The organism is Streptomyces sp. NPDC056835 (assembly GCF_042789485.1).
GTDB lineage: Bacteria > Actinomycetota > Actinomycetes > Streptomycetales > Streptomycetaceae > Streptomyces.
This window is the reverse complement of record NZ_JBHUBB010000029.1, coordinates 462-53,164: the sequence shown is the minus strand read 5'-3', so window position 1 is coordinate 53,164 and position 52,703 is coordinate 462. Positions and strand designations below refer to the sequence as shown.

Here is a 52,703-nt window from a genome sequence, read left to right as displayed (position 1 = left end):
TTTTTGTCCGGCTTCTTATTTTTTTAATACTCCTTGGGTGTCTTGTCACCCATGCATGACACCCCCCCGGGGCGCGCCCGGGCCTTTATATCCCCCCCCGGGGCCGGTTCCGCGCTGCCCGTGGGGCGGGCGTGCCGTGTGGGGCTCAGCACACTGTCCCGTCGCTGGTCAGGGATGAGTTGACGGCTGTTTGCGCAGCGTGGTGGACTTCCGGGGCCATTTGGGTCCTGTCCGGTCGGACAGAACCCAGACGGCGGCAGAAGAGGAAGCCGGTGCGAATCCGGCGCGGTCCCGCCACTGTCACTGCGAGCCTCGTCTCCAGGAGCCAGGAACTCTCGCCGCCGCATCACGTCGAGCCGGGGCGCGGACCCTGAGTGAGGACATTTCGCCATGCCTGGCCGCCGTTCGGCCGTCGTGCGCGGCCGGGGTCCGGCCGCCGAGCGTGTTTTCGCCTACGGCGCCGCCGTGGGTCTCCTGGGCGACCAGCTGTTCGGCGATCCGCGCCGGGGCCATCCCGTCGCCGCGTTCGGCCGGGCGGCGACGGCCGTTGAGCGGACACTGTGGCGCGACCACCGAGGCTGGGGCGCGCTGCACACCGCGGTGTGCGCCGGAGGAGCCGCCGGGATCGCGGCGCTGGCCGCCCGGGGCGTACGGGACCGTCGCGCCGCCTCCGTGGCACTGACCGCCGCCGCCACCTGGGCCGTGGTCGGCGGCACTTCACTCGGGCGGGAGGCACGGACCATCGGCGCGGCGCTCACCGCCGGGGACGTCGAACGGGCCAGGGAGCGGCTACCGCGTCTGTGCGGCCGTGACCCGCAGGCGCTGGACGGACAGCGGATCGCACGGGCCGTCGTGGAGTCGGTCGCCGAGAACACCTCCGACGCCGTTGTCGGCGCGCTGGTGTGGGGGGCGGTGGCGGGGGTGCCGGGACTCGCCGGGTTCCGCGCCGTGAACACGCTGGACGCGATGGTGGGTCATCTCTCGCCCCGTTACCGCCGGTTCGGCTGGGCCTCGGCGCGGCTCGACGATGTCGCGGGATGGCCGGGCGCCCGGCTGACCGCCGTACTCGCCGGGGCGCTGGCCGGCGGAGTCGGCGGCGATCCGCGCGCGGCCCTGCGGGCGGTACGGCGGGACGCCCGTAAGCATCCGAGCCCCAACGCGGGCCCGGTGGAGGCGTCGTTCGCCGGCGCGCTGGGCGTACGGCTGGGCGGGACGCTCGCGTACGCCGGACGGGTGGAGCACCGGCCCGTACTGAACGGCGAGGGGCGGCCCGTCGAGGTCGCGGACATCGAGCGGGCCGTACGGCTGTCGCGCCGGGTGACCGGGGCCGCCCTCGCGGTCTGTGTGGCGGGCCGGTTCGGATACGGCGCGATACGCCGTACGACAGGCGCGGGAAAGGGACGTGGATGAGCCGGGGCGGGCGCGCCGGGGGTCTGCTGATAGCCGGCACGACCTCCGACGCGGGCAAGAGCGTGGTCACGGCGGGGATCTGCCGCTGGCTGGTGCGCCGTGGGGTGAAGGTCGCGCCCTTCAAGGGGCAGAACATGTCGCTGAACTCGTTCGTGACACGCGAGGGCGCGGAGATCGGGCGGGCCCAGGCGATGCAGGCCCAGGCGGCCCGGGTCGAGCCGACGGCGCTGATGAACCCGGTCCTGCTGAAGCCCGGCGGTGACCGCAGCAGCCAAGTGGTGCTGATGGGGCGGCCGGTGGGGGAGATGAGCGCCCGGGGTTACTTCGGGGGGGCACGGGGGACGTCCCCCGGCAAGCCACTGCACGGGGGCCGGCGAGAATCTCTCCTCGGGCCCGTCCTGGAGTGTCTGGAGCGGCTGCGCGGCACGTACGACGCCGTGATCTGCGAGGGGGCGGGCAGTCCCGCGGAGATCAATCTGCGCCGTACCGACATCGTGAACATGGCCGTCGCGCGGGCCGCGCGGCTGCCGGTGGTGGTGGTCGGGGACATCGACCGGGGTGGCGTCTTCGCCTCGTTCTTCGGGACGACCGCGCTGCTGTCCCCCGAGGACCAGGAGCTGATCGCGGGCTATCTGGTCAACAAATTCCGGGGCGATGTCTCCCTGCTCGAACCGGGTCTTGAGATGCTGCGCGGGCTCACCGGTCGGTCCACGCTCGGCGTACTGCCGTTCCGGCACGGTCTGGGCATCGACGAGGAGGACGGACTCCGCGTCTCGGCGCGCGGCGCCGTACGTGAGTCGCCCGCGACTCCCCCGTACGGCGAGGACGTGTTGCGGGTCGCGGTCTGCGCCGTACCGCTGATGTCCAACTTCACCGATGTGGACGCGCTGGCGGCGGAGCCCGGCGTCGTCGTGCGCTTCGTGGACCGGCCCGAGGAGCTGGCCGACGCCGATCTCGTGGTGGTGCCCGGCACGCGCGGCACGGTCAAGGCGCTGGCGTGGCTGCGCGAGCGCGGGCTCGCCGACGCGCTCGCCCGGCGGGCCGCCGAGGGGCGTCCCGTGCTGGGGATCTGCGGCGGCTACCAGATCCTGGGCGAACGCATCGACGACGAGGTGGAGTCCCGGGCGGGCACTGTGGCCGGTCTCGGGCTGCTGCCCGTACGGGTGCGGTTCGCCCATGAGAAGACCCTGGCCAGACCGGCGGGCCTGGCCCTCGGTGAGGCGGTGGAGGGGTACGAGATCCATCACGGCGTCGCGGAGGTACGGGGAGGCGACGCCTTTGTCTCCGACGCGGACGGGCGGGCGCTGGACGGCTGCCGGGTGGGGGCCGTCACGGGCACGCACTGGCACGGGGCGCTGGAGAGCGACGCGTTCCGGCGGCGGTTCCTGACGGAGGTGGCGCGGACCGCGGGCCGGCGTTTCGTCCCCGCGCCCGGCACGAGCTTCGGCGCGTTGCGGGAGGAACAGCTCGATCTGCTCGGTGACCTCATCGAGGAGCACGCGGACACGGACGCGCTGATGCGCCTGATCGAGGAGGGCGCGCCCGCGGGGCTGCCCTTCATTCCGCCGGGAGCGCCATGACGACCATCTTCGAAGGAGCGATCAGCATATGAGCACCCCTTTTCCGTTCACCGCCGTGGTGGGAATGGACGATCTGCGGCTCGCCCTGTTGCTCAACGCGGTGAGCCCCGCCGTGGGCGGTGTGCTCGTCCGGGGTGAGAAGGGCACGGCCAAGTCCACGGCCGTACGCGCCCTGTCCGCGCTGCTGCCGGAGGTGCCGGTCGTCGCCGGATGCCGGTTCAGCTGCGATCCCGCCGCGCCCGATCCGCGGTGTCCGGACGGGCCGCACGAGACGGCGCCCGGCGCGTCCAGGGCGGCCCGGATGGTCGAGCTGCCCGTGGGCGCGTCGGAGGACCGGCTCGTCGGCGCGCTGGACATCGAACGGGCGCTGTCCGAGGGCGTGAAGGCCTTCGAGCCCGGTCTGCTCGCCGACGCCCACCGGGGGGTGCTCTACGTCGACGAGGTCAATCTCCTCCATGACCACCTGGTCGACCTGCTGCTGGACGCCGCCGCCATGGGTGCCTCGTACGTCGAGCGTGAGGGCGTCTCCGTACGGCACGCCGCGCGCTTCCTGCTCGTCGGGACGATGAACCCCGAGGAGGGCGAGCTGCGGCCGCAGTTGCTGGACCGCTTCGGGCTGACCGTGGAGGTCGCGGCCTCGCGCGAACCGGAGCTGCGGGTGGAGGTCGTACGGCGGCGGCTGGCGTACGACGACGATCCCGCCGGGTTCGCGGCGCGCTGGGCCGAGGAGGAGACCGCGCTACGGGACCGGATCGTCGCCGCGCGGGCGCTGCTGCCGGAGGTGCGGCTCGGGGACGCTGCGCTGCTCCGGATAGCCGCGACCTGCGCCGCGTTCGAGGTGGACGGGATGCGGGCGGACATCGTGATGGCGCGGACCGCGACGGCGCTGGCCGCGTGGGCGGGGCGTACGGACGTGCTCGCCGAGGACGTACGGCAGGCCGCGCTGCTCGCGCTGCCGCACCGGCGGCGCCGTAACCCCTTCGACGCACCGGGGCTCGACGAGGACAAGCTCGACGACACGCTGGACGAGTTCAAGGGCGACGAGTTCAAGGGCGAGGACGGCGACGGCGGGGACGACGACCCGGGTCCTGACGGGCCCGGCGGTGGCGGTGGCATCCCGCCGCGGTCCGGTCCGGAGGGATCCGGCGGATCCGAGGGCCCCGACACGCCGCCCGAGTCCGGGTCCGGGCCGGACGACACGCCCGTCGGGCACGACCCGGCCGCGCGGGACGACACGCCCGCGGAGGCGGAGCCCGAGCCCCAGGGACAGCCGTGCCGCGCCGGGGCCGGTGAGCGGTCCGCCGTACGGGCCGCCGAGCCGTTCCGTACGAAGACGCTGAGCGTGCCGGGTCTGGGCGAGGGCGCGGCCGGGCGGCGTTCCCGGGCCCGTACCGAGCACGGCAGGACGACCGGGTCCCGGCAGCCCAGGGGCGCGCTCACCAAGCTGCATCTGGCGGCGACCGTACAAGCGGCGGCGCCGCACCAGCGGGCGCGCGGGCGCAGCGGTCCCGGTCTGGTGGTGCGCGCGGACGATCTGCGGCAGGCGACGCGGGAGGGGCGCGAGGGGAATCTCGTGCTGTTCGTGGTCGACGCGTCCGGTTCGATGGCGGCCAGGCGGCGTATGAGCGCGGTGAAGGGCGCGGTGCTCTCGCTGCTGCTCGACGCGTACCAGCGGCGCGACAAGGTCGGTCTGATCACCTTCCGGGGCAAGGAGGCGGAGGTGGCGCTGCCGCCCACGTCGTCGGTGGACGCGGCGGCGGCCCGGCTGGAGTCGCTGCCGACGGGCGGGCGTACGCCGCTCGGCGCCGGGCTGCTCAAGGCACATGACGTGCTGCGGGTGGAGCGGATGCGGGACCCGGCGCGGCGTCCGCTGCTGCTCGTGGTGACGGACGGGCGCGCGACCGGCGCACGGGCGGCGGGCAGCGCCGACCCGGTGGCGCTGGCGGCGCGCGCGGCGCGGCTGCACGCCTCGGAGGGGACGGCGTCGGTGGTCGTGGACTGCGAGTCGGGTCCGGTACGGCTCGGTCTGGCCGCGTCGCTCGCCTCGGAGCTGGGGGGTACGGCCATCACGCTCGACGAGCTGCGGGCGGACAGCATCGCCGGCCTGGTCAGGGACGTACAGCGGGATGTACGACGGGATGTACAGCGGGCACAGGCACACAACGGACGACCCAGGAGGGCCGCTTAATGCCACAGGGACAGCCGGAATCCGTACCGGACGACGGGCTCACCACCCGCCAGCGCCGCAACCGTCCGCTCGTCCTCGTCCATACGGGCACCGGCAAGGGCAAGTCGACGGCGGCGTTCGGGCTCGCGCTGCGCGCCTGGACGCAGGGGTGGCCGGTCGGGGTGTTCCAGTTCGTGAAGTCCGCGAAGTGGAAGGTCGGCGAGGAACGGGCGCTGAAGGTGCTGGGGGCGAGCGGCGAGGGCGGTCCGGTCGCCTGGCACAAGATGGGCGAGGGCTGGTCCTGGGTGCAGCGCGACGCGCAGTACTCCAACGAGGAGGCGGCGCGCGAGGGCTGGGAGCAGGTCAAGCGCGATCTGGCGGCCGAGACGCACAAGCTGTACGTGCTGGACGAGTTCGCGTATCCACTGCACTGGGGATGGGTGGACACCGACGAGGTGATCGAGGTGCTGCGCGGGCGCCCCGGCACCCAGCATGTGGTGATCACCGGGCGCAACGCCCCGGAGAAGCTGACGGACTTCGCGGATCTCGTGACGGAGATGACGAAGGTCAAGCATCCGATGGACGCGGGCCAGAAGGGCCAGAGGGGCATCGAGTGGTGAACGTCCCGTGGTGAACGTCCCGCGTCTGGTCATCGCCGCACCGTCCTCCGGGAGCGGCAAGACCACGGTCGCGACCGGGCTGATGGCGGCCTTCTCGGAGCGCGGTCTGGCCGTGTCCCCGCACAAGGTCGGGCCCGATTACATCGATCCGGGGTATCACGCGCTGGCCGTGTCCCCGGGGGCGTCCGGCGCCCCGGGACCGGTCGGCGCCCCGGGCGCGGCCTCCCGCGTGCGGCCGGGCCGCAATCTCGACGCGTACATGTGCGGTCCCGGTCTGATCGGGCCGCTGTTCGCACATGGCGCGGCGGGCTGTGACCTGGCGGTCGTCGAGGGCGTGATGGGGCTCTACGACGGCGCGTCGGGCCAGGGCGAGCTGGCCTCCACCGCTCAGGTGTCGAAGCTGCTGCGCGCGCCGGTGGTCCTGGTGGTGGACGCCTCGTCGCAGTCGCGTTCGGTGGCGGCGCTGGTGCATGGCTTCGCCTCCTGGGATCCGGAGGTACGGATCGGCGGGGTGATCCTCAACAAGGTCGCCACCGACCGGCATGAACGGCTGCTGCGCGACGCGCTGGACGAGTCGGGCGTACCGGTCATGGGGGTGCTGCGGCGCGCCGACGGGGTCACCGCGCCCTCACGCCATCTGGGTCTGGTGCCGGTCGCGGAGCGGCGCGCGGAGGCGGTCGGCTCGATGCGGGAGCTGGCCGAGCGGGTGCGGGCGGGGTGCGATCTGGAGGCGCTGCTGGCGCTCGCGCGCAGTGCGCCGGCGCTCGATGTGACGCCGTGGGAGCCGGCGGTCGAGCCGGTCGCCCCCGTGGCCGGTGCGGGCCGGCCGGTGATCGCGGTGGCCGGCGGGTCCGCCTTCACCTTCTCGTACGCGGAGCACACCGAGCTGCTGACGGCCGCGGGCGCGGACGTCGTCCCGTTCGACCCGCTGCGTGACGAGGAACTCCCCGAAGGCACCCGGGGTCTGGTCATCGGCGGCGGGTTCCCCGAGGTGTACGCGCCGGAGCTGTCCGCCAATGAGCCGCTGCGCAAGGCCGTGGCGGAACTGGCGCACTCCGGCGCTCCGGTGGCCGCGGAATGCGCCGGGCTGCTGTATCTGGCGCGCTCCCTGGACGGGGCGCCGATGTGCGGGGTGCTGGCGGCCGACGCGCGGATGTCGGGACGGCTGACGCTGGGCTACCGGGAGGCGGTGGCGGTCGGCGACAGCGCGCTGGCGCGGGCCGGTACGCGCGTGCGGGGGCATGAGTTCCACCGGACGGTGCTGGAGCCGGGCGCCGGGGCGGCTCCGGCGTGGGGGATGACGCACCCGGAGCGCAGGGTGGAGGGGTTCGTCCAGCGGGGCGTGCACGCGAGCTATCTGCATACGCACTGGGCGGCGGCGCCGGAGTTGGCGCGGCGGTTCGTGGAGAGATGTCTCGTGGAGAGATGTACGGCGTGACGGACGGGCCCGGGGGGAACGCGTGCCCCGGGTCAGTCGGCCACGCCGACCACCACCCAGATGAAACCCACGCCGAGGACCGTGCACAGCAGCGTGGAGCGCGCCGGGTGGTCGTGGTGCGCCTCGGGCAGGATCTCGGCGGCGGCGAGATAGAGCAGGACGCCACCGAAGAAGCCGAGATAGCTGCCGAGCGCTTCGGCCGGGATGGTGAACAGCAGGGTGGACGCGGCGCCGACCACCGGCGCGAACGCGTCCGCGACCAGCATCGTGATCGCCTTGCGCCGGTCGTTCCCGTACAGGCTGGTGATCGTGTACGTGTTGAAGCCGTCGGCGAAGTCATGGGCGACGACGGCGAGGGCGACGGCGGTGCCCATGCCGCCGCCGACCTGGAAGGCCGCGCCGAGCGCGACACCGTCCATCAGGCTGTGGCCCACCATGGCCGCCGCGGCCGTCAGCCCCACCTGGGGCACCCGCTCGCCGGGCGGAGGGCCGGAGCCGTGCGGGTCGCCGCCGTGGGACGCGCGGCGTACGGCGAGCAGGCGTTCCACCAGATGGGCTACGAGAAAACCACCGACGAACAGCAGCAGCGCCTGGGGCACCCCCAGGATCTCGTTGCCCGCCGCGTGCATCGCCTCCGGCAGCAGATCCAGCCCGACGACGCCGAGCATCAGCCCCCCGGCCAGGCCCAGCACGAGATGGCGGCGGTCGGTGACGCGCTGCGCCGTCCAGCCGCCGAACAGCGTCATGAGGAACGCGCCGAGCGCGACGAACACCGCCATGGGCCCTTGCATAGCCGATCGGGCCGGTACTTCGCACATCCGGGGAACGAGCCGGAGCGCGCGGGGAACGGGCCGGAGCGCGGGGGGAGCGAGCCGGAGCGCGCGGGGAACGGGCCGGAGCGCGCGGGGAGCGAGCCGGGGCCCGAGCTCGTCGTGGGGGTCGGTGCGCGCTCCGGGGTGTCCGTGGCGGACGTGCTCGGGCTGATCGGGACCACACTGCGGGACGCCGGGCTGTCGCCGCGCTCCCTGGTCGAGGTGGCCACGGTGGAGAGCAAGGCCGGCGAGGCGGGGATCGCCGGGGCGGCGGCGCGGCTCGGCGTTCCCCTGAGGGGATACCCGGCCGCGCTGCTGGCCGCCGTCGTCGTACCGAACCCGTCCGATGCGCCGCTGGCGGCGCTGGGGACGCCGTCCGTCGCCGAGGCCGCGGCGCTCGCGTGCGGGGGCGAACTCCTCGTACCGAAACGGAAGTCCGGCTCCGGCGCCGGGCCGGCGTCGGTCACCTGTGCCGTGGCGGATAGGAGCCAGTCGGAGTGGAACCGGCCCGGGCGGAAATGATGTCGGTGTTGACGGTAGAGTGCAGCGGCCTCGCGGCAGAGCGCGGACCGTGTGGTGACGTCCCGGGACACCGGTGGCGGGAGAAGGGGAAAGGAGCCCGGTGATCCGCGTTGTCCAGCCCATCGAGAACAGCCGGGGAGTGACCTCCCGGCAGCGGGGACCGCGGTCGCGTCCCTCGCTGACACGTCCCGGGTTCACGCTTCCCCGGCCGTCGTCGGCCCCGCCGCACACGCCGGACGCCATATGCGGCGACGAACCCCGTGACTGCCATGTCCACTCGCGCTGACGGCCATGATCTGCGCCATCACGGCGACGTCGAGGTGCGGGACGGAGCCGCGGGGCTGATCGATCTCGCGGTCAATGTCCGTACGGGCACTCCCCCGGACTGGCTGCGCGCGCGCATCGCCGACTCGCTGGCCGGGCTCGCCGCGTACCCCGACGGGCGGGCGGCCCGCGCGGCGGTCGCGGCGCGGCACGGACTGCCGGTCGAGCGGGTGTTGCTGACGGCGGGGGCGGCGGAGGCGTTCGTGCTGCTGGCCCGCGCGCTGCCGGCCCGCCGGCCCGTGGTGGTCCATCCGCAGTTCACCGAGCCGGAGGCGGCGCTGCGGGACGCGGGGCACGAGGTGCGGCGGGTGCTGCTGGGCGCGGGGGACGGCTTCCGGCTGGATCCGGAGGCGGTGCCCGACGACGCGGATCTGGTGGTGCTCGGGAATCCGACCAATCCGACGTCCGTGCTCCATCCGGCCGAGGTGATAGCGAAGCTGTCCCGTCCCGGCCGGACGCTGGTGGTGGACGAGGCGTTCATGGACGCGGTGCCGGGCGAGCCGGAGGCGCTGGCGGGGCGTACGGACGTGCCGGGGCTCGTCGTACTGCGCAGCCTCACCAAGACCTGGGGCCTGGCCGGCCTGCGGGTCGGCTATGTGCTGGCCGAGCCGGGCACGGTAGCGGCGCTGGAGCGCGCGCAGCCACTGTGGCCGGTCTCGACGCCCGCGCTGGCGGCGGCGGAGGCGTGCATGTCTTCCGCCGCGCTCGCGGAGGCGGAGCAGGCGGCGTGCCGGATCGCGGTGGAGCGCGCGCATCTGCTGGCCGGGCTCGCGGAGTTCGAGGAGGTGCGGGCCGTGGAGGCGGCGGAGGGCCCCTTCGTACTGATCCGGGTGAAGCGCGCGGACGCGGTGCGGGCCAGGCTCCGCACGCTGGGCTTCGCCGCCCGGCGCGGCGACACCTTCCCGGGGCTCGACCGCGACTGGCTGCGGCTCGCGGTCCGCGACCGGGCCACGACGAACCGTTTCCTCCAGGCCCTGGACCAGGCGCTGACGGCGGTCGGCTGACGGGGACGACGGTCGGTAGACGGCGGTCGGCGGTCGGCGAACGCGGACGGCTGTCGGCTGTCGGCTGTCGGCTGTCGGCTGAGTCGCGCCGCGCCCCCGATAATCGCTGGTTCCTTGGGGCCACGCCCGCCAAGGTGATCGCATGACCACCCCCGACGCCGCTTTCCTGCCCGGTCTTGAGCTGTCCCGGATCCTGTACGAGGAGGCCGTCCGGCCGCTTCTCGATGACGCCTTTCCCGGACTGAGCCATGCCGCCGCGCGGGTCGGCACCGGCTCGGAAGTGCTTGGTTTCGACACCGCGCGGTCCGTCGACCACGAGTGGGGGCCCCGGCTACAGCTGTTCCTGTCACCGGACGAAGCGGCCCGGTACGGCGCTCCGCTCCACCGGCTCCTGGCCGAGCGGCTGCCGAAGGACGTACGCGGCTGGCCCACCCACTTCCGGCGGCACGACGATCCGCTCGACCCGGTCGGGCATATGGAGCTGACGGACGGTCCGGTCGACCACCGGGTCTCCGTCCAGGATGTCGGCGGCTGGCTGGCGCTGGAGACCGGTGCCGATCCGACGGCCGGCGAACCGACCGTCCTGGACTGGCTCGCGATGCCACAGCAGAAGCTCGCGGAGGTGACGGGCGGCGCGGTGTTCCATGACGGGCCCGGCACGCTCACCGCCGCCCGGCGACGGCTCGCCTGGTACCCCGACCAGGTGTGGCGCTATCTGCTGGCCTGTCAGTGGCAGCGGATCTCGCAGCAGGAGGCCTTCGTCGGGCGCTGCGCCAAGGTCGGGGACGATCTCGGCTCCGCGGTGGTCGCGGGCCGGCTGGTGCGCGATCTCATGCGGCTGTGTCTGCTCCTGGAGCGGCGGTACGCGCCGTACGGCAAATGGCTGGGCAGCGCGTTCGGACGGCTGGATGTGGCCGGCAGCCTGCTGCCGTCGCTGCGGAGCGCGCTGGCGGCGACGGAGTACCCGGAGCGGGAGCGCGCGTTGTGCCGGGCGTACGAGACGGTGGCCGCGCGGCAGAACGAGTCCGGGCTCGCCGAACCGGTGGATCCGGCGTGCCGGAGCTATCACAGCCGGCCGTTCCAGGTGCTGCGCGCCGAACGGTTCGCGCGGGCGCTGGCGGCGACTGTCACGGATCCTGAGCTACGGGGACGGCCCCTGACGGGAAGCGTGGACCAGTGGGCGGACAGCACCGACCTCCTGAACCTCCCCGGACCGGTCCGAGCCGCCACCCGGGCGCTCGGGTAACGCGCGACGATCCCCCTGCCCGCAAATACAACGCACACAACGAACACAACGAACGTTCGCAATTTTGCGTTTCGAACGGACACGGTGTTCAATGTGGGGCATGAGCACAGACCGCCTGCGGCAGATCAGCGACGTGGTACGCGACAGCGGCCAACGAAGCGTCGCCGAGCTGGCCGAGCTCACCGGCGCCTCGGAGATGACCATCCGCCGCGACCTGGAGGTCCTGGCCAACCAGGGCGTCCTGGAGCGCTACCGCGGCGGTGCGAGAAGCCTGCTGCTGCGGGGCGAGGAGCCCCCGTTCGCGCTGCGGGCGCAGGACGGGGTGGAGGCCAAGCGTCGCATCGCGGCCGAGGTCGCCGCACTGATCGCGGACGGTGAGTCGGTCGTCATCGACAGCGGCACCACCTGTCTGGAGGTGGCCCGTGCCATTCAGCACCGGCGCCTGACCGTTATGCCGCTGTCCCTGCACGCGGCCAACGAACTGACCGGCGCGCCGCGGCTGACGCTACTGCTGCCCGGCGGTCAGCCGCGCCCCGGCGAGCTGGCTCTGACCGGTCCGCTGGCCGAGGCATCGCTGGCCGCCCTGCGCTTCGACACCGCCGTCATCGGCTGCTGCGGCCTGACCGCCGAGACCGGCCTGACCGCTTACGATCTCGCCGACGCCGCGGTCAAACGCGCCGCGATCGCCTCGGCCCGCCGTGTCATCGCCGTCGCCGATGCCGCCAAACTCTCCCGCACCGCCCTCGCCTTCGTCACTCCGGCCTCCGCGCTGCACGCCGTCGTGACCGACCGGGCCGCCCCGGACGACGAGACCGACGCGCTGGCCGCGGCCGGTGTCACCGTACGGAAGGTGTGACAGCGTGAACGACACAGTCCTCTTCGACTTGTTCGGCGTCATCGCGCGGCATCAGTCCCCGGCGGGACGGGACCGGCTGACCGCGACGGCGGGCGTGCCCGCCCCGGAACTGTGGGAGACCTACTGGGCACTTCGTCCCCCCTATGACCGCGGCGAGGTGACCGGTCCCGACTACTGGCGCCAAGCGGCCGACCGCCTCGGTACCCGCTTCGACGACCGCCGGATCGCCGATCTCATCGAGGCCGACATCGCCGGCTGGAACGCCGTCGACGACGACATGGTGGCCCTGGTCGGCGAGTTGGCGGCGGCCGGCCGGCGGATCGCGCTGCTGTCCAACATCCCCGAAGAGCTCGCCGCTCACTACGAGGAACACCACCGCTGGCTGAAGCACTTCCAGGTGCGCGCCTTCTCCTGCCGCATCGGCCACGCCAAACCGGAGCCGGGCGCCTACCGGTGGTGCCAGCGCGCCCTGGGCCTCGAACCCGACCGCATCCTCTTCGTCGACGACCGCGACGAGAACATCCGGGCCGCCCAGGCCATCGGCATGCACGGCCACCTCTTCACCACCCCCGCCCGGCTGAGAGAAACCCTCGCCCAGCGGGACGCCACCGGGCCGCGATCGTGAGCAGCACGTTTCGCCGGTCCGGCCCCGTCCCCGCCCCCTGAGCGCAGAGGCCCCGGCGCCTGACACCCGGGGCCTCTGCTTTTCCCGCGACCTGTTCAAGCCCCGACGGCGTGGGCAAAACCCCGAAACGCCCCGAAACGCTCGACAAGCCAAGGCCCGAGGGGGCCGGAAGCGCCTCCCGCTCCCGGCCCCCGGACCGCCCCCGGAATCGCCCCGCCAGGTGTCAGCGGGCAGGAGACGGTCAGCGCCGGCGGGCGGCCCTCGCCAGCAGCAGTGCTCCGCCGCCCGCCCCGACCAGCGCCACCGCGCCGCCCGCCAGATACGGCGTCTTGGAGTTGCCGCCCGTCTCCGCGAGGTTCTCCTCGGCCGGCTCCGACACGGTCTGCGGCTTCGTATCGGCCTTCGCGGGCGCGGACTTCTCCGGTTCCGGCGTCGCGGTGGCCGTGTCCGCGGGCGCGGGCGCGGGCGCCTTCGGCGACTCGCAAGTGGCCCCGGCGAGCGTGACGGTGCCCTCGACCTCGGCGACGTTCAGCTTGAGCGGGTTGATCGACACACGCAGTTCGAGCGCGCTGGCCGCGGCGGTACGGGACGTGGTGTGCGTCTTCGACAGATCGAGCGTGACGGTGCCCACTCCGGGGACCTCGACACGGGTGGGACCGCCCGCGGAGAGCGTGACGCGCTTGCCGAGCACGGTCACCTGGCCGAGCAGTTCCGACTCCGCGACCGGCCGCTTCCCGGCCGCGCAGACCGCCTTGGAGGTGACCTTCTGGACCTCGATGAGCGAGAGCAGCGGCAGTCCGGGCACATGCACCTTCGCGTGGGCGAGGTTGGTGTATCCCTCCGCCTTGTGCGCGTCGGCCGTCGCCCTCGCTGTGGCCACGTCGGCGCGCAGCACGGTGAAGGCCCTGCCCTGGTCGACCCCGTCCAGCTGGACGCTCAGGGTCGTCTTGTCCGCGTTCGCGGGCGCCGACACCTCGTTCAGGGCGGCCCGCAGGGGCACGTTGAGGGTCTTGTTGAGCAGGGACACGTCGAGGCCGGTCCTGAGCACGACCGCGGTCGCCCGCCCGTCGCCCGCGCCCTCGGTGGCCGACGCCGGAGCGGCGAGGACCAGGGGGCCCGCCGTCAGTGCGCCGGCGGCCATCAGGGCGGCGGCACGGCGTGCGGGCATGCGGAAGGTGTTGCTGTTCAAGATGTGGAACCCCCACAAGAGATGTGATGTCGCCGGCCCGCCCAACGGGGACACGGGGCGGTGGCGACCGAGACACCGGAATCTTTACGCACGGAGAGTGAACCGGCAGACACCTGAGGTGAGTTCACTCCAAAGTGGGGTTTCCGGGTACATATTCGATTCTTGTGGCACATGGGTTCGTCGGAGCCCCATGGATGACGGCGCGTCATGGGAACCGGAGCGGCACGCCGGCCCTCTGGACCGTAAGCACACAAAAGAGTTCAACGACACCGGCCGCCCCGCGTCACGCAGCTGTCAACCCAGCGCCGCCCGGCCCGGGGGCGGGCGGCCCGGGGCGGTCGTCACCGCGCCCCGGTCGGCCTCAGCCGACGATCCGCCCGTTCAGTACGATCCGCCGCGGCGCCGCCAGAACCCGTACGTCCGCGCGCGGATCCTCGCCGTACACCACGAGGTCCGCGGGAGCGCCTTCCTCCAGCGACGGGCGGCCCAGCCACTCGCGCGCACCCCAGGTGGTCGCCGAGAGCGCCGCCAGCGGCGGGATCCCCGCCTTCGTCAACTCCTCGACCTCGCCCGCCACCAGACCATGAGCCAGACCGCCGCCCGCGTCCGTGCCGACGAAGACCGGGACGCCCGCGTCGTACGCCGCGCGCACGGTGTCGTAGCGGCGCTCGTACAGCCGGTTCATATGCGCGGACCAGCGCGGGAACCTGTCCTGCCCGCCCGCCGCGAGTCGGGGGAACGTGGCGATGTTGACCAGCGTCGGGACGATCGCGACGCCACGCTCCGCGAAGAGCGGGACGGTGTCCTCGGTGAGCCCGGTCGCGTGCTCGATACAGTCGATGCCCGCCTCGACGAGATCGCGGAGGGAGTTCTCGGCGAAGCAGTGCGCGGTGACCCTGGCCCCGAGCCGGTGCGCCTCCGCGATGGCCTCCTCGACCTCGGCGCGCGGCCAGCAGGCGGTCAGATCGCCCGCGTCGCGGTCGATCCAGTCACCGATGAGCTTCACCCAGCCGTCGCCGCGGCGGGCCTCCCTGGCCACATGGGCGACCAGGTCCTCCGGCTCGATCTCATGGGCGTAGTTGCGGATGTAGCGGCGGGTACGGGCGATATGGCGGCCCGCCCTGATGATCTTGGGCAGATCCTCACGGTCGTCGATCCAGTGCGTGTCCACGGGCGATCCGGCGTCCCTGAGCAGCAGAGCGCCCGCCTCGCGCTCGTCGAGCGCCTGCTTCTCGCTGGTCGCCTCGTCGACCGCGCCGTGATGGTCGAGGCCGACATGGCAGTGGGCGTCCACCAGGCCGGGCAGCGCCCAGCCCTCGACCGTACGGACATCGCGGGCGCCGGCCGGCCGCTCGTAGCTGATCCTGCCGCCCACGACCCACAGTTCGTCCCTGACCTCCTCGGGGCCGACGAGCACCCGCCCCTTCACCCGCAGCACCGTGTGATCACTCATGAGCAGCACTGTACGAGGCCGTGAGTACCCTCGACCGGGGAGTTCGCACACCGGTCCGATCCCGGCCCCGGCCCCGTTCCCCCGTATCCGACACCCCGACCCGAGCGACCCACCGAAGCCCGAGCGACCCACCGAAGAGAGCACCGCCGTGACACACCCGCTGCTGGACCTGCCCCCGCTGACCGCCGCGCACTTCGCCGCCATCGAGCGCCGCGTGGCCTCGCTCCTCGCCACCGAGAACGATGTCGTGATCATGCAGGGCGAGGCCCTGCTGCCGCTGGAGGGCTGCATCCGCGGCGGCGCGGGGCCCGGTTCCACCGCGCTGAACGTCGTCACGGGGCCCTATGGCCAGACCTTCGGGAACTGGCTGCGCGACTGCGGCGCGGTGGTCGTGGACCTGGAGGTGCCGTTTCACACGGCCGTGACCGCGCAGGCGGTCGAACGGGCGCTGGCCTCGCACCCCGAGATCGACTTCGTCTCGCTGGTGCACGCGGAGGCGGCGACCGGCAACACCAACCCGGTCGCGGAGATCGGCGAGGTGGTACGGGCCCATGGCGCGCTGTTCATGCTGGACGCCGTGGCGTCGGTGGCCGCCGAGCCGCTGCTCACCGACGCCTGGGGGGTGGATCTGTGCGTGATCGGCGCGCAGAAGGCGATGGGCGGTCCCGCCGGGGTCTCCGCGGTGTCCGTGAGCGGGCGGGCCTGGGAGCGGTTCACCGCGAATCCTCGGGCCCCGCGCCGCTCGTACCTCTCGCTCCTCGACTGGAAGGAGCGCTGGATCGACGGCGAGCGCCGTGCGCTGCCGCACGCCCCCGCCCAGCTGGAGATGCTGGCGCTGGAAGCGTGCCTGGAACGTATCGAGGCGGCCGGCCCGGCGGCGGTCATGGCCCGGCACGCCTCCGCGGCGGCGGCCACCCGCGCGGGCGCGCTGGCGCTGGGCGGCGGTCTGGCGCCGTTCGTCCACGAGGCCGCCGACGCCGCTCCGGTGGCCACCACGCTCCGTACGCCGGCAGGGGTGGACGCCGCCGGCGTGGTGGCGAAGGCGCTGGCCGCCGATCCGGCGCTGCCGCTGGTCGCGGGCGGCGGGGCGCTCGCCGCGGAGATGATCCGGGTCAACCACTACGGCGCCGACGCGACCCCGGCCGCCGTGCGGTCCTCGCTGCTCGCGCTGGGCGCGGCACTCGACGGCTCCGGGGGCGCGGTGGACCCGGAGGCGGCGGTGCGGGCGGCCGACGAGGCGTGGCGGCGGTAGACATACCCGTCCCATGGCCGCACCGGCCCCGGAATCATAGGTGACTTCAGTATCCATAAATTGAAGAGGGCATTAATTCGGGAATACGGGAAGATGCTTTGAAGCGAGCAGCTTCCCGTATTCGTCTGCCCCCGTTTCTCTGCCCTAAACACCAAGATTTCATCAGGGCCTCCGGTGTGATTCCTGGCGGTCTCCCGAGCGTTACGGACATGTGACCGACTCCACAAATCCGCCCGTTACGCCCCACCATATTGCTACATTTTACCCCATTCCTCGGGCGACGCATCCGATCCCACATGCCCGCGCGATAACACAGCACGGCGTTTCACCCAACCCCTGCCCCAGATGCATCTTTTGAATTTGCTGGGTAAATTCAATCCGTATGACCGCCGCACAAGCAGACCTTGCAGGCGCCCGAAGCGAATTCCCCCGATCCTTCACGACCGACACCCCACGAGTGGAGGACGGAGCCGCGATCTGGCGCATCGCCCGCGACTCCCGGGTCCTGGACCTCAACTCCTCGTACAGCTATCTGCTCTGGTGTCGTGACTTCGCCGCCACCTCGCTCGTCGCCCGTGACGAGTCCGGCTCCCCGATCGCCTTCGTCACGGGGTACGTACGGCCGGAGCGCCCCGAGGCGCTGGTCGTCTGGCAGGTGGCCGTCGACGCGAGCCACCGCGGCCGCGGCCTCGCGGGCACCCTGCTCGACGAGCTGACCGCCCGGGTGGCCGAGGAGCGGGGCATCACGGCCGTCGAGACGACCGTGACCCCCGACAACACCGCCTCGGACCGGCTGTTCACCGCGTACGCCGCGCGTCACGGCGCCGCGGTCGATCGCGAGGTCCTTTTCGACGGCGGACTGTTCCCCGACGGGGTGCACCAGCCGGAGGTGCTTTACCGCATCGGACCGCTCTCGCCCTGAGCGCGCCCGCGCCGGAGCCCGCCGAGGGCTCCCGCGCCGCCGCGCCCCGCCACGCCCGCGCCACGCCGCACCGTGCTGAACCGCGTCGGACCATGTCGAACCGCGCTGGACCGCGTCGAACCCGCGCTGAGCCCCCTCAGGCCGCGTACGGCGCATACGACGCGCACGCCACGCGGGCACGCCACGCAGGAGCGTCCGAGCCCCGAGCACACTCCCGCTCTCTCCCCTCACCCGCACACCCCATCGGCAGGAGACTCCCGTGACCATCACCCCTCCCGCACTGAGCGTTTTCGAGACCCTTGAATCCGAGGTGCGCAGCTACTGCCGCGGCTGGCCCGCCGTGTTCGACCGCGCGCGGGGCGCCCGCCTCACCGACGAGGACGGTCATGGCTACCTCGACTTCTTCGCCGGCGCCGGCTCACTCAACTACGGCCACAACAACCCGGTGCTGAAACGCGCGCTGATCGACTACATCGAGCGTGATGGCATCACCCATGGCCTCGACATGGCGACGACCGCGAAACGCGCGTTCCTGGAGTCCTTCCAGAACGTGGTGCTCCGGCCGCGCGATCTGCCGTACAAGGTCATGTTCCCGGGGCCCACCGGCACCAACGCCGTCGAGTCCGCCCTCAAGCTCGCCCGCAAGGTGAAGGGCCGCGAGTCGATCGTCTCCTTCACCAACGCCTTCCACGGCATGTCCCTGGGCTCGCTCGCCGTCACCGGCAACGCGTTCAAGCGCGCCGGGGCCGGTATCCCGCTGGTGCACGGCACCCCCATGCCCTTCGACAACTACCTGGACGGCCAGACCCCCGACTTCCTCTGGTTCGAACGGCTGCTGGAGGACCAGGGCTCCGGGCTCAACAAGCCCGCCGCCGTGATCGTCGAGACCATCCAGGGCGAGGGCGGCATCAATGTCGCCAGGCCCGAGTGGCTGCGGGCGCTGGCGGATCTCTGCCACCGCCAGGACATGCTGCTGATCGTCGACGACATCCAGATGGGCTGCGGCCGTACCGGCGCCTTCTTCTCGTTCGAGGAGGCGGGCATCACACCGGACATCGTCACGCTTTCGAAGTCCATCAGCGGGTACGGGCTTCCCATGTCGCTGTGCCTGTTCAACCCGGAGCTGGACATCTGGGAACCTGGCGAGCACAACGGCACCTTCCGGGGCAACAACCCGGCGTTCGTCACCGCCGCCGCCGCGCTCACCACGTACTGGGCCGACGGCCAGATGGAGAAGCAGACCATCTCCCGTGGTGAGCAGGTGGAACAGGCACTGTTCGCGATCCGCGCCGAGAGCAGCGGCGATGTCCCCGATGTGCGGGGCCGCGGCCTGGTCTGGGGCCTGGAGTTCGAGGACAAGGGCCGCGCCTCCGCGGTCTGCGCCCGCGCCTTCGAGCTGGGGCTGCTGCTGGAGACCTCGGGCCCGCAGAGCGAGGTGGTCAAGCTGCTGCCGCCGCTCACCATCACCGCGGAGGAGCTGGACGAGGGGCTGCGCACGGTGGAGCGCGCCGTACGCGAAACCGCCTGACCCGCGCGGCGCCGCACGCGTCCGCGAGCCCTCGGCCCCGCCCTCCGACCCACCACACACGAAAGCGCGCACAGAGCGACCACAGAAGAGAAAGGCGTCAAGGCACCGTGATCGTCCGATCGTTCAAGGACATCGAGAACACCGACCGCCATGTGAAGTCGGCCTCGGGCACCTGGGAGAGCAAGCGCATCGTGCTCGCCAAGGAGAAGGTCGGCTTCTCCCTCCACGAGACCGTCCTGTACGCGGGTACGGAGACATCGATGTGGTACGCCAACCACATCGAGGCCGTGCTGTGCGTCGAGGGCGAGGCCGAGCTCACCAACGACGAGACCGGTGAGACCCACTGGATCGCCCCCGGCACGATGTATCTGCTGAACGGGCACGAGCACCACACGCTCCGCCCGAAGACCGACTTCCGCTGCGTCTGTGTGTTCAATCCGCCGGTGACCGGGCGGGAGGACCACGACGAGAACGGTGTCTACCCGCTGCTGACAGAGGAGGGCTGACCATGACCACCACCCCCGTACGGACCGATCTGTACCCCACGCGCGGCCTCGGCGAGGTGACCACCCCGCGACAGGACCCCGTCGTCTGGTCCGCGCCCGACGCGCCGGGCCCGATCGCGCCGGCCGATCTCGGCCGCTTCGAGCGGGACGGTTTCCTCTCGGTCGAGCAGCTGATCGGCCCCGACGAGGTGGCGCTCTACCGCGCCGAGCTGGAGCGGCTGATCACCGACCCCGCGGTACGGGCGGACGAGCGCTCGATCATCGAGCCCATGTCCCAGGACGTACGGTCCGTCTTCGAGATCCACCGCATCAGCGAGATCTTCGCCGGGCTCGTACGCGACGAACGGGTGGTGGGCCGGGCACGGCAGATCCTCGGCTCCGAGGTCTATGTGCACCAGTCCCGGATCAACGTCAAGCCGGGCTTCGGTGCCTCGGGCTTCTACTGGCACTCCGACTTCGAGACCTGGCACGCGGAGGACGGTCTGCCGAACATGCGGACCGTTTCGGTCTCCATCGCGCTGACCGAGAACTTCGACACCAACGGCGGCCTGATGATCATGCCCGGGTCGCACAGGTCGTTCCTGGGGTGCGCGGGCGAGACCCCGCGGGACAACTACAAGCGGTCGCTGAAGATGCAGGACGCCGGTACGCCCTCGCACGAGGCGCTGACGGCCCTGGCCGACCAGCACGGGATCAGGCTCTTCACGGGCAAGGCCGGTTCGGCGACCTGGTTCGACTGCAACTGCATGCACGGCTCGGGCGACAACATCACGCCGTACCCGCGCAGCAATGTCTTCATCGTGTTCAACAGTGTGGAGAACGCGGCGGAGGAGCCGTTCGCGGCGCCGGTGCCGCGGCCGGACTTCATCGGCGCCAGGGACTCCTGGCGGGTGGGCTTCAACTGCTGGTGGTCCCGCCGCCGGTGGTGGACGGGGGGGGGCGCGGGCCCGTTGTCCCAGCCCGGCCCCGCGCCCCTTTTTCCTCGGCCGGTCCGGGTCAGTTCTCCAGGGCCGGGTAGTCGATGTATCCCTTGTCGTCGCCGCCGAAGAAGGACGCCGCGTCGGGGGTGTTGTACGGGCCACCCGCCTTGAGCCGGGCCGGCAGATCGGGGTTGGCGAGGAAGAGCGCGCCGAAGGAGAGCAGATCGGCGGTGCCGTCCTCGATCAGCGCCAGCTCGCCGGCACCGGTGAAGCCCTCGGTCGCCGCGTTGAGGACGAGCGTCCCGGAGAACAGCTTGCGCAGGCTGACGGTCAGTTCGCGGTTGTTCTCGATCAGATGCAGATAGGCGAGGCCGATCGGCTCCAGCTGCTTGACGAGCGCGGTGTACACGGGCTCCGGGTCGGGCTCGGACACCCCGTTGTACGGGTTGCCCGGCGAGATCCGGATCGCGGTCCGCTCGGCCCCGATCTCCGCGGCGACCGCGCGGGTCACCTCGACCGCGAAGCGGATACGGGCCTCGTCGGAGCCTCCCCACTCGTCGGTGCGCAGATTGGAGTTGGGGGCCAGGAACTGATGGATCAGATAGCCGTTGGCGCCGTGCAGCTCGACCCCGTCGAAGCCGGCCTCGACCGCGTTGCGGGCCGCCGTGGCGAAGTCCGCGATGGTCTCCCGTACTTCGTCGGAGGTCAGCTCGCGCGGGGCGATGAAGTCCTTGGGGCCGTCATGGGTGAAGACCTGCCCCGGCGCGGCGACAGCGGAGGCGCCGACCGGGACCAGGCCCTCGGGCAGCAGGACGGGGTGGCCGATCCGGCCGGCGTGCATGATCTGCGCGAAGATCTTGCCGCCCTTGGCGTGTACGGCGTCGGTGACCTTGCGCCAGGCCGCGATCTGCTCCGTGCTGTGCAGTCCGGGGGTGTCGGGGTAGCCCTGACCGACCACGGAGGGCTGGGTGCCCTCGGTGATGATCAGACCCGCCGAGGCCCGCTGCGCGTAGTACTCCACCGTCGAGTCGGTGGGCGAGTTACCGGCGCCGAAGGCGCGGCTCCGGGTCATCGGGGCCATGGCGATGCGGTTGGCGAGCTGCGTACCCGACAGGTCGATCGGGTCGAACGCGGTGGTCATGGGGGCTCCCAAAGCGGTCGTGGGTTCGGAACGAGGGCAAGGTGGACGTAGGCAACGCGACATACGGCCGACACATTATGTGGTCGGCCAAGCAATCAACCGCGAGTCACCCTAGTCCATTCCCGGGGTCGATTATTGGCCGACCAAGCTAAACTCGGAGGCATGACCTCGGACCCGCCCGCGACCGCCGACAACCCCGCCTGTCCCGTCGAACTGCCCGGCGCCGCGCGCGGCGGCCCGGTCAGTCACGCCCTCTCCCGGGTCGCCCGGCTGCATCGCATCGCCGCGGGGAAGCTGCTGCGGCGCACCGGCCTCTACCCCGGGCAGGAGTTTCTGATGATGCTGCTGTGGGACGCGGACGCGGTACGGCAGTCCGAGCTGATCAAGTCGATGGATCTCGATCCCTCGACGGTCACCAAGATGCTCCAGCGGCTGGACCACGCGGGGTACGTACGGCGCTCCGCCGACCCCCAGGACCGGCGCGCCGTACTGGTGAAGGCCACCGGCGACAGCTGCGCGCTGCGCTCCGAGGTCGAGGGCGCCTGGACGGAGCTGGAAGAGCACACCCTCGCCGGGCTCGACGACGCCGAACGCGCGGAGCTGGCCCGGCTGCTCGCCAAGGTCGAGGCCAACCTCTGCGCCGAGACGGCGGATTGCCCGGAACGGTCGTCGGCGGCGGCCGGCTGATCGGCCGCGTCACCCCGGCTCCCGTGGCCGCCATCCCCTCTGGGACGCTTCCTCCACAAGAAGCCACAAGAAGCCGGAAGTAGCCGGAAGAAGCCGGTCTGCCGAGGAGGACGAACATGCCGTACGGGCCGCTGGACGGACTGGGTGAGTACTGCGCCGAGGCGCTGGCGGAGCACGGCTGTCCATCGGTCTCGGTCGCCGTGGCCGAGCGCGGCGAGGTGGTGCTCGCCGAGGCGTACGGAACGGCGGATATGGCGCGGGCCCGCCCGGCCACGCCCGCCACGGCGTACGGACTGGCCTCCGTCACGAAGCCGGTCACGGCGACCGCGGTCTGTCTGGCGGCCGACGAAGGACTGCTCGACCTGGACGCGCCGGTGCCCGTACCGGGCGAGCGGCGGTGGCCGGCGCCGACGGCACGTCAGCTGCTGGGACACCGGGGCGGTTTCGCGGCGTTCTACGCCTGGGACTACGGCGACGGCGAGCGGCGGATCGACGCGTCCCGCTACGCCTCGCTGTACCGGGCGCCGGGCACGGGATTCGAGTACGCCAACCTCGGCTACCGGGCCCTGGGCCTGCTGCTGGAGGCTGCCACCGGGCAGGAGCTGAGCGCGTTCGTCCGGGAGCGGGTGTTCGAACCGCTTGGGCTCACCGGCTGTCATGTCGGACGGAGCTACCCGGGCCCCGCTCCGTCGGCGGCGCGGTACACGCCCGACGGCCGCGCGTACCCGGACTACGACTGCGATCACCCCGGTGCCACCCTCGGCTGGGCCCCGGCCGGCGAACTGGCGCTCTTCGCGCAGTCCTGCGAACGGCTGCTGAAGCCGGAGACGGCCGCGGCGATGAGCGACGCGGTGCCGCTCAACGCGCGGGTCGGCTACGGGCTCGGCTGGAGCGTGTCGTACGGCGACGGGCCCGTGGTGCGCAGCCATGGCGGCGGCGGGGGCGGGGTCGCGGCGATGACCGCGGCCGTGCCCGCGCGGGACCTTTCGGTCGCGGTGCTCACCAACTCCACGAACAAGGCGGCGCGCGACGCGATCGTCCACTACGTGCTGGACGCCCTGGTCCCCGGATACCGGCCCGAGCTGATCGACCCGGGAATTCACGAGCCGCGGCGCCCCACGGAGCTGCCGGCAGGTCTCTGGGCCGGCCGGATCGGGACTCCGGAGGGCGATGTCCCGGTCGAGCTGCGGATCGGGGCGGACGGCCGGGTCGGGCTGCTGCTCGACGGCGTGAGCGCGGACTCCTCGGCCGTCGCTTCCGACTCCTGGGATCTGCGGGCGGTCTTTCCCTCGCAGCTGCCGACCGCCGACGCGCGCGTCAACAGCTCCAGCCTGCTGCTGAGCCTCCGGCGGGAGCGGGGACAAGGACAGGGAGGGGGACAAGGACAGGGAGGGGGACAGGGACAGGGCGCGGAGCGGCTGACCGGCGTCGCCCACGCGTACAAGGACGGCGGCGACCGCGAGGGGCGGCTCGGGAACTTCCTCTGCCACCCCTGCGAGCTGACCGCTCAGCCGGCGAGCACGTCCAGCGCCCGGTCCACGTCGGCCGTGGTGTTGTAGAGGTGGAACGCGGCCCGCACATACCCGGCGCGGACCGACACCGCCACCCGCGCCCGCCGCAGATCGGGGTGACGGTGCGTCAGTCCCGGGACGGACACGATCGCCGACTCGCCGGGCACCGGCTCATGGCCGAGCCCGGTCAGTCCGGCCCGGAAGCGGGCGGCCAGTGCGGTGTCATGGGCGTGGATCGCGTCGACGCCGATCTCCTCCAGCAGCGCGAGGGACGGCTCGGCGCCGTGGTACGAGAGGAACGCCGGCGGCTCGTCGAAGCGGCGCGCGGTGGCGGCCAGCCGCTCGACGGGACCGTACGTACTGCCCCATATGTCCTCGGCGGCCACCCAGCCCGCGTGCCGCGGCGTCAGTGACCCCTGCGCCTCCTCGGTCACGGTGAGGAAGGACGTACCGCGCGGGCAGAGCAGGAACTTGAACCCGCCGGTCACGGTGTAGTCGTACGCCCCGGCGTCCAGCGGCAGCCAGCCGGCCGACTGGCTCGCGTCCAGCAGCGTACGGGCGCCGTGCGCCGCCGCGGCGGCCCGGATCGCGGGCAGATCGGCGACCCTGCCGTCCGCGGACTGGACGGCCGAGAAGGCCACCAGCGCGGTGCCCGGCCGTACCTCCCCGGCCAGTTTCCCCAGCGGCGCGTACCGGAGCACGAGGTCGCCGCGGACGGCGAACGGGGTGATGACCGAGCTGAACTCGCCCTCCGGGAACAGGACTTCGTCGCCCGGCCGCAGGGAGGACGCGATCAGTCCGACATGCACGGCGACCGAGCCGCCCACCGCGACCCGCTCGGCGGGGACCCCCGCCAGCCGGGCGAAGGAGTCGCGCACGGCGTCCACGGTCTCGAAACTGCCCGCGCCCTCACCGCCCCGGCCGGTCGCGTTCTCCCCGGCCAGCGCCTGTACGGCCTCGACCGACCTGCGGGGCAGCAGACCGCAGCTGGACGTGTTCAGATACGTCATGTCCGGCGCGAACTCGGCGCCTCCCAGGGTGTCCATGTGCCCACCCTGGAACCCGGCCACCTCATAGTCAATCGCGCATTGGTGAAGGGAACACCCAAGCAATCCTTATGAATGGGCCCCGGCCTGCGGAATCTCGCAGGAGCCGTCGGTGTCGCAGACCGCGGCGTCCGCCGAGGACCCGCCGACGGGCGTGATCGTGCGACCCTGCCACGCCTGCTCAAGCGCCTGGGTGAACACCTCGGCGGGCTGCCCGCCGGAAACGCCGTAGCGCCGGTCGAGCACGAAGAACGGCACCCCGTTCGCGCCCAGTTCGGCGGCCTCGCGCTCATCGGCCCGTACCTCGTCCGCGTACGCGTCCGCGTCCGCGAGCACCCCGCGGACCTCCGTCTCGTCCAGACCGGCCTCGACGGCGAGGGACACCAGGGTCTCCTGGTCGTATACGGAGCGCTCCTCGGCGAAGTTCGCCCGGTAGGCGAGGTTCAGCAGCTCGTCCTGGCGGCCCCGGGCCTTGGCGAGATGCAGCAGCCGGTGGACATCGAACGTACTGCCGTGATCACGCCCCTCGATCCGGTAGCCGAGCCCCTCGGAGCGCGCGTGCGCGGCGACGCCCTCCTCCATGGCGAGCGCCTCCGTACGGCTGCGCCCATACTTGGCCGCCAGCATGTCGACGACCAGCCCGGTGTCCCCCTTGGCGTGTCCCGGATCCAGCTCGAACGACCGGTGCACCACCTCGACCTCGTCCCGGTGGGCGAAGGCCGCGAGCCCCTTCTCGAACCGGGCCTTGCCTATGTAGCACCAGGGACAGGCGATGTCGCTCCAGATCTCGACGCGCATGTTTCCGCTTCTCTCCAGGGTCGTGGGTGTCATGTGCCGGGGGTGTGCCGGAGGCAGCCTCCGCCCCTTCGGCAACGCGTCCGCGCCCCGGGGGATTCCCGGCCGTCACGGGAGGTCGACGTGCGGCACCTGGTGGATATAGGAGGCACCGCAGGCGTGGCAGAGGGGCAGCCCGGCGGGCGTTGCCCACACGTCCGCCGTCTGTGTGGCGGCGTCCGGGTCCAGCTCGCGCCCGCACAGCCCGGTCGTCTCGCCCAGCCGGGTCATGTGCCATACCTCGAACCGGGGTTCCGGGTCACGGGGTGAGGCGCCCTCCACGTACTCCGCGCGCATTTCGTATTCCATGCTGTGTCTCCTGATCGGCGTAATGGCCCACGGAACGTATTGGCCCACGGAACGACGACGCATGATTGCCCGCTTTCCCGGACGGTTGAAACAGCGGCCGTCCCCTCCCCCGTGGACGGAGAATTCCCGGACAGAGAAATGCCCCGCCCGGCTCGGGGAGCCGGACGGGGCGGGCGGTGTCCTTCAGAAACGTTCGAAGAAGACGACGGACCGCAGCTTCAGACGCTCGCTCGCCGAGCCACCGGGACGGAGGATGTATTCGTCGCCGTCGCAGTCCGGCCCGGTGAAGACGAGCGCGGTGGCCGTCGTGTGGTTGCGCGGCGTGTGCGCGGGCGGTACGTATTCGCCGGCCGCTTCGGGGATCGTGAGGCACACCAGGCTTTCGGGGTCCACCAGTCCGCCGACCCGTGGCTTTCCCGCGATGTCCGTATAGACATAGGTGAATTCGCCTTCGGCCGCCGAAGCCGGGCCGGGTACGGAGAAAAGCAGGGCGAGGGCGCCGACGGCGGCGGCCAGGGTGCTGCGAAGACGCATGCGGATGACTCCTTTGTCGTGACGCCATGAGGCTCCATGACATGACCCGGACGCGGAGGCGTAAAGGCGGGTAGGTCACCCGAAAGTGGCCGGGGAATCGCTCTGCTGTCAGCTACGGGCACTCCTATGGGCAGGTGTCCGCCGGGAGCCGGTCGAGCCGGCGCAGACAGGTGCCGTGCCAGGTCAGTTGACCGAGGGGGACGGCGAGGCTCAGCCGCGGGAAGCGGCGGAAGAGGCCGGTCAGCGCCTCGTGCACCAGCTGACGTCCGAGCGCCGCGCCGAGGCAGTAGTGGGGGCCGTGCCCGAAGGAGAGATGACCGGCGGCGGTACGACGGTGCCCGGCCACGCGCTGCGGATCGGCAGGCCCCGGATCGGCTCGTAGCGGATCGGCTCGTAGTGGATCCGGCCAGGTGGCAGGGTGGAGATTGGCGGCGAGTACGGACGTGACGACCACGGCGCCGCGTGGCAGCGGGACGCCCGCGAGGGCGCAGTCGTCCCGCGTGAACCGCCAACCCGTGTGCTGGAAGGGCGGATTCAGCCGCAGGATCTCCTCGGTGACCGCCGTGGTGTACGCGGGGCCGCCGCCGTGACCGTCGCCGAGGCCGTGCCGTACCTCGGGGTGCCGCAGGGCCATGAGGGCTCCCGCCGGAACGACGGTGGACAGCGAGTCGACCGTACCGATCAGCAGCATGCCGAGCATCCCGGCCAGTTCGGCGTTGCCGATCCGTCCGCTCTGCCGGGCGTGCAGCAGGGCCGTGGCGGCGGTGGGGACCGGGGAGCGGCGCGCGGCGCCGATGATGTGCAGGACGGTCTGGGCGAAGACGCGGTGCGCCGACCGGGCCTCCTCGGTGCCCGGGACCGCCCCGCTGGCGGCGAGGGCGGCCGTCACCGCCGCGTCGCACCGCTCGGGCACGATGCCAAGGATCTCCCCCGCCGTCGCCCCGGCCAGGGGCAGCGCGAGATCGGTGACGAGGTCGATCCGGTCGCGGCCGGCCAGCGAGCCGATGAGCCGGGCCAGGACGTCCCGCAGCCGCGCGCCCGTACGCTCCGTCGCGGCTGCGGTGAAGTACGGGGCGACGATACGGCGCAGCCCGCGGTGGCGTTCCCCGGACGCGGAGAGCAGCTGCGGCGCGTGGGCGAAGAAGTCCTCGGGGTAGCGGCGGTCCGGGAAGCCCTGCACCGGCCCGCCCAGCTCACCGATGTCGTTGGTCAGCCGCGGGTCGGTGAGGACACCGCGCGCCAGGGCGGGGTCCGTGGCGGCCCACGCGCGCAGACCGCCGCCGAGCGTGACCGGGCGCAGGGCGGGCCCGTCCGGTGCGGTGAGGCGCCGCGCGGCGGCGGTGAATCCGCGCTCGTACAGGGCCGGACAGGCCAGCGGGACGGAGACCGGGACCGGGGCGGGTGCCGGGGTAGGGGCCGGGGCGGGTGCCGGGTCCGGGACCGGCGAGGGTGTGCCCGTCATGCGGTGGTGAAGACGAGGGCGGTGTTCTGCCCGCCGAACCCGATGGAGGTGCTGGCCACGGCGCTCATCCCGTGCTGTCTGGGCACCTTGCTGACGATGTCGAGGCCGACGGCGGGGTCCGGCCGGTCCAGATTGGCGGTCGGGTGGATGGTCTGGGTGGTGAGGGTCAGCACGCTGACCGCGGCCTCGATCGCCCCGGCGCCCGCGATGGCGTGCCCGATGACGCTCTTGGTGGCGGTGACGGGCGGCGGCGCACCGAAGACGGTGCGCAGGGCCTCGGCCTCGCTGATGTCGTTGGCGGGCGTCGAGGTCGCGTGGGCGTTGACATGGCCGATGTCGGCGGGGGTGAGTCCGGCGCCGGTCAGGGCCGTGCCCAGCGCCTGTACGGTGCCCCGTCCCAGCGGATGCGGGCTGGTCCAGTGGTGGGCGTCGCAGCTGGAGCCGTGACCGGCCAGCCGCGCGTGGACGGTCGCCCGGCGGGCCCTGGCGTGACCGGTCTCCTCCAGGACGAGGACGCCCGCGCCCTCCCCGAGGACGAAGCCGTCCCGGTCCGTGTCGAAGGGGCGGGAGGCCCCGGCGGGGTCGTGCCGGCGCGTGGACAGGGCGCCCATCCGCCAGAACGCTCCGGCGGCCAGCCGCGAGGCCCCGGCGGATTCGCTGCCTCCGGCGATGACGATGTCGCAGGTCCCGGAGACGATCAGATCGTGGGCGAGACCGATGGCGGTGGCGCCGGAGGCACAGGCCGTACTGACGGCGAAGTTGGGCCCGGTGGCCCCGCAGTCGATGGCGATCTCGGCGGGCGCCATGTTGGGCATGGAGCGGGGCACGATCGTCGGCGAGAGCGCCCGGTGGGCGCCGCGCGCCAGTTGTCCGTACGAGAGCGGCGCGGTGTCCTGGCCGCCGGAGCCGACACCGATGACGACCCCGACCCGGTCGCCGTCCCAGTCGGCGGGGTCGAGCCCGGAGTCCGCGAGGGCTTCCCGCGCGGTGAGCAGCGCGAGATGGACGAACCGGTCGGTGCGCCAGACGATCCGCCGGCCGATGGCCGCCGACGCGTCGAAGTCCGGGATTCGGCAGGAGAAGTCGACGGGGAGACCGTCCAGCCGGTCGTCCGGCGCGGCGGTGGAGGTGCCCTCGCACAGGCGCTCCCAGGTCGCCTTCGTCCCCACGCCCGCGGGGGTGGTGAGGCCGAGTCCGGTGACCGACACCGAGCGCCGGGTCATGAGGCGACGGCCGCTGTCGCGCGCAGCCGCGTGAAGGCCTCGGCGGCCTGCGCCAGCGTCACGGCCGGCGAGAAGGCGGTCTCGATCTCCGGGAGTTCGATGCCGAGCTGGTCCTCCAGGACGACAACGGTCTCCGCCAGGGCGAGAGAGTCCATGTCCAGGTCCTCGAAGGTGGTGGACGGGGTGATCTCGGCCGGGTCGATGCCGAAGTGCTCGGTGACGATGGCGATGATCCGGGCTTCCATCGAATCGCTGATGGTCTCTCCTCGGGTTGGTGGCCGCGTCAGCGAGCCACGAGGGGTGGGGTGAGTGCCGCGTCCAGGTACGGGTTGTCGACCGGGGCCGGCGGGCGGACCAGTCTGCGGCGTTCCAGCTCGCACACGCTGGTGCGTTCGTAGCGCCGCCGCAGCCCGAGATAGGCCGTGGCCTCGGCGCCGTACAGATCCACGGCACGCTCCAGACCGCTGGGGCGGGGCCGTTCGGGGACGAGCGTGAGACGCAGCCAGGGGACGGACCGCTGAAGCGCCTCGTTCACCCGGGTCACCGGTGTCTCTGTCGGGTGCACGATGTGGTGGACGCGCGCCCCGGGCGGTACGTCCGACGTGTTCGTGGTCGACACCTGCTCGGCGAGGCGCAGCATCGCGCGGGCCGCGTCATCGACCTGGAGGAGGTTGATGCTGGCGTCCGGAGCACCCAGCAGGCGGATGGTCAGTCTCCCCGAGGCGTCGAGCGGGGCGGAGGAGGCGTCGACGAGGGCCCGGGGGCCGTGCCTGAGGAAGAGGGCGAGCTTGGCGGCCAGTACGGCGTAGGTGTGCTGTGGGGCGCGTGGCAGGGCGGCCCGGTCGCTGAGCAGCACACTGGGCCGGAAGACCGTGGCGCCCCGGCCCTGGATACGCGCCCAGTCGTGGACCAGCCGCTCGGCGCGGTGCTTGGACTCCTCGTACGGCGTGAGAAAGCCGTCGGCCTCCAACTGCCGCTCCGGTACGACGCCGTCGAGCCGCGCTCCGGCGACGAACGCGGTGCTGACATGGAACAGATGCGGAGCGCGGCGGCCGACCGAGGCCAGCGCGAGGATCTGCCGGGTGCCCTCCACATTGGTCCGGTGCAGTTCCCCGGGGTCTCCGTGCAGTTTGGTCAGCGCGGCACAGTGCAGAACGGCGTCCACACTGTCCGCGACGGCCTGGAACTCGCCCTCGGACAGGCCGAGTCGGGGGCGGTCGAGCGTGATCTGGACGGCGCGTACCTGCTGCGCCACCCGCTGTACGGTCTCGGCCGGCGCCCCGGCTGAGCGCAGGGCCAGCGCGAGAGAGGCCATGGCCCGGTGCGGGGGTTTGCGTACCAGCGCCACCACCCGGGTGCCCTGCGGCAGCAGACGCAGCAGCAGATACGAGGCGAGGAAGCCGGTGGCTCCGCTGACGGCGATCGTGGAATCGGCCAGGGCGGGGGTGGTCGAGTCGGGTCCGGGGCGGGGCACATGAGGCGCGGGGCCGGGCACGTGAAGTCCGGGGCCGGGCATGTGAGGTGCGGGGCGGGGCACGTGAGGTGCGGGGCCGGGCACTCCGGACTCGGGTTCGGACTCGGGTTCTGGGTCGGGCAATTCGGGGTCGGGCATGCCGTCTCTTCACATTCTTCGCGGGGAGCGTCCAGTCGCTCGGAGACCCACTCATCGCCCCGGAGTTCACCGGAACCGGCTCACGAGGAGACCGAACTTATCCCGGCCGACCGGCTTTAACCGCTCCTTATGCGCGGCCAGAGGGCCTTCCACTCCATCGAGTGACCTACCTGCTTTACGTATTGCCCTATGGATTCACTCGTGTGAATGCGGACCGGTACCGGCCGTGCCGGAGACGGGCACCGCGTCGTTCCCTCCGTGGCATTGCCCTCATCCGCACTGCCCCCTCGTCATACAACGATCGTCGTAGGCCGATCGTCGTACACAGAACCGGAAGGAGCGGCGCGTGGATACATGCCCCACGATGCCCCGGGGCCTGAGCCGGCTGCTGACCGCGACCGGGCGCGGCGCCGTGCACTGCCGCCGCGCCGTGCTGTCGCTGGCCGCGGCGGTAACCCTGCTGTGCGCACTGGCCGGTTACGACGTCGCGGCCCGGCTGGTCAGCGGAGGCTACGTCCCCGAGTCCGCGCCCTCCGCCCAAGCCCTCAAGGCCATGGAGGACTTCGGCGGCGGCGCCCCCGGCTTCGTACTGCTGGCGCGCGCCGAGGGCGGCGTCGACGCACCCGGCGCCCGGCGCGCCGGGGAGCGGCTGGTCTCCCGGCTGCTCGCCGACAGCCGGGTCAGCGGGGTGGACTCCTACTGGACCGGCGCCGTACGCCCGGGCCGTCCCGCGCCGCCGGTGACCGACGCATCGCCCGTGACCGACGCGTCCGCGCTGACGCGGGCGCTGCGCACACCGGACGGGCACACCGCCGTGGCGCTGGTACGGCTGCGGGGCGGCGCCGGTGAGGTACGGGCCGCGGTGGACCGGCTGCTGCCCGAGGTCACCGGCGCCCAGGGTCCGCTGGAAGTCGGTGTGACCGGGCAGGCCGCCGCGCTCAGAGATCTGGAGTCGCAGAGCGAACGGGACCTGCGCACGGCCGAACTCCTCGCCGCCCCCGCCGTGTTGCTTCTGCTGCTCTGGGCCTTCGGAAGCCTGTGGGCGGCGCTGCTGCCGCTGGCCGTCGGCGCGGTGGCGGTCGCCGGCGCGCTGGCGGTGCTGCGCGCGCTGACGGAGCTGACGGACGTGTCGGTGTTCGCGCTGAACCTCACCACCGCCGTTGGTCTGGCGATGGCCGTCGACTACAGCCTGTTCCTGGTCGCCCGCTACCGGGAGGAACGCGCCGGCGGTGTCCCGCACGACGACGCGCTGCGCCGGATGATGATCACGGGCGGGCGCACTGTCGTCGTCTCCGCGGCCGTCGTCGGGGCCGCCCTGACGGGGCTGCTGCTCTTCCCCCTGTACTTTCTGCGCTCCCTCGCCTGGGCGGGCCTCGCGGTCGTGGCGCTGGCCGCCGCGGCGTCGCTCCTGCTGGTCCCCGCCGCCCTGGCCTGTCTGGGCGAACGCCGGGCGGGCACCGACTGGTTCGCGCGGCGGCGGCTGCGCGGAGCGCCGGAGGACGGGCGCTGGTACCGGCTGGCGACCACGGCCATGCGGCGCCCGCTGGCGGTCACCATCGGGGTCGTCCTGATCCTGGCCGCGCTCGCGCTGCCGTTCCGGCACGCGGTCTTCGGGCTCAGCGACGAACGCGTACTGCCCGCCACCGCGCCCGTGGCCACGACGGCGCGCGCCCTGCGAACGGAGCTGCCCTCGGTCGCCGCCTCCTCCCTCGATGTGGTGCTGCCGCGCTGGCAGGCCGACTCACCGCGGCGCCTGGCCGAGCTGGACGACTACGCCCGCCGGCTGTCCGCGCTGCCCGGAGCGGCCGGAGTGCGCACCGTCACCGGTCTCTACGCGTCGGGACGCCCCCTGCTGAGCTGCCCCGCCCGGCCCGGCGATCCCGCCATGGCAAAGGCCACCTGCGCCGATCTCGCCGGCCGCCATCGCGCGGCGGCCGGGACCTGGGTCGCCGTGAGCGGCCCGGCGGCGGCCTACGGGCCGGAGAGTACGCGGCTGGCCCGTGCCGCACGGGCTGTCAGTGCCCCCGCCGGAGCCCGGCTCGCCGGGCCGGCGGCGGAGCTGGCCGACATCAAGACCGCCCTCGCCCAACGGCTGCCCTACGCGGCCGGGTTGGTCACCCTCTGCACCCTGGCCCTGCTCGCGCTGTTCACCCGTAGTCTCTTCCTGCCCGTCAAGGCGCTGCTGATGAATCTGCTCAGCCTCACGGCGACCGCCGGCGGCATGGTCTGGATCTTCCAGGAAGGTCATCTGCGCTTCCTGACCGGTGATTTCACGGTCACCGGCACCACCGATCCGCTGACCCCGATGATCGCGGTGTGTCTGGCCTTCGGGCTCTCCATGGACTACGAGGTACTTCTGCTCTCCCGTATCGGTGAGGCCCATGCCCGTACGCGCGACACGGTCCGGGCCACGGCGGCCGGACTCCAGGCGGCGGCGCCGCTGTTCACCGCCTCGGCCGGGGTCGTCGTCGCCGTACTGCTCGCCCTGGCCACCGCGGACATCACGGTGATCAAGCTCATCGGCGTGACCGTCGCGCTGTCTCTCCTCCTTGACGCCCTGCTGATCCGCCCGCTGCTGGTTCCGGCGGTGATGGCACTGGCGGGGCCGGTCAACTGGTGGCTGCCGCAGGGGATCCGGCGCCGTCCCCCTAAGTCGGTCACGCGTCCCCGTACCCCTGTGGAACCCAACGCTGTGGAACCCATCGCCGAGCCCAACGCCCCCGTGGGAGGCCGCCGATGAGCCCGCTCCCCCGGCCCCGGGTCACCGCCACCGCGCTGCTCGGCGGTCCGCTGCCCGCCGCCGCGCTGCACGCCCTCGCGACCAGGGGCAGCGGGCCCGTCAGCGAGGTACAGAGCCTGCTGACCGGCCGGCCGGCCGCGACCGTGCCGCACTCCACGCCCGCCGATGTGTTCACGGCGATCGCCACCGCGGCCGACGCGCAGCGCGTATGGGCCCGGCGTACGGAGCGCGACCGGCGTGCCGCCCTGGCCCGGCTGGACCGCTGGATCGCCCGGCACCGTACCTACCTCGGTGAGCTGCTGGCCCACGGCGCCGGTCTGTGCGGCAGGGACACCGCGGCCGAACTGCGCGCCGCGGGGCGCGCCCTGCGCCCCGGCCGCCGTACGGTCCTTCCGCGCCCCCGTGGTGTGCCGCGGATCCGCGAACTGCCCCGGCCGCGACCGGCCACGTCCGTCGCCACGCACACCGACGACAGCAGGCCGCTCGCCTCGCTGCTCGAAGCCGCGGTGCCCGCGCTCCTCGACGGCAGCGCCGTCCTCAGCCATGTCTCCCCACGCGCCGCCGTGCTCGCCGCGCGGCTGTGCGCGGCAGCGGTCGCGGCCGGTCTCCCCGCCGGGATCTGGCGGCTGGTCATCGCCCCGCCCGGCTCGCTGACCGCCGCGGTCCTCGACGAACACGCGGAGACGGTGATCCCGCCCTGCTGCCCGGCGCCCTGCCCCGGAGCGCGTCGGCCGGGCCTGCTGGTGGTACGGCACGACGCCCGGCTGCGTACGGCCGTCGCCCAGGCCGGCCGCGCCTGCTTCTCCCGGGCGGGGCAGGGCTGTACGGCCGCGCCGCTCATCGCCGTACACGACACGCACCACGGCACGTTCCTGCGGCGGCTCGCCAGCCTGGCCGCCCAACTGCCGGCGGGCGCGCCGGGCGTGCGGTCCTCCGCCCTGTCCTCGCTCCCGGGACGCGGCCCCTGCGCGGACTTCGCGCGCTTCGCGCGGAGCATCGCCCACGACGCCAGGCTCCATCCCGTCCTCACCGGCGGACACCGCCCGGACCTCGCCCCCTATCTGCACGAACCCGTCATCGCCGGGACGGCCGGTGGCCCTGGCCCCGGTCCGCTGCCGGATCCGGCGCTGCTCACCGCACTTCCGCCGGGACCGCTCGCGCTCGTCGTCCGCTACACCCACTGGTCCGACGTCCTCACGCTCGCCCGCCACACCGGCCGGCACGCCACCCTGATCACGAACGGCCGGTCCGCGCACCTCGCCGCCCAGTTCGCGGGGCTTCGGGCAGCTGACATCCACTAGACGAGTAAGTCCGGCCTCGAACCACGGCACGGGGCGGGTGTCATGGCGCGGGCATCGCGTCTTCCTTCTCGGCGTAACCCGGTGCGGCGTCCACCGTGTTCACGGGGCGCGGCGCCCGGAGGGAGCGGACCTGGGGCGAGAGCAGCGCCGCGCCCGTGGCGAGGATGACGAGGGCCGCGCAGCCGACCAGCGCGGGACCGGTGCCGACGCGCTCGGCGACGGGGCCGGCGACCAGCAGACCGAGCGGTGCGAGGGCCACGGATCCGAACAGGTCGTACGCGCTGACGCGGGACAGCGCCTCTTCGGGGACCTCGCGCTGGATGGTGGTGACCCACAGCACCCCGAAGATGTCGTTGGCGATGCCCGAGCAGAACATGGCGACGGCGATCGACCAGATCGGCGCGTCCACGCCGAGCAGGATCATGGGCGCGGCGAACGGGAAGGTGGCCAGCACCGCGACCAGCATCGGCCTGCGCACCCGGATACGGGCGGCGATGCCCGCGCCGGCGAGCATCCCCAGCGCCTGCGCGGCGATGATCAGCGACCAGGCCCGCGCGCCGCCCAGATGGTCGTTGGCCGCCAGTGGGCCGAGGACCCCGACGGTGGCGTTGACGGCGGCGACGACGAGCGTGTACTGCGCCACGACGACCCACAGCCACTGCCGTGAGAAGAACTCGTACCAGCCGTCCCGCAGATCGGCCCAGCCGGAGGACGCGGCACGGGGCCGCCTGGTGAGCCGCAGACCGTTCACGAGCACCGCGCTGAGCACGAAGGAGACGGCGTTCAGCGCCAGGGCCCAGCCCGCCCCGACGAAGGCGACGGTCACCCCCGACAGCGCCAGACCGAGCAGCGTCGCGCTGTTCGTGCCCATCCGCAGCAGCCCGTTGGCGCGCTGCAACGCGCTCTCGGGAACGATGAGCGGTACGACCCCTTCCAAGGCCGGCATGAACAGCGCGGTGGCCGTCCCCGCCAGAACCGCCAGCGCGCACAGGGCCCACAGCGGCGCGTTCCCCGTGAGGATCATCGTGGCCAGTCCCGCGTAGGCGGCGGCGCCGACGACATCGGCGAGCACCATCAGCCGCGATCGCGACATCCGGTCGGCGATCACCCCGCCGACGAGGATGAACAGCAGCATCGGCAGCGCCTGGCAGGCCAGCACCAGCGACAACTGCCCCGGCCCGGCCCCGGGCAGGGCGAGGACGGCGAAGGCCAGGGCGACCCGGGCGAACGCGTTGCCCAGAACCGAGATGGTGCGTGCGGCGGCGAGCAGCAGAAATCGCCGGTCGCGCAGGAGCGGCGGCGCCGCCGGAGCTGCTGTCATGGCCGGTGACCTTAGGCCGTGTCGCGGTGACCGGTGTGCCTTTCAGGACGGGGACACACCCGGCCGGATCGCCCGGGGCCGGCGGTGCCGTGCCCGCCCCGGGCGGCGGAATCTCAGCTACCGTCCCGCGCGTCCGTCAGTCCCTTCGGCCGGAAGACGATCCTGTCGTATGTCACCGCGCACCCCTCGCCCGTGGGCGACTGCGCCAGAAAGCCGACGCGCGCGGACGCGGCGCCCGCGGGCGTGCCCAGCGTGAAGACGCGGACGAAGGTCCACCGCTCGCCGTCCGGGGAGGCGTGGAAGGCGAACGCCCGGCCGGTGCGGCTGATCCGCAGCCAGTAGCTGTCGCCGTCCACCACAAAGGAGTTGGCGTCGTCGGAGTGGCCGCGGGTGACGACCGTACAGATCGTCGGGCGCTCCGGCGACAGCTCCAGGCAGAGCTTGGCCCAGTGCTGTGCGTCGGCCTCCAGCGTGAGCACTCCCGCGTCGAAGGCGGCGGCGAAGCCGACCGTGACGCGGGCGATCAGCTGGAAGTCGCCGTCCGGGATGCCGAGCAGGCGCGGCGCGTCGGAGGCCGGCTCCAGGGACACGCCCGCCGGTGGTACGAAGCGGTCCTGCCGGGCGCCCGCCCGGCCGGTGAGCGCTCCGTCCGCGTAGCGCCACGCGCCCTCGGGGCCGTACGGCCGCAGCGGGAACGGCAGTTCGGGGAGGTCGATCCGGTCGCTCATGCGCTCGGCTCACCGTTCTCGTATCGCGGATCTCGTATTCACGAAGCTCCGATCTCAGTTCTCGGAGCTCCGATCTCGGAGCTCAGTTCTCCGGACGGCCGTCCACCCGGCGCGGCAGATCCAGGGGGTTGTCGTCACGCAGCTCCGCAGGGAGCAGCGCGGCCGGGGTCGACTGGTACGAGACCGGGCGCAGCCAGCGCTCGATCGCCGTGGCGCCGACCGAGGTCGAGGTGGAGGTGGTCGCCGGGTAGGGGCCGCCGTGGTGCTGTGCGGGGGCGACGGCGACACCGGTCGGCCAGCCGTTGACCAGGACGCGTCCGGCCAGCGGGGTCAGTTCCGCGAGCAGCCCGGCGGCGCCCGGCGCGGTCCCGTCGGCCTCCTCCTCGGCGAGCTGGAGGGTGGCGGTGAGATTGCCGGGGAGCCGGGAGAGTACGGACGTGATCTCGGCCGGGGAGCTGTACCGCGCGACGACGGTCACCGGGCCGAAGCACTCCTCCAGCAGCAGATCGTGTGCGCCGTCGGCGGTCAGCAGCTGCGCGTCCACCGTCAGGAAGCCCGCGCTGACGGTGTGTTCACCGCCGGCGCCGGGGGTGATCGGGGCGTCCACGCCGGGCAGCGCGGCCCGTTCGCGTACGCCCGCGACGAAGGCGTCCCGCATCCGGTGGTCCAGCATCACCCCGGGCTCGGTCTCGCTGACGGCCGCCGTCAGGGACTTCACCAGCCGGTCGCCCGGCTCACCGGCCGGAGCCAGTACGAAACCGGGCTTGGTGCAGAACTGCCCCTCCCCCAGCGTCATCGAGCCGGCCAGCCCCGCACCGATCTGCTCGGCGCGCTCGGCCGCGGCGGCCTCGGTGATCACGACGGGGTTGAGCGAGCCCAGCTCGCCGTGGAAGGGGATGGGCGTGGGCCGGGCGGCGGCGGCGTCGAAGAGCGCGCGTCCGCCCCGTACGGAACCGGTGAAACCGGCCGCCGACACCAGCGGGTGCCGTACCAGCTCGACGCCCGCCTCGAAGCCGTGCACGAGATTCACCACGTCCTCCGGCAGCCCCACTTCCGCGGCGGCCCTGCGCAGCACGGAGGCGCACAGTTCGGAGGTGGCGGGGTGGTCCGGATGCGCCTTGACGACGACGGGACAGCCGGCCGCGAGCGCGCTCGCGGTGTCGCCACCGGGCACGGAGAAGGCGAGTGGGAAGTTGCTCGCGGAGTAGACGGCGACGACACCGAGCGGCACCTTCCAGCGGCGCAGATCGGGCCAGGGCGGGGTGCGGTCGGCGTCGGCGTGGTCGATCCGTACGTCGAGGAAGGCTCCCTCCTCGACCACCTCGGCGAAGGCCCGCAGCTGGGCGGTGGTACGGGCCAGTTCGCCCGTGAGCCGGACGGGGCCGAGCGCGGTCTCCGCGTCCGCGGCCTCGATGACATGCTCTCCGGCCTCGTCGAGCAGATCGGCCGCCGTACGGAGCAGGGCGGCGCGCGCGGTACGGTCGGCGAGCGCGGCCCGCGCGGCGTGCGCGCCGCGTACCGCGCGGTCGACCTCCTCCGCCGTCGCCTCGTGCGCGACCTGCTCGCGCTGCTTCCCTGTTCGGGGGTCGACACTCCAGACTGGTGCTGCTGCCACCGCGACTTCCCTTCCCGACGTACCGATTGAGCGACGTACCGTACGAGCGACTGACCGTGCGAGCGACGTACCGTGCGAGCGACTTACGGACCGCTGACACCCCTCAGGACTTGTTCGGTATTCTGAACAGAGTTCCTGATGGTGAATCGCTAGGACTCTATTTCCGCGCGTTCCGTGTGGTCAAGAGTGGTCAGGAGAACAAGCCAAGTGGGCGAGAAGGGGCGAGGGACGATGTCGACCGCGGAGACCGGTGGCGCACAAGTGAAGTCCGCGGTGCGGACGGTGGAACTGCTGGAGTACTTCGCGGGACGCCCCGGCATGCACTCGCTCGCCGCCGTCCAGGAAGCGGTCGGATACCCCAAGTCCAGCCTCTACATGCTGCTGCGCACGCTGGTGGAACTGGGCTGGGTGGAGACGGACGCGACGGGCACGCGGTACGGCATCGGCGTACGGGCCCTGCTGGTCGGCACCTCGTACATCGACGGTGACGAGGTCGTCGCCGCCGCACGCCCCACGCTGGACCGGCTCTCCGACGACACCAGCGAGACCATCCACCTCGCGCGGCTCGACGGCACGAATGTCGTCTATCTCGCCACCCGGCAGTCCCAGCACTATCTGCGGCCCTTCACCCGGGTCGGCCGCCGGCTGCCCGCCCACTCCACCTCGCTCGGCAAGGCGCTGCTGGCGACCCACAGCGACGAGCAGGTGCGCAAGCTGCTGCCGGAGACCCTGCCCGCCCTGACCGAGCACACCATCACCGACCGCGAGAAACTCATCGAGGAGCTGCACACCGTACGGGAGCAGGGCTACGCGGTGGACCGCGAGGAGAACACGCTCGGGCTGCGCTGCTTCGGTATCGCGATCCCCTACCGGACACCGGCGCGTGACGCGATCAGCTGCTCGGTGCCGGTGGCCCGGCTCACCCCCGGGCACGAGCAGATGATCAAGGACACCCTGTTCGACGCGCGCGACCGGCTCACGCTCGCCACCCGGCGGCTCTGACCGGCGCCCCTGACCGGCGGCTCTGACCGGCCGGTGGATTCGGTCATGCCGAGGATGAGGAATTCCTGAGAAGCGAGCGGGGCGGGAACGCCGTCCCCGCCGCCGCTCGTCCCTCATACGGGATGAACAAGACGATCAGACACACAGCGGTCATCTGTCTGCTGCTGGTGCTCGCCCTGCTGGTGCGGGCCACCTGGGTGCAGGCGTACGAGGCCAGGGCCCTCGCGGACGACAAGCACAACCGGCGGAACATCATGGCGCAGTACGCGCAGCCGCTCGGTGACATCATCGTGGCCGGCTCGCCGGTCACGGGCTCCAGAAAGACGGCGAGCGGCGATCTGGCGTACGAGCGCACGTACACGGACGGCGCGCTCTACGCACCCGTCACCGGCTACAGCTCACAGGCGTACGGCTCGACCCAGCTGGAGGGCATCTACTCCGGTGTCCTGGACGGGACGGACAGCCGGCTGAAGAACCCGCTGGACGCGATCATGGGCAAGCAGACCGCGCCGGGCGACGTACTGACCACGATCGACCCCGCCGTGCAGGAGGCCGGATACCGCGCGCTGGGCGGCAAGAAGGGCGCCGCCGTGGCGATCGACCCGGTGACCGGACGGGTGCTCGGGGTGGTCAGCACGCCCTCGTACGACCCCACGAAGATCAGCGGTACCACGGACGGCGACGCCTGGCAGCAGCTGACCGGGGACGCGGAGAAGCCGATGGTCAACCGCGCGCTGCGGCAGCCGCTGCCGCCGGGCTCGACGTTCAAGCTGGTGGTCGCGGCGGCGGCGCTGGAGGACGGTCTGTACGGCTCGGTCGACGAACGGACCGACAGCCCCGATCCGTACACCCTGCCCACCACGACCACCGTTCTGCGCAACGAGAACAGCTCCGCGCCGTGCGAGAACGCCACCATCCGCACCGCGCTCGAATACTCCTGCAACACCGTCTTCGCGAAGATGGCCGACGAACTCGGCCAGGACAAGGTCCGCGCGATGGCGGAGAAGTTCGGGTTCAACGACGCCACGCAGGAAATGCCGGTACGCGCCTCACAGAGCGTGTATCCGTCCGGCATGGACCGGGCGCAGACGGCGCTGACGGGGATCGGCCAGTTCGATGTGACCGCGACCCCGCTCCAGATGGCCATGGTCTCGGCGGCTCTGGCCAACGACGGACTGCTCGCGGCGCCGCACATGGTGTCGAAGGTGGTGGACGCGAGCGGCGACACCCTCCAGTCGTACCAGGACGGCGATACGCGGCGGATCGTCTCCTCGTCGACGGCCGAGCAGCTGCGCAGCGCGATGGTGGCGGTCGTCCAGGACGGTACGGGGACGAACGCGCGGATCGACGGCGCCGAGGTGGGCGGCAAGACGGGCACCGCGCAGCACGGCGTGGACAACGTCAACACGCCGTACGCCTGGTTCACCTCGTACGCGAAGGACTCGTCCACCGGCAAGCAGGTGGCGGTGGCGGTTGTCGTGGAGGACTCGGGCGCGGCGCGTTCGGAGGTCAGCGGGAACGGTCTGGCCGCGCCGATCGCGCAGAAGATGATGGCGGCGGCGCTGAACTGACCGGGCGCCCCCGGCCGCGCGGGGCATGACGCACGGCCGGGGGAGCGGGGGCCGTTACGCGCTCTGGGCGGCCGCCTCCTCCGCCGTGAGCCGCGGCCGGCCCGCGCCCGCCGCGCGCTTGGTGCCCGGCCCGGAGGCCGCCGGGGCCGCGGGATCGGCGGGACGGCGGGTGTGCCAGTCGGTCACCGCCTGGTAGGCGGCCGCGACCTCCAGCAGCCGGTCCTCCTCGTACGGCGCACCGCCGAGGATGACCCCGGAGGGAAGCCCCGCCGTGAACCCGATGGGGAAGGCGATCTCCGGCAGTCCGAGGATGTCGAACGGCACGGGTCCCGTCTGGAGCAGCACGTCGCAGCGGGACAGGACGCCGTCGAGGACCTCGCGGAGCAGATGGTTCTTGGCCCGCTGCGCCGTGATCCACTCGTCGCCGGAGAGCATCAGCCCCTGGAGCCAGCTGAGCAGCGAGACACCGAACAGGGCCGGGTCCTCGCGCAGCCAGTGCCGGAACGGTTCCGTCCGCTCGGACAGCCGCGCGTCGTTGAACATGCCGGTCAGCAGCGGCCAGTCAGCCGGATAGGTGATGTCGACCAGCGTCACGCCTGAGATGGCGTCGATGCGGTCGAGGAACGCCTTGCGCACCTCCGTCGCGGAGTTGAGGAAGTCCGCGGGCACCCCGATCCGGGTGGCCCTGCGCATCCGTACGGCGCCGCCCCGCCCGGCCACGGGGGTCGCGGCCCGTACGAGATCGGGGAGGCCGGGCAGCCCGAGCGTGCGCGGATCGTGCGCGTCGGGCCCCGCCATCACGGCGAGCATCAGCGCCGCGTCCATCGCGTCGCGCGCCAGCGGTCCCGGATGGTCCCGGGTGTACGACAGGGGGATCACGCCGTACGCGGAGACCCGGCCCATGGTGGGCTTCAGCCCGGTGAGGTTCTGCCGGTTGGAGGGCAGGACGATGGATCCGCCCGTCTGCGTGCCGATGGAGGACGAGGCCATCCGGCCGGCGACGGCGCAGGCGGGGCCGGTGGAAGAACCGCCCGGATCGGTGGCCGGGTTGTCCGGCGTCCACGCGTTGACGGTGGTGACCGTCCCGTTCGGGGTGGTCGCGCGCGTGGTGGCGAGCGGGCCCATCTGGCCCTTGCCCAGCACGATGCCGCCCGCGGCGGTGAGCCGGGCGACCGCGGTGGCGTCGTGGTTGGGGACGAAGTCCGCGAAGATAAGGGAGTTGCAGCGCGTCGGCACACCGCGCGTGAAGTAGTTGTCCTTGACGCAGAGCGGGATGCCGCTCAGCACCCCGCGCCGCCCGCCGCTCCGGTCGGCCTTGCGCGCCGCGGCGAGCGCGGTCTCGCCGGTCACCTCGGCGTACGCCTGATAGGTGGAGTCGTAGGTCCCGATACGGTCGAGATACGCCTCGACGAGGGCGGTGGACGTCAGCTTGCGGCGACTCATCAGGACCGCGGCTTCGGCGAGGGTCGCCTCCGTGGGGTCGCGGCGCGCCGCGTCACGCACGTCGATGCCGGCCCCGTCGAGGTCGGGGACGTACGGCCGGGAATTCCCCGTACTCGCCTGGGAGACGGCGGCGGCGGGCGGTGCGAGGGCGGTGCCGCTCACGACAGCGCCCGTCACGGCCGCCGAACCGGCCAGGAAGATCCGGCGGTTGACGGCGCGGCTCATCGTGCGTCCGCCTTTCCGGTCCATGCCTCGGTGATCGACGGATAGAGCAGTGGCGGCGCGGCCTGCTGCGCGTACGCGGCGGTCGGCGCCCCGCTCACCGGCGGCGCCCAGCCCGCTATGGCCCCGGGGACCGTGGCGACGAAGGACCGCAGCGAACGCAGCGCCTGGTCGCGGGTGGGCACGCCGGTCGCGGGGTCCGGCTGCGTGGGCAGCAGATCGAGATCGACGCCGGCCAGCGCCAGTCTGGTCCGTATGTAGGCGTCCAACTGCTCCTGTGTGGGTGGCTGAGGCTGGCTCAACAGAACCTCCGGGATGCGCATGCCGTGCGGGGGGGGTGCAGCCTGGACTTCATCAGCCGTCGATATCCGCCCCATTGAGCACATGCTTCACGGGAGTTACAGAGAACGCTCAGTCCCCGCCGGGCCGGAGCCACTGAATGTTCCCAACGCGCCGGCGCCGGCGCTCGGCGCGGGTCTGATCGCGCTGGCCGGCCCGGCCGTACTGCTGCCGGTGACCGGGGCGGCCGGGCTGCTCACCGCACTGGCGCCGGCCGCCCCTGGTCACGCGCGGAAGAAGACCCCCCGGCCGCGTCCGCCCCGCTCAACCACCGAGATCCGACAGCGCCTCCCGGACGGCCTTCAGATCCGCGTCCGAGGCCAGTCCCGCGTGATACAGCCGCAGTTCGGTCGCTCCGAGCGCCTTCGCCCGCGCCGCGTCGTCGGCGAGAGCGGCCGGGGCTCCGCCCATGCCGGTGACAACCGTGAAGTTCGCGGCCAGGACGGACGCTTCGGTGCCGTGGCCCGCGAACGGGCTCAGCATCGTCTCCGCCGCGCCCCCGGTGCAGGGCAGGACGACCCCGTCCGCGACCCCGAGGATGTGCGCCGGGTCCACCCCGGCGTTGGCGCCGACGTGATACGACTCCGGGTCGGCGTGCAGCAGCACCTGGAAGCCGGGCCCGGCCGCCGCCCGTACGGCCGCGACCGCCCGCTCCTGGAGCGTACGGGCGACCGAGCCGCGCCACTCGGCGGTGACGGCGGCGAGATCCGCACCGAGAAGCTTCTCGACCGAGGACCAGCCCGCCTCGTCGGAGCCGCTGGCCCAGGCAGGCCCCAGCGCGCGCCGCACGGCGGCGGCCAGTTCGTCCGGCGGGGCCCCGAGGCCGGCGTACCCCTCCCGGCAGACGGCGCAGAAGCAGAGCGACATCAGATACCGCGCCGCGTCGCCGAGGCCGACGCCCGCGATCTTGTCGTGGGCGTGCAGATGCGCGAGCCCGTACCAGCCGCAGGACTCCAGCTCGGTGCCGTGCGCCCCGGGCCGTACGGCGGCCTCGGCCGCCAGCTCCACCAGATACGCGCCGACCGCCGGCCGGGCGATACAGGGCGCCCAGGGGTAGCGGTCGCCGTAGGCGTTCACCACGGAGGTCTCGGGACGCTCGGCGCCGAGGCGGGAGTTGTGGGCGAGGACCACCCAGCTGTGCACATCGAGACCCGCGTCGGCGAGGGCCGCCGCGGCCTCGCCGTACGCGTCGCCGGGGGCCCAGGACCCGGCGGGGTACGGACGCGGCTCATGGCGCGCCCAGCGCGCGTCGTCCACCGGGTAGAGGACCGCGGCGTGTTCGGCGGTGACCACGCGGTGGCGCGGGTGGCGCGGGGTCAGCGCGCGGGTGGAGTGGTAGGCGGAGGCGAGGGTGACCTGCCGGACGCCGAGGTCCGCGATCCTGGCGGGGGCGTCCGGGTCGCCCACCACGTCCCAGGGGTAGAGGAAGGCCGAGGTCTTCACGCGGCGCCGCCTTCCGTACCGGTCCGGGTGCCCGCGCCGTCCTGGTCCTCGTCGCCGTCGTCGCCGCGCAGCACGGCCCGGCCCCGCTCGATGATCTCGGCCAGTTCCTTGATGTGCGCGGGCTGTGGCTCGCTCAGTGGCGGCCGTACCTCCCCGACGTCCAGTCCGCCCAGCCGGACGCCCGCCTTGACGAGCGAGACGGCGTATCCGCGTCCTTTGCCGCGCAGTTCGACCAGGGGGCGGTAGAAGCTGTCCAGCAGCCGGTTCACGGTCGTGTCGTCGCCGGTGGTCAGGGCCCGGTGGAAGGCGAGCGCGATCTCGGGGACGAAGCAGAAGACGGCGGAGGAGTAGAGGGTGACGCCGATGCCCCGGTAGGCGAGACCGGTGAGTTCGGCGGTGGGCAGGCCGTTGAAGTAGAGGAAGTCGCGGTCCGGCTCCTCGGTGCGTACGGCGCTGAGGATGCGCTGCATCAGTTCGAGGTCGCCGTAGCCGTCCTTGAGGCCGGCGATGCCGTCCACGCGGGCGAGTTCCACGACGGTCTCGGGGGTGAAGACGGCGTTGTCGCGCTGGTAGACGATCGTCTCCAGCGAGGTGGCGCCCGCCAGCGCGGTGTAGTGGCGCAGCAGGCCCTCCTGGTCGGCGACGACCAGATAGGGCGGCATCGCGAGCAGTCCGTCCGCGCCGGCCTCCTCGGCGAGCCGCGCGTACTGGACGGCGAGCGCCGTGCCGTATCCGGCGCCGGCCACGACCGGGACGCGCCCCGCGGTCTCCTCGACGGCCGCGGCCACGCAGGCGCGGAACTCCTCCGGGGTGAGGGCGTGGAACTCGCCGGTGCCGCAGCAGGCGAAGACGGCGGCGGCTCCCGCGGCGACGCCTTCGCCGACATGCGCGCGGTACGCGTCGAGGTCGAGCGCGCCGTCGGGCCCGTACGCGGTGACGGGGAAGAACAGCGGCCCGGCCACTTGAGTCAGGCGGGCGGCGAGCGGGGCTGAGGTCACGGGCGCTCCCTGGGCCATGCGTCGAGCGGCGACCGCTCGTGCACAATTATGATCGATGTCCATATCCCTGAACGACGCCACGCTAGGGCAGTCGCGCGCCACGGGTCAAGACGGAAAACCGCAACCCAGAGACGGATTCCCGCACTCCGGGCGAGACTTGACGGTGCTCCGCCCCACTCCCTAGTTTGTCCACGCATGTGAATTCTATTTACGGATCTGAGTCTGTATCCGTGCGCCCGGTTCCGAGCCGCGAGGAGATCTCCCCCATGCCCGCACCCCGTACCGTCCTGCTCACCGGCGCCGCCGGCGGCCTCGGCACCCTGATGCGGGGCCTGCTGCCCGCGTACGGCTACGAGCTGCGGCTCTTCGACGCCACCCCCATCGAGGGCGAGCCCGAGGCCATCACCGCCGATCTCGCGGACAGGGAGGCGCTGCGGGAGGCGGTCCGGGGCGTCGACGCGATCATCCATCTCGCGGGCATCTCGCTGGAATCCACCTTCGACAAGATCCTGCGCGCGAACATCGAGGGGACGTACAACCTGTACGAGGCGGCCCGCGCCGAGGGCGTCGGACGCACCGTCTTCGCCTCCAGCAACCACGCGGTCGGCTTCACGCCGCGCCCGCGGGCGGACGACCCGCTGATCCCCGTCGACACCCCGCGCCGCCCCGACACGCTCTACGGACTCTCCAAGTGCTTCGGCGAGGACCTGGCGCAGCTCTACTGGGACCTGCACGGCCTGGAGACCGTCTCCGTACGGATCGGTTCCTGCTTCCTGGAGCCCAGCACCGTCCGCATGCTCTCCGTCTGGCTGAGCCCCGGCGACTGCGCGCGGCTCTTCCACGCCGCCCTCACCGCCGAGGGCGTCGGCCACAGCGTCGTCTACGGCTCCTCCGCCAACACCCGGCTGTGGTGGGACCTCACGAGCGCGCGGGCGCTCGGCTACGAGCCGCGGGACGACTCGGAGCAGTACGCCGAGAAGCTCGTCGCGGAACAGGGCGAACTCGACCCGGACAACCGGGACCACGCCTTCCTGGGCGGCACGTTCGCCACCAACCCGCCGCGATGGCCCTACTAGGCCCTGTCGATCTTCGCGAGGACCTGGACGCGCCGGACCCGATCGGCGGAAGGTAAGGGAACGGCAAAGCGGGGTCGTTCGTTACGTCTGGCATGACAGCTATGACCCCCGGCTCGAACATCCCCCTTCCCACCGCCCATGTGGCGGTGGACGTCGCCGCTCCCGTGCGGCTCGACGTATCGGGCCTGCTGCTCACCGCCGACGGCAAGGTGCGCTCAGACGACGACTTCATCTTCTACAACCAGCCGACGGGCCCCGGCGTGACCTACCGCTCCGGCGGCGGCACGGCGCCCGACGCGATCGTCGTCGACACCAGCGCCGTGCCCGCCGGCATCGAGAAGATCGTCGTCACGGCGAGCCCGGACGCGGCGGGGCAGAGCTTCCAGGGCATCGAGCCCACGGCCACGATCCGCGACGCGGGCAGCGGCGGCGCGCTCGCGACGTTCACGCCGCCCCAGCTGGGCGCCGAGACCGCCCTGGTGGTCGTGGAGATCTACCTGCGCAACGGGGCGTGGAAGGTCCGCGCGGTCGGTCAGGGGTACGCCAACGGACTGGCCGGGATCGCCACCGACTTCGGCGTCTCCGTGGAGGAGCCCGCGCCGGCCGCGGTCCCCGCCGCGGCTCCCGCCCCGGCCTCCGTCGCGCCCCCGGCTCCCGCCCGTAGCCGCGCGGGAGCCGACCCCCGGATCGCCGCTCCGCCGGTCCCCGCCACGCCGCCGGCCGCTCCCCCGGCCCCCGCCGCCGCGCCCGGCAGCGGCAAGATCAATCTGGACAAGGGCAAGGTCAGCCTCCAGAAGAACCAGACGGTGTCCCTGGTCAAGGGCGGCCGTCCGCTGCTCACCCAGGTCAAGATGGGCCTCGGCTGGGAGCCCGCGTACCGCGGCAAGGACATCGACCTCGACGCGTCCGTGATCGCCTATGGCCCCAACCGCAACCATCTGGACAGCTGCTACTTCGGCAAGCTCTCCATCCTCAACGGAGCGATCAAGCACTCCGGCGACAACCTCACGGGCGAGGGCGCGGGCGACGACGAGGTGATCGTCGTGGATCTCGGCCGGATCCCCGCCGAGGCGACCGGTCTGGTCTTCACCGTCAATTCCTTCACCGGCCAGAAGTTCACCGAGGTCGCCAAGGCGTACTGCCGGTTGATCGACGCGGCCACGAACGAGGAGCTGGTGCGCTTCGACCTGACCAGCGCCGAGCCGCAGACCGGCGTGATGATGGCCAAGCTGATCCGGCAGTTCTCCGGCGAGTGGGAGATGACGGGTCTGGGCGAGTTCGTCAAGTCCCGTACGGTCCGGGGCATGGTCAAACCCGCCGCGAAGATCCTCTGACGGGCGCTGGGCCGGGTGGCACGATGCCCCCGCGCCGTCGCGGGTCCTGAGGTCCGCGGCGGCCCGGGGGCACGGCCTCCAAGCTCCCGGTTCGGAGCTTCAGAGCTTGGTCAGCTTGGCGAAGGGGCTCAGGATCCTCCCCTGTCGCCCCGAGAAATCGATGAGCACGGCATGGTCGCCCTCGACTCCGATGACTCTTCCCAACCCGAACTGATCGTGCGAGACACGGTCTCCCACATCGAACTGCTCGGGCGGGGGTGAGGCCGGGGCCTGGCGGTTGAAGGGACTGGACGGCAGGTGGCGCCGGGATCCGGCTGACTTTGTCATTACTTTGAGTATGCGCCCAAGGAGCCCCGACGCGCCATGCCCGACGACCGACGGGCACCCGGATCACCCCTTCCAGGGCCAGCGGGCGTCCCGTCCCGCCTCCAGCAGCGGGACCATCCTGAAGGCCGCGTCGGTCAGCCCGCCGAACGTGTGCCGGCCTGCCTCGCCGGACGGGCCGTGCCCGGTCCGGTACCCCGCGAGGTTCCAGGTATAGACCGGGACACCGGCCGGGACCTGCGCCCCCGGGCCGCCCCGGGAGCTGTACGCGGCCTGCTCGTCGGTGACGATCAGCACCCGGTCATGGCGCCGGTAGTGGGTACGGACCGCCTCGGCCGTGTTCGTACCGCCGAGGTCGCCGAAGCGTTCCAGCACCTTCAGCACGGACTCGCCGCGCCGGTACTTCACCGGAGCGCTGCGCGTACCGAACTCCACCAGATCGGCGTCCGCCGCCCGCATCGCCACCGCCGTTCCGAAGATCGCCGCGGCGTCGGCGCGGTTCAGCTCGGAGCGGTCGGAGAGCGGGGACCACATCGAACCCGAACGGTCGACCAGGATCAGCGACCGGCCGGGCAGCGAGGGCACGTTGGCCAGTGAGTGGCCGAGCGCCCGCTCCAGCGGATACGCCCAGCGCAGCGACGGCGCGTGCTGGTACGCGGCGAGATAGCGGAACGGGAACTGCCGTGCCTTGGCGACCACTTCGGGATCCGCGATCCTGTCGGCCACCCGGGCGGCGACCTCGTCGCTGACACCCGCCTGATCGAAATTCCGCAGATTGCGCAGCAGGGCCATGGCGCCCATCGACGGAATGACTGCCTCCCAGGCAGCCGCGTCCATCGGCCCCTGGAGCCAGCCGGCCAGCGCCTCCCAGGTCATCCCCGCCTCAGCGAGCCGCGCCGCCCCGTCGGGAGCGGTGATCACCGCGCGCCGCCGCTCGACCGGCACCTCCATCAGGGCCCGGTGGGCGGTGAGCGTGCGATTCGACAGCGGCGGAACAGCCGCCTCCGGGTGGTGCCTGCGGTCGAGTGCGTAGCGGAACAGCTCGCCCTGCCACGCCTTCGCCGGGTCGGGCGAGGCATGCACCAGATTGAGGATGTCGCCGAATCGATAACCCTTCGCGGCGGTGTCGTACTTCAGCAGCGACTTTCCGTTGTAAAGCCGCCGCACGGCGTCAGCGATTCCACGCTTGACGGGCTTGGGCACATTGCGGCCGTATCGCGAGATCCAGTAACCGAGCAGTTCACCGGGCTCGTCCGCGCGCAGCAGAACGGAGTCGACCACCCGCCGGTTCGCCGGACCGTCCGTGGCGCCCGCGTCGAGCCGCGCCTTGACGTATTCGGCGGCGCCCACGATCGACGCGGTACGCAGCTGCCCCTCACCGCGCAGCCAGCCGAGCAGCCCGGCGGTCCACTCCGGTTCCGTGACGGCGAGCTGCCGCACGAGCGCGCGGAACCGCTCGTCGCGCGCCTCGCCGGACTCATAAGTCGTCTGCTGGGAAACGAAGTTGGCGACCGCGAGCAGGAACAGCTCAGACTTCGCCTCGCGCAGGACGCCAACGCCGCCCTCATGGGTACGGGCGACGGCGATCGACCGCACGGGCGAAGCGGGACGGGTGCTGGCCGCACGGGTATTGAAACGGGACATCAGAATTCCCCCGAATTCCAGAAATGGATTCCAGGGAGGGCACGACGGAACAGCGGCGGCCTCGCCTCCGCACGCCGCGCCTCCCGAGATCAGAATCGGCGGCGGCGTGATTTCATCCAAAGAAGTAGCCGCTGCCCGCGCACCGGGAGGTGCGAAGTGGTGTGTCCAGAGATCAAGGCCGGCGGAACCAACAGATGGTGCTCTGCCACTGAGCTACACCGGCATGAGTACCGATGGCGGGATTCGAACCCGCGGCCTCCCCATTATGAGTGGAAGTAGGTCCTGCCTGTCGCACCTGGACACGCATGACTTTAGAGAGGCAACGGGTCCGTCTGCCACAGGTTTTCAGTCCCGGGGAGAGCGCCGCCACGGGCCGGTGATGGCCAGCATGATGCCCGGCTCCTGGATATTGGCGAACAGCGTGCGGCCGTCCGGCGAGAACACGACACCCGTGAACTCGCTGTCATTGAGGTCGTTGCGCGCGATGGGGTACGTACGTCCGCGCTCCGTCGCCCCGAAGAGATGCTGAAGGCCCTCGCCGTCCTCCGCGATGACCAGACCGCCGTACGGCGAGACGGTGATGTTGTCCGGCCCGTCGAAGCCGCCGTCCTTGTCCGGATCCGCGTTGACGCCCAGCAGCACCTTGAGCGTCAGCGTGCGGCGGCGCGGGTGGTAGAACCACACCTGACCGTCGTGCGGCACGCCGGGGCTCTCGTCACGGGCGTACGAGGAGACGATGTACGCGCCGCCGTCCGCCCACCACATGCCCTCCAGCTTCCTGGCGCGCGTGACGTCCTCGCCGTCGAACTGCTTCCGTACGGCGACGGTCTTCCCGTCCCGGTCCGGTACGTCCACCCAGTCCACGCCGTAGACGGTGCCGATCTTCGTGGCGCGCGAGAGGTCGTCCACGAACCGGCCGCCCGCGTCGAAGCAGCGCGGCGCCTGGAGCACCCCCGCGTCATCGGCGAGCCCGCGCAGCTGCCCGCGCCCGTGCTTGAAGCCGTGCGGCGGGACCCAGCGGTAGAAGAGCCCGTTGGGCTCGGAGTCGTCCTCCGTCAGATAGGCGTAACCGGTACGGGGGTCGATGACCACGGCCTCGTGGTCATAGCGGCCGAACGCCTTGATGGGCTGGGGATTCCGGTTGGCACGGCGGTCGTACGGGTCGACCTCGAAGACATACCCGTGGTCCTTGGTCATCCCGTTCTGCCCGGCCCGGTCGGAGTTCTCCTCGCAGGTGAGCCAGGTGCCCCACGGGGTGCGTCCGCCCGCGCAGTTGGTGGAGGTGCCGGCGATACCGACCCACTCCGCGGTACGGCCGTCGCGGTGCGTCTCGACGACCGTGCAGCCGCCGGCCGCGGCGGGGTCGTAGACCAGCCCCTCGGTGAGCGGCACCGGGAACTCGTAGTCGCCCCTGGGACCGTCCAGCTCATGGTTGTTGACCAGCAGCGTCACCCCGCGCGGCCCCTCGAACGTGGCCGTGCCGTCGTGGTTGGACGGGGTGTCCTCGCCGGTCTCCAGCTTGGTCACACCGCTGTGCGTGATGACCCGGTACGAGAACCCGGCCGGCAGCGCGAGCATCGCCCGCGGATCGGGGACGAGCGGCCCGTAGCCCGGCGCGGGTACGGGCCCGGAGGCGACCTCGGGAGCGTCCTCCGCCGCCAGCGCGCCGGGCGCGGTGGCGAGCGCTCCGGCGGCGCCGGTGAGGACGAGTCCCGCCCCTGTCAGTGCGGATCTTCCGGTGAATTCCCTGCGGGTCAGCGGCATCGCGGTCTCCTGAAGGGGCACGTGTGTCGGGGGTACGCTCCCGACGCTCCCGCCCGCGGATAAACAGCGCTTGAACACCGCCCGACATCGAGAGGCCCGCTTTCCCATGAATCTGCCGTCCACCGGCCGCCGCGTCCTTGTCACCGGCGCCTCCCGCGGCCTCGGCCGAGCCGTCTCCCGCGCCTTCGCCGCCCAGGGCGACCGCGTCGCCGTCCACTACGGAACCCGCGCCGCCGACGCCCGCCACACCCTGGAATCACTGGCCGGCACCGGCCACGCGCTGGTGGGCGGCGACATCTCCGACCCGGCGGGCGCGGCGCGGGTCGCGGACGAGGCGGCCGACGCGCTCGGCGGGATCGACGTCCTCGTCAACAACGCGGCCGTCAACGAGCCCCACCCACTCCCCACCACGTCCTACGACGACTGGGCGGCGGCCTGGCAGCGCCACGTCTCCGTCAACCTCCTGGGCACGGCCCTGCTCAGCCACCGCGCCGCCCGCTCCATGATCGACCGCTCCACACCCGGCCGGATCATCAACATCGGCTCCCGAGGCGCGTACCGCGGCGAACCGGACCACCCGGCCTACGGCGCGACAAAGGCGGCGGTCCACGCCCTGGGCCAGTCCCTGGCGGTCTCCCTGGCCCCGCACGGCATCGCCGTCGCGTCCGTGGCCCCGGGCTTCTTCACCACGGAACGCGTAGCGTCCCGCCTCACGGGCGCGGAAGGCGAGTCGATCCGCGCGCAGAGCCCGTTCGGGCGGGTGGGCACGGCGGAGGAGATCGCGGGGGCGGTGGTGTGGCTGGCGTCGCCGGGGGCGGAGTGGTCGTCGGGAACGATCCTGGACCTCAACGGAGCGTCGCACCTGCGGTGAGCAGACGTGGTCCGGGGTGCGTTCGTCTTTGGCTGGGGCCGGGGTGCGCCTCCGGCGGGGGGTCGTTGCTCGGGTGCGTTTCGGCTGGGGCCGGTGGTGCGGTGCGGGTCGTTGCGCGGGGTGCGTTCGTCGTTGGCTGGGGTCGGTTTCCGTGTGCGGGTTGTTGCCGGGGTGCGCCTCCGGCGAGGGTCCGTTGCTCGGGTGTGTTTCGGCTCGGGCCGGTGGTCGGGGGCG

Annotated in this window: 44 protein-coding genes, 2 pseudogenes and 1 riboswitch; of the genes and pseudogenes, 24 read left to right on the top strand and 22 right to left on the bottom strand. The window is 72.4% G+C overall.

The annotated features are described in order from the left end of the window. Positions 1-215 precede the first annotated feature (215 nt). A riboswitch (cobalamin riboswitch) is annotated at positions 216-358 on the top strand. A 32-nt stretch (positions 359-390) separates the two neighbouring features. From ACFRMN_RS28670 to ACFRMN_RS28650, 5 genes are read left to right on the top strand one after another with little or no spacing between them, the layout of a single operon-like run. After that, positions 391-1,410 (top strand): cobalamin biosynthesis protein, encoded by a 1,020-nt coding sequence (locus ACFRMN_RS28670; protein WP_383024549.1) that lies wholly within the window; start codon positions 391-393, stop codon positions 1,408-1,410. Further along, positions 1,407-2,990, top strand: a complete 1,584-nt coding sequence (locus ACFRMN_RS28665) for a cobyric acid synthase (protein ID WP_383024546.1) — start codon at positions 1,407-1,409, stop codon at positions 2,988-2,990. Before ACFRMN_RS28670 ends, ACFRMN_RS28665 begins: the two co-directional genes overlap by 4 nt. A gap of 28 nt (positions 2,991-3,018) precedes the next feature. Next, a complete protein-coding gene (locus ACFRMN_RS28660; RefSeq protein WP_383024544.1) occupies positions 3,019-5,178 on the top strand; it encodes a putative cobaltochelatase in 2,160 nt (719 codons plus the stop codon). Then, complete coding sequence (cobO, locus tag ACFRMN_RS28655; RefSeq protein WP_383024541.1) at positions 5,178-5,777, top strand: cob(I)yrinic acid a,c-diamide adenosyltransferase; 600 nt, start codon at positions 5,178-5,180, stop codon at positions 5,775-5,777. The genes ACFRMN_RS28660 and cobO overlap by 1 nt, the downstream gene beginning before the upstream one ends. 7 nt (positions 5,778-5,784) lie before the next feature. After that, positions 5,785-7,215: a cobyrinate a,c-diamide synthase gene (locus ACFRMN_RS28650; protein ID WP_383024538.1), complete on the top strand. Its 1,431-nt coding sequence runs from the start codon at positions 5,785-5,787 to the stop codon at positions 7,213-7,215. 32 nt (positions 7,216-7,247) lie between these two features. On the opposite strand, the gene ACFRMN_RS28645 is transcribed toward ACFRMN_RS28650, so the two are convergent. Continuing rightward, entirely contained in the window at positions 7,248-7,994 is a 747-nt protein-coding gene (locus tag ACFRMN_RS28645; protein WP_383024536.1) for a ZIP family metal transporter, read from the bottom strand. Positions 7,995-8,135: 141 nt separating this feature from the next. Between ACFRMN_RS28645 and ACFRMN_RS28640 the strand changes: the two are divergent. From ACFRMN_RS28640 to ACFRMN_RS28620, 5 genes and pseudogenes are all read left to right on the top strand, one after another. After that, a pseudogene (locus ACFRMN_RS28640) lies at positions 8,136-8,543 on the top strand (cobalamin biosynthesis protein); the annotation flags it as partial. A 275-nt stretch (positions 8,544-8,818) separates the two neighbouring features. Beyond that, the gene (gene cobC / locus ACFRMN_RS28635) at positions 8,819-9,877 is read left to right on the top strand and encodes an Rv2231c family pyridoxal phosphate-dependent protein CobC (RefSeq protein ID WP_383024533.1); all 1,059 of its coding nucleotides are present in this window, start codon (positions 8,819-8,821) and stop codon (positions 9,875-9,877) included. 142 nt (positions 9,878-10,019) lie between these two features. Continuing rightward, positions 10,020-11,123 carry a DUF4037 domain-containing protein gene (locus ACFRMN_RS28630; RefSeq protein ID WP_383024531.1) on the top strand — a complete coding sequence of 368 codons (1,104 nt, stop codon included), beginning with the start codon at positions 10,020-10,022 and terminating at the stop codon, positions 11,121-11,123. A 100-nt stretch (positions 11,124-11,223) separates the two neighbouring features. Continuing rightward, positions 11,224-11,979, top strand: coding sequence for a DeoR/GlpR family DNA-binding transcription regulator (locus ACFRMN_RS28625; RefSeq protein WP_383024528.1), 756 nt, complete (start codon positions 11,224-11,226; stop codon positions 11,977-11,979). 4 nt (positions 11,980-11,983) lie between these two features. Further along, on the top strand, positions 11,984-12,604 hold the full coding sequence (locus tag ACFRMN_RS28620) for an HAD family hydrolase (protein WP_383024525.1): 621 nt from the start codon (positions 11,984-11,986) through the stop codon (positions 12,602-12,604). A 241-nt stretch (positions 12,605-12,845) separates the two neighbouring features. Here ACFRMN_RS28620 and ACFRMN_RS28615 read toward each other — a convergent pair whose 3' ends face one another. Then, positions 12,846-13,793: an SCO1860 family LAETG-anchored protein gene (locus tag ACFRMN_RS28615; RefSeq protein ID WP_383024522.1), complete on the bottom strand. Its 948-nt coding sequence runs from the start codon at positions 13,791-13,793 to the stop codon at positions 12,846-12,848. 361 nt (positions 13,794-14,154) lie between these two features. Then, positions 14,155-15,246, bottom strand: coding sequence for an amidohydrolase family protein (locus ACFRMN_RS28610; RefSeq protein ID WP_383024520.1), 1,092 nt, complete (start codon positions 15,244-15,246; stop codon positions 14,155-14,157). A 148-nt stretch (positions 15,247-15,394) separates the two neighbouring features. On the opposite strand from ACFRMN_RS28610, the gene ACFRMN_RS28605 reads away from it, so the two are divergent. From ACFRMN_RS28605 to thpD, 5 genes and pseudogenes are all read left to right on the top strand, one after another. Beyond that, positions 15,395-16,498 carry a pyridoxal-phosphate-dependent aminotransferase family protein gene (locus ACFRMN_RS28605; RefSeq protein ID WP_383024517.1) on the top strand — a complete coding sequence of 368 codons (1,104 nt, stop codon included), beginning with the start codon at positions 15,395-15,397 and terminating at the stop codon, positions 16,496-16,498. A 382-nt stretch (positions 16,499-16,880) separates the two neighbouring features. After that, a complete protein-coding gene (gene ectA, locus ACFRMN_RS28600) occupies positions 16,881-17,420 on the top strand; it encodes a diaminobutyrate acetyltransferase (RefSeq protein ID WP_383024514.1) in 540 nt (179 codons plus the stop codon). A gap of 259 nt (positions 17,421-17,679) precedes the next feature. Further along, on the top strand, positions 17,680-18,948 hold the full coding sequence (gene ectB, locus ACFRMN_RS28595; RefSeq protein ID WP_383024512.1) for a diaminobutyrate--2-oxoglutarate transaminase: 1,269 nt from the start codon (positions 17,680-17,682) through the stop codon (positions 18,946-18,948). Between the two features lie 107 nt (positions 18,949-19,055). After that, positions 19,056-19,454 carry an ectoine synthase gene (locus tag ACFRMN_RS28590; protein WP_129769662.1) on the top strand — a complete coding sequence of 133 codons (399 nt, stop codon included), beginning with the start codon at positions 19,056-19,058 and terminating at the stop codon, positions 19,452-19,454. 2 nt (positions 19,455-19,456) lie between these two features. Then, a pseudogene (thpD, locus tag ACFRMN_RS28585) lies at positions 19,457-20,335 on the top strand (ectoine hydroxylase); the annotation flags it as partial. Positions 20,336-20,450: 115 nt separating this feature from the next. Here the strand turns inward: thpD and ACFRMN_RS28580 are convergent. Continuing rightward, positions 20,451-21,515 carry an alkene reductase gene (locus ACFRMN_RS28580; protein ID WP_383024509.1) on the bottom strand — a complete coding sequence of 355 codons (1,065 nt, stop codon included), beginning with the start codon at positions 21,513-21,515 and terminating at the stop codon, positions 20,451-20,453. Between the two features lie 162 nt (positions 21,516-21,677). Between ACFRMN_RS28580 and ACFRMN_RS28575 the strand changes: the two genes are divergently transcribed. Beyond that, positions 21,678-22,202 (top strand): MarR family winged helix-turn-helix transcriptional regulator, encoded by a 525-nt coding sequence (locus ACFRMN_RS28575; RefSeq protein ID WP_383024506.1) that lies wholly within the window; start codon positions 21,678-21,680, stop codon positions 22,200-22,202. Positions 22,203-22,318: 116 nt separating this feature from the next. Next, a complete protein-coding gene (locus tag ACFRMN_RS28570) occupies positions 22,319-23,761 on the top strand; it encodes a serine hydrolase domain-containing protein (RefSeq protein WP_383024503.1) in 1,443 nt (480 codons plus the stop codon). Here ACFRMN_RS28570 and ACFRMN_RS28565 read toward each other — a convergent pair. The 8 genes from ACFRMN_RS28565 to ACFRMN_RS28530 all read right to left on the bottom strand — a co-directional run bounded on the left by ACFRMN_RS28565 (position 23,710) and on the right by ACFRMN_RS28530 (position 30,616). After that, positions 23,710-24,759 (bottom strand): aminotransferase class V-fold PLP-dependent enzyme, encoded by a 1,050-nt coding sequence (locus ACFRMN_RS28565; RefSeq protein ID WP_383024501.1) that lies wholly within the window; start codon positions 24,757-24,759, stop codon positions 23,710-23,712. The genes ACFRMN_RS28570 and ACFRMN_RS28565 overlap by 52 nt on opposite strands. 69 nt (positions 24,760-24,828) lie before the next feature. Continuing rightward, a complete protein-coding gene (locus tag ACFRMN_RS28560; RefSeq protein ID WP_383024710.1) occupies positions 24,829-25,557 on the bottom strand; it encodes a DsbA family oxidoreductase in 729 nt (242 codons plus the stop codon). 105 nt (positions 25,558-25,662) lie between these two features. Beyond that, positions 25,663-25,902 carry a hypothetical protein gene (locus ACFRMN_RS28555; protein WP_383024500.1) on the bottom strand — a complete coding sequence of 80 codons (240 nt, stop codon included), beginning with the start codon at positions 25,900-25,902 and terminating at the stop codon, positions 25,663-25,665. A 183-nt stretch (positions 25,903-26,085) separates the two neighbouring features. Continuing rightward, on the bottom strand, positions 26,086-26,436 hold the full coding sequence (locus ACFRMN_RS28550) for a hypothetical protein (protein WP_383024498.1): 351 nt from the start codon (positions 26,434-26,436) through the stop codon (positions 26,086-26,088). Between the two features lie 124 nt (positions 26,437-26,560). Next, a complete protein-coding gene (locus ACFRMN_RS28545; protein ID WP_383024495.1) occupies positions 26,561-27,898 on the bottom strand; it encodes a cytochrome P450 in 1,338 nt (445 codons plus the stop codon). Further along, positions 27,895-29,121 (bottom strand): beta-ketoacyl-[acyl-carrier-protein] synthase family protein, encoded by a 1,227-nt coding sequence (locus ACFRMN_RS28540; RefSeq protein ID WP_383024492.1) that lies wholly within the window; start codon positions 29,119-29,121, stop codon positions 27,895-27,897. Before ACFRMN_RS28540 ends, ACFRMN_RS28545 begins: the two co-directional genes overlap by 4 nt. After that, complete coding sequence (locus ACFRMN_RS28535) at positions 29,118-29,366, bottom strand: phosphopantetheine-binding protein (protein WP_383024490.1); 249 nt, start codon at positions 29,364-29,366, stop codon at positions 29,118-29,120. The genes ACFRMN_RS28540 and ACFRMN_RS28535 overlap by 4 nt, the downstream gene beginning before the upstream one ends. Positions 29,367-29,404: 38 nt before the next feature. Next, on the bottom strand, positions 29,405-30,616 hold the full coding sequence (locus ACFRMN_RS28530; RefSeq protein ID WP_383024487.1) for an SDR family oxidoreductase: 1,212 nt from the start codon (positions 30,614-30,616) through the stop codon (positions 29,405-29,407). Between the two features lie 463 nt (positions 30,617-31,079). Between ACFRMN_RS28530 and ACFRMN_RS28525 the strand changes: the two genes are divergently transcribed. Together ACFRMN_RS28525 and ACFRMN_RS28520 are read left to right on the top strand one after the other, a co-directional pair. After that, positions 31,080-33,473 (top strand): MMPL family transporter, encoded by a 2,394-nt coding sequence (locus ACFRMN_RS28525; RefSeq protein WP_383024485.1) that lies wholly within the window; start codon positions 31,080-31,082, stop codon positions 33,471-33,473. Then, positions 33,470-34,774, top strand: coding sequence for an aldehyde dehydrogenase family protein (locus tag ACFRMN_RS28520; protein ID WP_383024482.1), 1,305 nt, complete (start codon positions 33,470-33,472; stop codon positions 34,772-34,774). The genes ACFRMN_RS28525 and ACFRMN_RS28520 overlap by 4 nt, the downstream gene beginning before the upstream one ends. Positions 34,775-34,814: 40 nt before the next feature. Here the strand turns inward: ACFRMN_RS28520 and ACFRMN_RS28515 are convergent, their stop codons facing one another. The 3 genes from ACFRMN_RS28515 to ACFRMN_RS28505 form a co-directional block, all read right to left on the bottom strand. After that, positions 34,815-36,095, bottom strand: coding sequence for an MFS transporter (locus ACFRMN_RS28515; protein ID WP_383024479.1), 1,281 nt, complete (start codon positions 36,093-36,095; stop codon positions 34,815-34,817). Between the two features lie 113 nt (positions 36,096-36,208). Further along, positions 36,209-36,823 carry a DUF1349 domain-containing protein gene (locus tag ACFRMN_RS28510; protein WP_383024477.1) on the bottom strand — a complete coding sequence of 205 codons (615 nt, stop codon included), beginning with the start codon at positions 36,821-36,823 and terminating at the stop codon, positions 36,209-36,211. A gap of 82 nt (positions 36,824-36,905) precedes the next feature. After that, complete coding sequence (locus ACFRMN_RS28505; protein ID WP_383024475.1) at positions 36,906-38,438, bottom strand: aldehyde dehydrogenase (NADP(+)); 1,533 nt, start codon at positions 38,436-38,438, stop codon at positions 36,906-36,908. Between the two features lie 231 nt (positions 38,439-38,669). Between ACFRMN_RS28505 and ACFRMN_RS28500 the strand changes: the two genes are divergently transcribed. After that, a complete protein-coding gene (locus ACFRMN_RS28500) occupies positions 38,670-39,440 on the top strand; it encodes an IclR family transcriptional regulator (RefSeq protein ID WP_030353710.1) in 771 nt (256 codons plus the stop codon). 122 nt (positions 39,441-39,562) lie between these two features. Continuing rightward, positions 39,563-41,011: a peptidoglycan D,D-transpeptidase FtsI family protein gene (locus ACFRMN_RS28495; RefSeq protein ID WP_383024472.1), complete on the top strand. Its 1,449-nt coding sequence runs from the start codon at positions 39,563-39,565 to the stop codon at positions 41,009-41,011. 54 nt (positions 41,012-41,065) lie between these two features. On the opposite strand, the gene ACFRMN_RS28490 is transcribed toward ACFRMN_RS28495, so the two are convergent. The 4 genes from ACFRMN_RS28490 to ACFRMN_RS28475 all read right to left on the bottom strand — a co-directional run bounded on the left by ACFRMN_RS28490 (position 41,066) and on the right by ACFRMN_RS28475 (position 45,456). Further along, entirely contained in the window at positions 41,066-42,679 is a 1,614-nt protein-coding gene (locus tag ACFRMN_RS28490; protein WP_383024470.1) for an amidase, read from the bottom strand. Continuing rightward, a complete protein-coding gene (locus tag ACFRMN_RS28485) occupies positions 42,676-42,978 on the bottom strand; it encodes a hypothetical protein (RefSeq protein ID WP_383024468.1) in 303 nt (100 codons plus the stop codon). Before ACFRMN_RS28485 ends, ACFRMN_RS28490 begins: the two co-directional genes overlap by 4 nt. A 301-nt stretch (positions 42,979-43,279) precedes the next feature. Further along, positions 43,280-44,458, bottom strand: coding sequence for a hypothetical protein (locus ACFRMN_RS28480; protein ID WP_383024465.1), 1,179 nt, complete (start codon positions 44,456-44,458; stop codon positions 43,280-43,282). Then, a complete protein-coding gene (locus ACFRMN_RS28475) occupies positions 44,455-45,456 on the bottom strand; it encodes a 5-dehydro-4-deoxyglucarate dehydratase (protein ID WP_383024463.1) in 1,002 nt (333 codons plus the stop codon). Before ACFRMN_RS28475 ends, ACFRMN_RS28480 begins: the two co-directional genes overlap by 4 nt. Positions 45,457-45,722: 266 nt before the next feature. Between ACFRMN_RS28475 and ACFRMN_RS28470 the strand changes: the two genes are divergently transcribed. Both ACFRMN_RS28470 and ACFRMN_RS28465 read left to right on the top strand, forming a co-directional pair. Continuing rightward, a complete protein-coding gene (locus ACFRMN_RS28470; RefSeq protein ID WP_383024460.1) occupies positions 45,723-46,532 on the top strand; it encodes an NAD-dependent epimerase/dehydratase family protein in 810 nt (269 codons plus the stop codon). Positions 46,533-46,633: 101 nt separating this feature from the next. Next, the gene (locus tag ACFRMN_RS28465) at positions 46,634-47,866 is read left to right on the top strand and encodes a TerD family protein (protein ID WP_383024707.1); all 1,233 of its coding nucleotides are present in this window, start codon (positions 46,634-46,636) and stop codon (positions 47,864-47,866) included. Between the two features lie 99 nt (positions 47,867-47,965). Here the strand turns inward: ACFRMN_RS28465 and ACFRMN_RS28460 are convergent, their stop codons facing one another. From ACFRMN_RS28460 to ACFRMN_RS28450, 3 genes are all read right to left on the bottom strand, one after another. Continuing rightward, positions 47,966-48,193 carry a hypothetical protein gene (locus ACFRMN_RS28460; RefSeq protein ID WP_046495701.1) on the bottom strand — a complete coding sequence of 76 codons (228 nt, stop codon included), beginning with the start codon at positions 48,191-48,193 and terminating at the stop codon, positions 47,966-47,968. Positions 48,194-48,256: 63 nt separating this feature from the next. Beyond that, the gene (locus ACFRMN_RS28455) at positions 48,257-49,834 is read right to left on the bottom strand and encodes a TROVE domain-containing protein (protein ID WP_383024457.1); all 1,578 of its coding nucleotides are present in this window, start codon (positions 49,832-49,834) and stop codon (positions 48,257-48,259) included. 345 nt (positions 49,835-50,179) lie between these two features. Then, positions 50,180-51,598 carry an alkaline phosphatase PhoX gene (locus ACFRMN_RS28450; protein ID WP_383024454.1) on the bottom strand — a complete coding sequence of 473 codons (1,419 nt, stop codon included), beginning with the start codon at positions 51,596-51,598 and terminating at the stop codon, positions 50,180-50,182. 106 nt (positions 51,599-51,704) lie between these two features. Between ACFRMN_RS28450 and ACFRMN_RS28445 the strand changes: the two genes are divergently transcribed. Then, positions 51,705-52,469, top strand: coding sequence for an SDR family NAD(P)-dependent oxidoreductase (locus ACFRMN_RS28445; RefSeq protein WP_383024450.1), 765 nt, complete (start codon positions 51,705-51,707; stop codon positions 52,467-52,469). Positions 52,470-52,703: the final 234 nt, after the last annotated feature.

What these genes read in the sequence shown, in the direction of transcription:
- ACFRMN_RS28670 (WP_383024549.1), top strand. Translation starts at nt 391, where the DNA reads ATGCCTGGCCGCCGTTCGGCCGTCGTGCGCGGCCGGGGTCCGGCCGCC.
- ACFRMN_RS28665 (WP_383024546.1), top strand. Translation starts at nt 1,407, where the DNA reads ATGAGCCGGGGCGGGCGCGCCGGGGGTCTGCTGATAGCCGGCACGACC.
- ACFRMN_RS28660 (WP_383024544.1), top strand. Translation starts at nt 3,019, where the DNA reads ATGAGCACCCCTTTTCCGTTCACCGCCGTGGTGGGAATGGACGATCTG.
- cobO (WP_383024541.1), top strand. Translation starts at nt 5,178, where the DNA reads ATGCCACAGGGACAGCCGGAATCCGTACCGGACGACGGGCTCACCACC.
- ACFRMN_RS28645 (WP_383024536.1), bottom strand. Translation starts at nt 7,994, where the DNA reads ATGGCGGTGTTCGTCGCGCTCGGCGCGTTCCTCATGACGCTGTTCGGC.
- cobC (WP_383024533.1), top strand. Translation starts at nt 8,819, where the DNA reads ATGTCCACTCGCGCTGACGGCCATGATCTGCGCCATCACGGCGACGTC.
- ACFRMN_RS28630 (WP_383024531.1), top strand. Translation starts at nt 10,020, where the DNA reads ATGACCACCCCCGACGCCGCTTTCCTGCCCGGTCTTGAGCTGTCCCGG.
- ACFRMN_RS28625 (WP_383024528.1), top strand. Translation starts at nt 11,224, where the DNA reads ATGAGCACAGACCGCCTGCGGCAGATCAGCGACGTGGTACGCGACAGC.
- ACFRMN_RS28610 (WP_383024520.1), bottom strand. Translation starts at nt 15,246, where the DNA reads ATGAGTGATCACACGGTGCTGCGGGTGAAGGGGCGGGTGCTCGTCGGC.
- ectA (WP_383024514.1), top strand. Translation starts at nt 16,881, where the DNA reads ATGACCGCCGCACAAGCAGACCTTGCAGGCGCCCGAAGCGAATTCCCC.
- ACFRMN_RS28580 (WP_383024509.1), bottom strand. Translation starts at nt 21,515, where the DNA reads ATGACCACCGCGTTCGACCCGATCGACCTGTCGGGTACGCAGCTCGCC.
- ACFRMN_RS28575 (WP_383024506.1), top strand. Translation starts at nt 21,678, where the DNA reads ATGACCTCGGACCCGCCCGCGACCGCCGACAACCCCGCCTGTCCCGTC.
- ACFRMN_RS28570 (WP_383024503.1), top strand. Translation starts at nt 22,319, where the DNA reads ATGCCGTACGGGCCGCTGGACGGACTGGGTGAGTACTGCGCCGAGGCG.
- ACFRMN_RS28565 (WP_383024501.1), bottom strand. Translation starts at nt 24,759, where the DNA reads ATGGACACCCTGGGAGGCGCCGAGTTCGCGCCGGACATGACGTATCTG.
- ACFRMN_RS28560 (WP_383024710.1), bottom strand. Translation starts at nt 25,557, where the DNA reads ATGCGCGTCGAGATCTGGAGCGACATCGCCTGTCCCTGGTGCTACATA.
- ACFRMN_RS28555 (WP_383024500.1), bottom strand. Translation starts at nt 25,902, where the DNA reads ATGGAATACGAAATGCGCGCGGAGTACGTGGAGGGCGCCTCACCCCGT.
- ACFRMN_RS28550 (WP_383024498.1), bottom strand. Translation starts at nt 26,436, where the DNA reads ATGCGTCTTCGCAGCACCCTGGCCGCCGCCGTCGGCGCCCTCGCCCTG.
- ACFRMN_RS28545 (WP_383024495.1), bottom strand. Translation starts at nt 27,898, where the DNA reads ATGACGGGCACACCCTCGCCGGTCCCGGACCCGGCACCCGCCCCGGCC.
- ACFRMN_RS28540 (WP_383024492.1), bottom strand. Translation starts at nt 29,121, where the DNA reads ATGACCCGGCGCTCGGTGTCGGTCACCGGACTCGGCCTCACCACCCCC.
- ACFRMN_RS28535 (WP_383024490.1), bottom strand. Translation starts at nt 29,366, where the DNA reads ATGGAAGCCCGGATCATCGCCATCGTCACCGAGCACTTCGGCATCGAC.
- ACFRMN_RS28520 (WP_383024482.1), top strand. Translation starts at nt 33,470, where the DNA reads ATGAGCCCGCTCCCCCGGCCCCGGGTCACCGCCACCGCGCTGCTCGGC.
- ACFRMN_RS28515 (WP_383024479.1), bottom strand. Translation starts at nt 36,095, where the DNA reads ATGACAGCAGCTCCGGCGGCGCCGCCGCTCCTGCGCGACCGGCGATTT.
- ACFRMN_RS28510 (WP_383024477.1), bottom strand. Translation starts at nt 36,823, where the DNA reads ATGAGCGACCGGATCGACCTCCCCGAACTGCCGTTCCCGCTGCGGCCG.
- ACFRMN_RS28500 (WP_030353710.1), top strand. Translation starts at nt 38,670, where the DNA reads ATGTCGACCGCGGAGACCGGTGGCGCACAAGTGAAGTCCGCGGTGCGG.
- ACFRMN_RS28495 (WP_383024472.1), top strand. Translation starts at nt 39,563, where the DNA reads ATGAACAAGACGATCAGACACACAGCGGTCATCTGTCTGCTGCTGGTG.
- ACFRMN_RS28490 (WP_383024470.1), bottom strand. Translation starts at nt 42,679, where the DNA reads ATGAGCCGCGCCGTCAACCGCCGGATCTTCCTGGCCGGTTCGGCGGCC.
- ACFRMN_RS28470 (WP_383024460.1), top strand. Translation starts at nt 45,723, where the DNA reads ATGCCCGCACCCCGTACCGTCCTGCTCACCGGCGCCGCCGGCGGCCTC.
- ACFRMN_RS28465 (WP_383024707.1), top strand. Translation starts at nt 46,634, where the DNA reads ATGACCCCCGGCTCGAACATCCCCCTTCCCACCGCCCATGTGGCGGTG.
- ACFRMN_RS28460 (WP_046495701.1), bottom strand. Translation starts at nt 48,193, where the DNA reads ATGACAAAGTCAGCCGGATCCCGGCGCCACCTGCCGTCCAGTCCCTTC.
- ACFRMN_RS28455 (WP_383024457.1), bottom strand. Translation starts at nt 49,834, where the DNA reads ATGTCCCGTTTCAATACCCGTGCGGCCAGCACCCGTCCCGCTTCGCCC.
- ACFRMN_RS28450 (WP_383024454.1), bottom strand. Translation starts at nt 51,598, where the DNA reads ATGCCGCTGACCCGCAGGGAATTCACCGGAAGATCCGCACTGACAGGG.
- ACFRMN_RS28445 (WP_383024450.1), top strand. Translation starts at nt 51,705, where the DNA reads ATGAATCTGCCGTCCACCGGCCGCCGCGTCCTTGTCACCGGCGCCTCC.